This window comes from Streptomyces atratus (genome assembly GCF_900119365.1).
Taxonomy (GTDB): Bacteria; Actinomycetota; Actinomycetes; order Streptomycetales; family Streptomycetaceae; genus Streptomyces; species Streptomyces atratus_B.
Genome location: NZ_FPJO01000011.1, coordinates 228,006 through 269,459, shown reverse-complemented (window position 1 = coordinate 269,459; position 41,454 = coordinate 228,006). Strand labels below are relative to the sequence as shown.

Here is a 41,454-nt window from a genome sequence, read left to right as displayed (position 1 = left end):
GCCGCTGTCACCAGCATCCGGATCGACGGTGTCCTGCACGAGTTCACCACCGTGCCGGGCGTCAAGGAGGACGTCACCGACCTCATCCTCAACATCAAGCAGCTGGTCGTCTCCTCGGAGCACGACGAGCCGGTCGTGATGTACCTGCGCAAGCAGGGTCCCGGCCTGGTCACCGCTGCCGACATCGCCCCGCCGGCCGGTGTCGAGGTCCACAACCCGGACCTGGTCCTGGCCACGCTGAACGGCAAGGGCAAGCTGGAGATGGAGCTGACCGTCGAGCGCGGTCGCGGCTACGTCTCCGCCGTCCAGAACAAGCAGGCGGGCCAGGAGATCGGCCGTATCCCGGTCGACTCCATCTACTCGCCGGTGCTCAAGGTCACGTACAAGGTCGAGGCGACCCGTGTCGAGCAGCGCACCGACTTCGACAAGCTGATCGTCGACGTCGAGACCAAGCAGGCCATGCGTCCGCGTGACGCCATGGCTTCGGCCGGTAAGACCCTGGTCGAGCTGTTCGGTCTGGCGCGCGAGCTCAACATCGACGCCGAGGGCATCGACATGGGCCCGTCCCCGACGGACGCCGCGCTCGCCGCCGATCTGGCGCTGCCGATCGAGGAGCTGGAGCTCACGGTCCGTTCGTACAACTGCCTCAAGCGCGAGGGCATCCACTCCGTGGGTGAGCTCGTGGCTCGTTCCGAGGCCGACCTGCTCGACATCCGCAACTTCGGTGCGAAGTCGATCGACGAGGTCAAGGCGAAGCTGGCCGGTATGGGCCTCGCGCTGAAGGACTCGCCTCCCGGCTTCGACCCGACCGCCGCGGCGGACGCGTTCGGCGCGGACGACGACGCGGATGCCGGTTTCGTGGAGACCGAGCAGTACTGATTCGCCTCCGGCCGGGGTGCCCGGGTTCTCTGGGTGCCCCGGACCGGGCGAGGGCTTTGTCCTCGATCGCCGGACGGGCTTGATCCTGCCCGTCGGCTCTTGAACTTCCGTGTGGCGTCCGCCGCACGGGAACTGACACCGGTACCTGATACGGCCGGTGCAGCACACAAGGAGAAACACCATGCCGAAGCCCGCCAAGGGTGCCCGTCTGGGCGGCAGCGCCGCGCACGAGAAGCTGCTTCTCAACAACCTCGCGAAGTCGCTGTTCGAGCACGGCCGCATCACCACGACCGAGGCCAAGGCCCGTCGCCTGCGTCCGGTCGCCGAGCGTTTCATCACCAAGGCGAAGAAGGGCGACATCCACAACCGTCGCCTGGTGCTGCAGTCGATCACGGACAAGGGCGTCGTGCACACGCTCTTCACCGAGATCGCCCCGCGGTACGAGAACCGCCCCGGTGGTTACACCCGCATCACCAAGATCGGCAACCGTCGTGGCGACAACGCCCCGATGGCGGTCATCGAGCTGGTCGAGGCGCTGACCGTGGCCCAGCAGGCCACCGGTGAGGCCGAGGCCGCCACGAAGCGTGCGGTCAAGGAAGACGCCCTCAAGAAGGACGAGGCTCCGGCCGAGGCCGTCGAGGACGCCAAGCCGGCCGACGACGCCGAGTCCAAGGACGCCTGAGCGTTCTGAGACCACTGGACGGGCCCGCATCACCCTTCGGGGCGGTGCGGGCCCGTTCCGTATGTACCTGTGAGTAGCTGCGGAAAAGGACCCTTGGGTGAGTGACGAAGTGGAGCCCGGCTTCGTACGGGTGCGGCTGGACCTGGCGTACGACGGCAAGGACTTCTCGGGTTGGGCGAAGCAGACCGCCAGGCGGACCGTCCAGGGGGAGATCGAGGACGCCCTGCGGACCGTGACGCGGTCCTCGCGGACGTACGACCTGACCGTCGCCGGGCGGACCGATGCCGGGGTGCACGCGCGGGGGCAGGTCGCGCATGTCGATCTGCCGGACGAGGTGTGGGCCGAGCACGGGGAGAAGCTGCTGCGGCGGATGGCCGGGCGGATGGCGCCCGATGTGCGGATCTGGCGGATCGCGCCGGCGCCCGACGGTTTCAACGCGCGGTTCTCGGCGCTGTGGCGTCGTTACGCCTACCGCGTCGCCGACCGGCCCGGCGGGGTGGATCCGCTGGTGCGCGGTCATGTGCTGTGGCACGACCGGCCGTTGGACATGGCGGCCATGAACGAGGCGGCCGCCCGGATGGTCGGGGAGCACGACTTCGCCGCGTACTGCAAGAAGCGCGAGGGCGCGACGACCATCCGTACGCTGCAGAAGCTGAGCTGGGAACGGGACGAGGCGACCGGGATCCTGACGGCGACCGTGCAGGCGGACGCGTTCTGCCACAACATGGTCCGCGCGCTGATCGGCGCGGCGCTCTTCGTCGGGGACGGGCGCCGTCCGGCCGAGTGGCCGGCCCAGGTGCTCGTGGCCCGGGTGCGCGACCCCGGGGTGCACGTGGTGCGTCCGCACGGGCTGACGCTGGAGGAAGTCGCCTACCCGGCCGATGAGTTGCTGGCCGCCCGCGCCGTGGAGGCGCGCAATGTGCGCACGCTTCCCGGGGGCGGCTGCTGCTGAGGCCCGGTGGCGGGCCCTGTCCGGTCGGACCTGCCTGTACTGTGGTCCGTCCCTCAGGACGACGACCTGTCCGTGGACGAGGATTCCTTGCCTGGTGGGAGGGGGCGGTCCTCGAAGATCACCAGATGCCACGCACCTGCCGTCCGGATCACGGTGAAGGTGTCGCGGAGAGTGGTGCCCGTCCGGCCTGTCGCGGTGAGTTCGGCTGATCCGGTGTCGGGGCTTATGTCGTAGTCGATGCGCACGTCCGTGATCTTTAGATCCTTGCCGCCGTCGGCGGCAAGGATCCGGGCTGCTTCCCGCCGTGACCAGTCCTCGTCCGGGACGTCGCCGACTTTCATCAGGTCGGGAACGCTACGGGAGTTGAGGGCGCGCACGTACGATTCCACTGCTTGGCGGGCCCCGTGGGGTGATGCCGAAGGTTTGCTCGCGGGGTGGGATTCCGCGGGAGACGAGCATCCGGATGCCGCCAGCGTGACCGCGGACACCGCCGCTGTCAGAACGCCGGCCGTTCGTCGACGATTCATTGTGCTCCTTCGTCTGTTGGTCCGGTGTCCGTTGCGGGTTTCGCGCTGCGGCGGCGCTGCTTTTGATCCGCGTCGTCCTGGGGGCGACGATGCCGAGGCGTGCGCCCTCCCGTTGCAGGCACCCCTCCGCGCTGCGTCAGCCGGCGGGTGCGGTGGCCGCGGCCGAGGCCTGGAGTTCGCCGCGGCGGTGGATCTGACGGAACGTGAAGGTCGTCAGGTCGTCACCGGTGGCGTAGACGCTCTTGTCGGCCGTGGTGACGCTCTTGCCGTTGGTGAACCCGCTGATCGCGAAGTAGGCGTACCGGCCGTAGGAGTTGGCGGTACGGCGGCAGACCGATCCCGGCGGGCAGAAGGCCGGCACGCCCGCGCCGCTCAGCGTGGCGATGCTGCCGGTGGCCTGCCGGGCCGCCTTCTTGGCCTGTGCCTCCGTGGGGAAGACCGCGAGGCCGACGGTGACGGCGACGCCGTCCTTGCTGTACGTGGCCCGCACGACCTGGTCGCAGCCGTTGTTCACCAGGATCGAGCCGAGCGCGCCCTTCGTGGTCGCGGCGCAGTTCTTCGTCTGCTGCGTCGCGCCCTTGACGTAGACCCGGTCGCCCATCGTCAGCTTCTTGCCGGGGAAGAACCCGTCGACGGTGATCGGCGCCCGGTCCTTCTTCGCGCTGGAGATGTAGTCCTTCGGGTTCGGCGGGGGCGGCGGGGCCACCGAGGAGAAGGACGGCTCGGGCTCGGCGGTCTCGTTCGGCAGGCCGGTCGCCGCGGGCAGGTCGCTCGCGTGCTTGCCGGAGGTGTTGCTCTTGTTGGTCGAGATCACCGCCGTGGCCACGATCGCGCCGATCGCCGCGGTGGCGAGCACGCCGCCGCCGATCAGCAGCCACTTCTTGCGCCGGTTGCGCGCGGCGGACTCGTCGGCCAGCGCTGCCCAGTCCGGAGTCTGTGTGCCCCCGGGCCCCCAGGAGGGCTCCCCTTGCCCAAAGCTCATGCGGCGAATCCTAGAGGAGACGTAAACCGGTTGGGCCAGGGCTTCGCGGGCCGTGACAATGCTGTGCATGGGACATCTTGAAGCGGGCCATCTGGAGTACTACCTACCGGACGGGCGGGTGCTGCTCGGCGACGCTTCCTTCCGGGTGGCGGACGGGGCCGTGGTCGCCCTCGTGGGAGCCAACGGAGCCGGCAAGACGACACTGCTCAGGCTGCTCTCCGGGGAGCTCCAGCCGCACGGCGGTTCCGTCTCGGTGAGCGGCGGGCTCGGGGTGATGCAGCAGTTCGTGGGTTCCGTGCGCGACGAACGCACGGTCCGGGACCTGCTCGTCTCGGTGTCCCAGCCGCGTATCCGGGAGGCGGCCCTGGCGGTCGACAGGGCGGAGGAGCTGATCCTCGCCGTCGACGACGAGGCCGCGCAGATGAAGTACGCGCAGGCCCTGAGCGACTGGGCGGAGGCCCGGGGGTACGAGGCCGAGACCGTCTGGGACATGTGCACCACGGCCGCGCTCGGCGTCCCGTACGAGAAGGCGCAGTGGCGCGAGGTGCGCACGCTGTCCGGCGGTGAGCAGAAGCGGCTGGTGCTGGAGGCGCTGCTGCGCGGTCCCGACGAGGTGCTGCTGCTCGACGAGCCGGACAACTATCTCGACGTCCCCGGAAAGCGGTGGCTGGAGGAGAAGCTCAAGGAGACCCGTAAGACGGTCCTGTTCGTCTCCCACGACCGCGAGCTGCTGTCCAGGGCCGCCGAGAAGATCGTCAGTGTGGAGCCGAGCCCGGCGGGCAGTGACGTGTGGGTGCACGGCGCCGGCTTCGACACGTACCACCAGGCCCGCAAGGACCGGTTCGCCCGGTTCGAGGAGCTGCTGCGGCGCTGGGAGGAGGAGCACGCCCGGCTGAAGGCGCTGGTCCACAGGCTGCGGCAGCAGGCGGCGATCAGCCCCGACATGGCGTCCCGCTACCGGGCGATGCAGACCCGCTTCAAGAAGTTCGAGGACGCGGGCCCGCCGCCGGAGCCGCCGCGCGAGCAGGACATCAAGATGCGGCTGCGCGGCGGCCGGACCGGGGTGCGGGCGGTGACCTGCAAGAACCTTGAGCTGACCGGGCTGATGAAGCCGTTCGACCTGGAGATCTTCTACGGGGAGCGGGTCGCCGTGCTCGGCTCGAACGGATCGGGGAAGTCGCACTTCCTGCGGCTCCTCGCGGGCGAGCAGGTCGCGCACACGGGGGAGTGGAAGCTCGGGGCCCGGGTCGTGCCGGGGCACTTCGCGCAGACCCACGCCCATCCGGAGCTGCTGGGCAAGACGCTCGTCGAGATCCTGTGGACGGAGCACGCCAAGGACCGCGGCGGGGCGATGTCCGTGCTGCGCCGCTACGAGCTGGAGCGCCAGGGCGACCAGCCCTTCGAGAAGCTGTCCGGCGGGCAGCAGGCACGGTTCCAGATCCTGCTCCTGGAGCTGGCCGGAACGACCGCGCTGCTGCTGGACGAGCCGACGGACAACCTGGACCTGGAGTCGGCGGAGGCGCTGCAGGACGGCCTTGAGGCGTACGAGGGAACGGTGATGGCCGTCACGCACGACCGGTGGTTCGCGAAGTCCTTCGACCGCTATCTGGTGTTCGGCTCGGACGGTGTCGTGCGCGAGACGGCGGAGCCGGTGTGGGACGAGCGGAGGGTGGAACGGGCGCGGTAGCGCGCGGCGGCCGGAGCGGTGGTGACACGGCCCGGAACCCCGACAGGGCCGGGGTTCCGGGGCTGTTTTGACCCGTGCGGGGGAGCAACGGTATTCTTCTGGTTTGTTATGCGTATTGGCTTGGTCGTTCTCACGCGAGGGGCCCTTACGCCGGTCCACCGGGCCGATGACCAGCGGCAGGCACTCGGGTTGCGTCCCCGCAGCGCCGCCAAGGCTGGTGTGATCGTCCGGGTGGCCTTGTCAGGACCCACTCACTGAAGAAGCGAAGGCTACGACCGTGCGTACGTACAGCCCCAAGCCCGGCGATGTGACGCGCCAGTGGCACATCATTGACGCGCAGGACATCGTCCTGGGTCGTCTGGCCACCACGGCTGCGAACCTCCTCCGCGGCAAGCACAAGGCGATCTACGCCCCCCACATGGACATGGGCGACTTCGTCATCATCATCAACGCCGAGAAGGTTCACCTCTCCGGCAACAAGAAGACCCAGAAGATGGCGTACCGCCACTCCGGGTTCCCGGGTGGTCTGCGCTCCGTCCGTTACGACGAGCTGCTCGCCAAGAGCCCCGAGAAGGCCGTCGAGAAGGCCATCAAGGGCATGATCCCCAAGAACAGCCTGGGCCGTCAGATGCTCTCGAAGCTCAAGGTCTACGCGGGCGACCAGCACCCGCACGCTGCTCAGCAGCCGGTCCCGTTCGAGATCACCCAGGTCGCGCAGTAGTTCCGGCCTCCCCCTAAGACCAAAAGAAAGATCTGAGGAGAATCGTGGCCGAGACCACTGTTGAGAACCCCGTCGAGGGCACCGAGGGCGAAGAGGTCTTCGCCGAGGTGACCACCTTCGAGTCCGAGGTTCCCGTCGAGGGCGAGTACACCAGCGAGTCGCTGGCCTCCCGCTTCGGCGACCCGCAGCCCGCCGCCGGCCTTGGTCGTCGGAAGAACGCCATCGCCCGCGTCCGGATCGTTCCGGGCACCGGCAAGTGGAAGATCAACGGTCGCACCCTTGAGGACTACTTCCCCAACAAGGTGCACCAGCAGGAAGTCAACGAGCCCTTCAAGGTGCTCGAGCTCGACAACCGCTACGACGTCATCGCCCGCATCTCGGGTGGCGGCGTCTCGGGTCAGGCCGGCGCCCTGCGTCTCGGCGTGGCCCGTGCGCTGAACGAGGCCGACGTGGACAACAACCGTCCCACGCTGAAGAAGGCCGGCTTCCTCTCCCGCGACGACCGTGCGGTCGAGCGCAAGAAGGCCGGTCTCAAGAAGGCCCGCAAGGCCCCGCAGTACAGCAAGCGCTAATCCGCCTGCTCGTCTGCTTTACACGTTCGCCCCGGCGGCACACCTCGTGCTGCCGGGGCGTTCGTTTATCGGCACCCTCGGGCGTATAACGGCATAAGACGTTCATATGCTTGTTGCGTTGCTTTGGTTGTTTTGGTTTTGCGGTTTCGGAGCATCTTCGGAGGACACCAGTGGGACGACTTTTCGGCACGGACGGTGTGCGCGGTGTCGCCAATGCGGATCTGACGGCCGAGCTGGCGCTCGGTCTCTCGGTCGCTGCGGCGCATGTTCTCGCCGAGGGGAGCACCCCCGACGGAACCAGGCCGACAGCCGTGGTGGGCCGTGACCCACGCGCGTCCGGAGAGTTCCTGGAGGCCGCCGTGGTGGCCGGCCTCGCCAGCGCCGGCGTGGACGTCCTGCGCGTCGGTGTGCTGCCCACCCCGGCGGTGGCGTACCTCACCGGCGCGCTCGGTGCCGACCTCGGCGTGATGCTCTCCGCGAGCCACAACTCCATGCCGGACAACGGTGTCAAGTTCATCGCCCGCGGCGGTCACAAGCTCTCCGACGAGCTGGAGGACCGGATCGAGACGATCTACCGGCAGCACCGCACCGGTGAGCCGTGGGAGCGCCCGACCGGTGCCGGTGTGGGACGCGTCACCGAGTACACGGAGGGCTTCGACCGTTACGTGGCCCACCTCGTCGCGGTCCTGCCGAACCGGCTCGACGGGCTGAAGGTCGTGCTCGACGAGGCGCACGGCGCGGCCGCCCGGGTCTCGCCCGAGGCCTTCGCGCGGGCCGGCGCCGAGGTGATCACGATCGGTGCCGACCCGAACGGCCTGAACATCAACGACGGCTGCGGATCCACCCACCTGGAGCCGCTGAAGGCCGCCGTCGTCGAGCACGGCGCCGACTTCGGCATCGCGCACGACGGCGACGCCGACCGCTGCCTGGCCGTGGACGCCTCGGGGGAGGAGGTCGACGGCGACCAGATCCTGGCCGTCCTCGCCCTCGCCATGCGTGAGGCCGGACAGCTGCGCAAGGACACCGTGGTCGGCACCGTCATGTCCAACCTCGGCTTCAAGATCGCGATGGAGCGGGAGGGCATCCAGCTCGTCCAGACCGCCGTCGGCGACCGCTACGTACTGGAGTCGATGAAGGCCGAGGGCTACGCGCTGGGCGGCGAGCAGTCCGGCCATGTCATCGTGCTGGACCACGCCACGACCGGCGACGGCACCCTGACCGGCCTGCTGCTGGCGGCCCGGGTCGCCGCGACCGGCCGTACCCTCGCCGACCTGGCCGGGGTCATGCAGCGGCTGCCGCAGCTGCTGATCAACGTCCGCGACGTCGACAAGTCCCGCGTCAAAACCTCCCCCGAGATCGCCGAGGCCGTGGCCGAGGCCGAGCGCGAGCTGGGCTCCACCGGGCGCGTGCTGCTGCGCCAGTCGGGCACGGAGCCGCTGGTGCGGGTCATGGTCGAGGCAGCCGACATCGACCAGGCGCGGGCGATCGCCGAGCGGCTGGCCGACGTGGTGAAGTCCGCGCTGGGGTAGTCCAGGCGCTTATTCGCCGGACGGGTTCGCGACGAGGCCCGTCCGGCGGAGGTGTGCCTTCCACAGGGCCTTCTGGACCAGCAGGGTCAGCGTCCCCGCGACCACGATCCCGCCGAGGTTCGCCAGCAGTTGCGTCGCGGAGCCCGTCATCTGGTGGTAGTCGCTGTAGCTGAACGCCACCGCCGCGTTGGACGCGGCCGGCACGGTCGTCACCGAGATGGCGACCCCGATCAGCGCCCCGGACTTCGCCGAGGTCAGCGAGAGCGTGCCGGCGATCCCGGCCAGGAAGGCCACCACGAACGACATCGCGTCGGGATTCCAGATGAACGCCGTGTTGGGACGGTCGGCCTCGATCATCGAGCGGGTGAACAGCCCCAGGGCGTCCATCAGCCATGCGAAGCCGACCGTCAGCGCCATAGCCAGGGCGAAGCCGCCGATCAGCGCGTACAGGGAACGCAGCGCCAGCCGCGGAGCGCGCTGCACCAGGGCCGTCGAGATCCCGGCCAGCGGCCCGAACTCCGGGCCGACCGCCATCGCGCCCACGATCAGGATCGCGTTGTCGAGCATCACACCGCAGGCGGCGAGCATCACCGCGACGGTGAGGAACGCCACGTACGTGACGCTGAACGTCGACTCCTCGTGGGTCGCCTCCGTCAGCTCCTCCCACAGCACCGCGTCCGCGCCCTCGCCCGGCGCGTCCTCCTCGGCCTTGTCGGCGTGGGCGGAGAGCGTCAGATCCATGTTCTCGACGGTGATCGAACCGGACTTGTCGATACCGAGGCGGCGCAGCGCGGAGATCAGCTCGTCACCCGCCTCGCGGGCCACGTCGCACAGCACCAGGTCACCCGCCGGGTCGCGGGCGGCCCCGGCCATCACGACGAGATGTGTCGTGCCGAGGGTGCGCTCCAGCAGGTGCAGCACCTCGTCCGTACGGTCGGCGGGGACGATCAGGCGCAGATGCAGCACGTGGCCACTCCCAGGGGGCTCGCAGGCTCAGAGTTTGCGCAGGGACAGCCGCTGGACCTTGTGGTCCGGGCCCTTGCGGAGCACCAGGGTGGCACGGCCCCGGGTGGGCGCCACATTCTCCACCAGATTGGGCTTGTTGATGGTCCGCCACATCGTCGCCGCGTACTCCATGGCCTCCTCCTCGGAGACCTGGGTGTACTTGCGGAAGTACGAGAAGGGGTTCTGGAACGCCGTCTCCCGCAGCTTCCGGAACCGGCTGAGGTACCAGCTCTCGATGTCCTCGGTGCGCGCGTCCACGTACACGCTGAAGTCGAAGTAGTCGGCGAGGCCGACCCTGGTCCGGCCGTCCTTGCCGGGCATCGCGGGCTGAAGCACGTTCAGCCCCTCGACGATCAGGATGTCCGGACGGCGTACGGTGAGCCGCTCGTCCGGCACGATGTCGTAGATCAGATGCGAGTAGACGGGCGCCGTCACCTCGTCCTTGCCGGCCTTGATGTCGGCGACGAACCGGGTCAGGGCGCGCCGGTCGTACGACTCGGGGAACCCCTTGCGCGACATCAGGCCGCGGGCCCGGAGCTCCTTCATCGGCAGCAGGAACCCGTCCGTGGTCACCAGCTCCACGCGCGGATGCTCGGGCCAGCGGGCCAGCAGCGCCTGGAGGATGCGCGCGGTGGTGGACTTGCCGACCGCGACACTGCCCGCGACGCCTATGACGAACGGGGTGCCGCGCTGCGCGCCGTGGCCGCCGCCCGCGTCCCCGAGGAAGGTGTTCAGTGCGCCGCGCAGACCCGAGGTGGCCTGGACGTAGAGATTGAGGAGCCGGGAGAGCGGCAGATAGACGTCCCGTACCTCGTCGAGGTCGATGACATCGCCGAGCCCGCGCAGCTGCTCCACCTCGTCGGCGGTCAGCGGGAGCGGCGTCTTGTCGCGCAGGGCGCTCCACTCGGCGCGGGACAGGTCGACGTACGGCGTCGCCGCATGCTCTGCGCGTCGGTGGGTGCTCCGTGGCGGCGAAGTGATCACGGGTTCATTGTTGCGGGAGTTCTGACGGAGTGGAGGGTGGGCTCGGTCACGTAGGGGAGGGGGACAGCAGGGCGGGAACTGCGACGGTGTGACCGGTCCTTCGGCGCCGGACATGCGCCCCACCCCCCGATTCTCGGCCGACCGGCCGGAATCGGTGCCGGTCGGCGGCGACGCCATGATGCACCCGGGGTCACCCGCCGCCGTCGGCGAGGTCCGGTGTCCGCACCCCTGCAGCGGACACCGGACCCGGTTCACGGCCCCGTGGGATCAGGGCTTCTCGCCCTTGGCGTCCACGACGGCGGCCTCGATCCGGGCTTCGCTCGTCAGGATCTGCCCCGCCTTGAACGTGAACGTCTGGCGCTCCACCTTGCCGTCGGAGAGCGTGTACGCGTAGTTCTCGGCGACCACGAAGCGCATACCGGCATAGCTGAAGTCGTTCGGGCTGAGCAGGATCTCCCGCTGTTCGTGGCCGCCGTCCTCCTTCCGGGTGATGGCGATGGCCTCGCGCCCGGCCGCGTCCTTCACCAGGTGGTCGGTGACGTGCACGCCGGGGATGGTGGCCATGGCCCGGTAGATCCGGGCGAGGGCGGCCGGGGCGACCGGGTACGCCTGGGCCATCAGCCCGATCGCGCGGAAGCTGTGCTGTGCCTTGCCCTCGGGCGGGCTCTCGGCCGTGTGGTCGGTCGGATAGAACGAGCGGATCTTCGCCAGCAGCTGCGCCGGGTCGTCGGGCAGTGTGTTCGCGGCCCGGTAGACCTGACGTGCCGTGCGGTAGTCGTCGTCCTTGCCGTTCTCGGCCGCGCCGGAGTTGTCGTACGGAACCCAGCTGTCGGGGTCGTCCTTGACGGGGCCGGGGGACGAGCCGTTCTGGCCGCCCTGTGAGGCCGCCTGGGCCGTCCTGGTGTAGATCCACTGGTCGTCGCGCGGCTCCGGCCCGGCCGACTGCTTCTCCAGTGCGTCGGCGGCCCGGTTCAGCACCCCGGCCGGGCTGTCCAGCCGCAGCGTCCCGGAGGCCGAGGCGGGCCCGGAGCGTGCGGGCGCGGCGGCGTCCCCGAGCTGGGTGCCGAGCACCGCCGCGACGGTGATCGCCGCGGCCGCGCCGACCGCGGTGACCCGCCAGTCCGCCCGCAGGCGGCGGGCGCGGCCGCCCGATGCCGCGGCCTCGGTGAGCCGCTGCCGGCCCGGGGCGAGCGCCCCGCGGTCGGGAACGGGTGCGTCCGCGCGCAGCTCGCGCAGCTGGGTCATTTCGTCCATGACGGGCTCAGCTCCATGGCGTCGGGCGTGAACGAGGGATCCATGCAGAGGGCCTCGCGGACCTTGCGGCGGGCGCGATTGAGGCGGGACCGTACGGTGCCGAGCGGGATGCCCAGCGCCTCGGCGACCTCCTGGTACCCGAGGTCGGCCCAGGCGACGAGCAGCAGTACGTGGCGGTCGCCCGGCGAGAGCGCGGCGAGCGCCACCGCCAGGGGTGCCTGGGCGGCGATCCGGTCGTCGCAGCGGTCGCTCCAGGAGGCGGCCACCGGGTCCTGACCGGTACGGGCCAGGGCCCGCAGCCCGCGCTCCTCGCTGCGCCGGTGCTTGCCGATGAGGTTCGCGGCGATGCCGTACAGCCAGGGGCGGGCGCTGCGGCGGGAGCTGTCGTAGCGGCGCCGGGAGCGGAAGGCGATGAGGAAGGTCTCCGCCGTGATGTCGTCCGCCGCGCCCTCCCCGAGGCGGCGGGCGGCATAGCGGTGGATGTCCGGTGCGTGACGGTCGTAGAGACCGGCGAATATCTCGGGCTCCTCCAGCGACTGCGCGATGACCTCGGCGTCGTCGTGCAGGCTGGCGCTGGCCGGTGGTCCGGTCACATCGGCTCCTGGGGCTCGGTGGGAGAGCGTGTCACCCCTTGTTCCCCGCCGGGGCCGGAAAGGTTCACAGGGTAGCCCTGCTTCCGCTCGGCCCACCGCCCTCTTCACGAGCGTGCCGATCCTCGCCGCGTCCTCGTCGGTCAGCTCCTTCAGGGCGAAGGAGGACGGCCCCATGGCGCCTCCGTCGAGGTTCGCCCGGTCGCTGAAGCCGGACATCGCGTACCGCGTCCGGCCCTCGCACCCCCCGCCCCTCCCATGCCGCCCCGTCCGCCGCACGCGCCACGCCGTCCTCCCTGCCGCCCCGTTCACCTTCTGCGACGATGCGAAGAAGAGGGGCGGATGGCCAGGAAGGGAACGGTATGTGCGGAATCGTCGGTTACGTCGGTGGACAGTCGGCGCAGGACGTCGTCGTCGCGGGTCTCAAGCGCCTCGAGTACCGGGGCTACGACTCGGCGGGCCTCGCCGTGCTCGCGGACGGCGGCCTGGCCGCCGCCAAGAAGGCCGGCAAGCTCGTCAATCTGGAGAAGACGCTGGCCGAGGCGCCGCTCCCGGCCGGGACCACCGGGATCGGACACACCCGCTGGGCCACCCACGGCGCCCCCACCGACACCAATGCCCACCCGCACCTCGACAACGCGGGCCGCGTCGCCGTCGTGCACAACGGGATCATCGAGAACTTCGCCGCCCTGCGCGCCGAACTCGCCGAGCGCGGCCACGAGCTGGCCTCCGAGACCGACACCGAGGTCGTCGCCCATCTGCTGGCCGAGGCGTTCTCCTCCTGCGCCGACCCGGCGGAGGCGATGCGGCAGGTCTGCCGCCGGCTGGAGGGCGCCTTCACCCTCGTCGCCGTGCACGCGGACGCGCCCGGCACCGTGGTCGGGGCCCGGCGCAACTCGCCGCTCGTGGTGGGGGTGGGGGATGGCGAGTCGTTCCTGGCCTCCGACGTCGCCGCGTTCATCGCGCACACCCGCTCCGCGATCGAGCTGGGCCAGGACCAGGTGGTCGAGCTGCGCCGCGAGGGGGTCACCGTCACCGACTTCGACGGGCGGCCAGCCGAGGTCCGCAAGTACCACGTGGACTGGGACGTCTCCGCCGCCGAGAAGGGCGGCCACGACTACTTCATGCTCAAGGAGATCGCCGAACAGCCCAGGGCAGTCGCCGACACGCTCCTCGGCCGGATCGACGGCTCGGGCTCGCTCCGCCTCGACGAGGTGCGCATCCCGCCGCACGAGCTGCGCGAGGTCGACAAGGTCGTCATCGTGGCCTGCGGCACCGCCTTCCACTCCGGGATGATCGCCAAGTACGCCATCGAGCACTGGACCCGCATCCCCTGCGAGACCGAGCTGGCCAGCGAGTTCCGCTACCGCGACCCGATCCTCGACCAGCGCACCCTGGTCGTCGCGATCTCGCAGTCCGGCGAGACGATGGACACCCTGATGGCCCTGCGGCACGCCCGCGAACAGGGCGCCAAGGTCCTCGCCATCTGCAACACGAACGGCTCCACCATCCCCCGGGAGTCCGACGCCGTGCTCTACACGCACGCCGGACCCGAGGTCGCCGTCGCCTCCACCAAGGCCTTCCTCACCCAGCTGGTCGCCTGCTACCTCGTCGCCCTGTATCTCGGACAGATCCGGGGGACGAAGTGGGGCGACGAGATCCGCACCGTCATCCGCCAGCTCTCCGAGATCTCCGGCGCCGTCGAACAGGTCCTGGGGACCATGGAGCCGGTGCGCGAACTCGCCCGCTCCCTCGCCGGTCACGACACCGTGCTCTTCCTGGGCCGCCACGTCGGCTATCCGGTGGCCCTGGAAGGCGCGTTGAAGCTCAAGGAGCTCGCGTACATGCACGCCGAGGGCTTCGCCGCCGGTGAGCTCAAGCACGGCCCGATCGCGCTCATCGAGGACGGCCTCCCGGTCGTCGTGGTGGTGCCGTCGCCGCGCGGCCGGTCGCTGCTGCACGACAAGGTCGTGTCGAACATCCAGGAGATCAGGGCCCGTGGCGCCCGCACCGTCGTCATCGCCGAGGAGGGCGACGAGGCGGTCGTCCCGTACGCCGACCACCTGATCCGGATTCCCATTACGCCTACGCTGCTTCAGCCGCTGGTGTCGACCGTGCCGTTGCAGGTCTTCGCCTGCGAACTGGCGACGGCCCGCGGCAACGATGTGGACCAGCCGCGCAATCTGGCGAAGTCCGTGACCGTGGAGTAGCGAGGGATGAGGGAACACGCGTGATCATCGGGGTCGGGATCGACGTGGCCGAGATCGAACGGTTCGACGCGGCGCTGGAACGTACGCCGCAGATGGCCGAACGGCTTTTCGTGGAGCGGGAGTTGCTGCTGCGCAGCGGCGAGCGGCGCGGCATCGCCTCGCTCGCCGCCCGGTTCGCCGCGAAGGAGGCCCTCGCGAAGGCGCTCGGCGCGCCCGCCGGACTGCTCTGGACGGACGCCGAGGTGTACGTCGAGGACAGCGGGCAGCCCCGGCTGCGGGTCCGCGGCACCGTCGCCGCCCGCGCCGCCGAGCTGGGCGTACGGCACTGGCACGTGTCGCTCAGCCACGACGCGGGGGTGGCGTCGGCCGTGGTGATCGCGGAGGGTTGAGCACATGCGTACCGCCTACAGCGTCGATACCGTACGGGCCGCCGAGCGGGCCCTGATGTCCCGGCTGCCCGAGGGCGCGCTGATGCAGCGCGCCGCCGCCGGACTCGCCGCGGCCTGCACCGATGTGCTGCGGCGGCGCGGCCGGGTGTACGGGGCCCGGGTCGTCCTCCTCGTCGGCAGCGGCGACAACGGGGGCGACGCGCTGTACGCGGGCGCCCGGCTCGCCCGCCGGGGCGCCGGGGTGCGCGCCGTGCTCACCGCACCGGACCGCGTCCACGAGGGCGGCCTCGCCGCCCTGCTCGCGGCCGGCGGGCGGATCGCGGAGGGCGCGGACGCCTGGGGCGGCCACATCGATCTCGTGGTGGACGGGATCACCGGCATCGGCGGACGGGGCGGGCTGCGTCCGGACGCCGCCGAGCTGGTGCGGGCTCTCGCGGCGACCGGCGCGCCGCTCGTCGCCGTCGACCTGCCCAGCGGGGTCGAGGCCGGCACCGGCGAGGTGCTCGGTGAGGCGGTGCGCGCCGATGTGACCGTCACCTTCGGCACGTACAAGCCGGGCCTGCTCGTCGACCCGGCCGCCGAACGGGCCGGCGCGCTCCACCTCGTCGACATCGGGCTCGGGCCCGAACTGCCGGACGTACCCGAGCTGGAGGCGCTCCAGTACGCGGACGTCGCAGCCCTGCTGCCGGTCCCGGGGGCCGAGAGCGACAAGTACCGGCGCGGGGTCGTCGGCGTCGTCGCCGGTTCCGCGCGCTACCCGGGCGCGGCGGTGCTGGCCGTCTCCGGGGCGCTGCGGGGCGGCGCGGGAGCCGTGCGGTACGTCGGTCCGGGCGCGGCCGCGGTGATCGCCCGTCATCCCGAGACGCTGGTCCACGCGGGGCCGCCGTCGAAGGCGGGACGGGTGCAGGCCTGGGTCGTCGGGCCCGGACTCGGTGACGGCGCGGAGGCCGCCGAGGCGGTCCGGGGCGTGCTGGCGGCGGACGTCGCGGTGCTGGTGGACGCGGACGGGCTGCGGCTGCTGGACGCCGGTGCCCTGCGCGCGCGCACCGCGCCGACCGTCCTCACCCCGCACGCCGGTGAGGCCGCCGCGCTGCTCGGCGTCCCGCGCGAGGAGGTCGAGGCGGGGCGGCTCGCCGCCGTACGGGAACTGGCCGCCCGCTACCGCGCCACGGTCCTGCTCAAGGGGTCGACGACCCTGGTCGCCGGCGACGACCCGGACACTCCCGTACGGGTCAATCCGACCGGCACCTCCTGGCTGGCCACGGCCGGCAGCGGCGACGTCCTCTCGGGGCTGACCGGCTCCCTGCTCGCCGCGGGCCTCGCCCCGCGCGACGCCGCGTCGGCCGGCGCCCATCTGCACGGACTCGCCGCCCGCCACGCCTCCGACGGCTCGCCCGTCGCCGCGCAGGACGTCGCGGAGGCGATCCCGGTGGCGTGGCGGGACGTACGGGCCTGAGTGATCCTGGGCCCAGCGGGGACCGACCGCAGCCGACAGGAGGGCCGACCGTGGGCAGCAGCGACGTACGCGTACGCCGGGTGTACGAGCCGAAGGAGGACGGCGACGGCACCCGCGTCCTCGTCGACCGGCTCTGGCCGCGCGGAGAGTCCAAGGAGAAGGCCGCGATCGACAAGTGGCTCAAGGACATCACCCCGTCGAACGAGCTCCGCGACTGGTACCACGAGGACCGCACCGGGACCCGCTACGACGAGTTCGTCGAGCGCTACCGCACCGAACTGGCCGACCCCGTCCACACGGCGGCCGTCCATGAACTGGTCGAACTGGTCCGGGCGGGCGGCCCGGTGACCCTGGTCACCGCCGTCAAGGACGTACCGCACAGCCATGTCCCGGTCATCGTCGACCAGCTGGAACACGAACTGCGCCGTCGCTGAGAGGCTGTCGGGTGACCTGCCGCCCGAGGGTGCTGCCGTACGCCTCTGAGAGACTGGGCGCGATGAACGAGACAGCGTCCTTGAGAGCCCGTGCCGAGATCGACCTCGACGCATTGCGCGCCAACGTGCGTGCGCTGCGCGCGCGGGCGGGCGGCGCGCAACTCATGGCCGTCGTCAAGTCCGACGCGTACGGGCACGGCGCGGTGCCCTGCGCCCGCGCCGCGCTGGAGGCCGGGGCGACCTGGCTGGGCACCGCGACACCGCAGGAGGCGCTCGCCCTGCGGGAGGCCGGACTCGGCGGCCGGGTGATGTGCTGGCTGTGGACCCCGGGCGGCCCCTGGCGCGAGGCGATCGAGGCCGACATCGATGTGTCGGTGAGCGGGATGTGGGCCCTGCGCGAGGTCGTCGCCGCCGCCACGGAGGCGGGCATCCCGGCCCGGATCCAGCTCAAGGCCGACACCGGCCTCGGGCGCAACGGCTGCCAGCCCGCCGACTGGCCGGAGCTGGTCGCCGCCGCCCGCGGTGCCGAGGACGCGGGCACCGTCCGGATCACCGGCCTCTGGTCCCACTTCGCCTGCGCCGACGAGCCCGGCCACCCCTCCATCGCCGCCCAGCTCGCCGTGTTCCGGGACATGGTGGCGCACGCGGAGAAGGAGGGCGTCGACCCCGAGGTACGCCACATGGCCAACTCCCCGGCGACGCTGACGATCCCCGAGGCGCACTTCGACCTGGTCCGGACCGGGATCGCGATGTACGGCATCTCGCCCAGCCCCGAGCTGGGCACCCCGGCCGACTTCGGGCTGCGCCCCGTCATGACGCTCGTCGCGTCGATCGCCCTGGTCAAGCAGGTGCCGGCCGGCCACGGGATCAGCTACGGCCACCACTACACGACCTCCGCCGAGACCACCCTGGGCCTGGTGCCGGTCGGCTACGCGGACGGCATCCCGCGCCACGCCTCCGGCCGTGCCCCGGTCCTGGTCGGCGGCGTCACCCGGCGGATCGCCGGCCGGGTGGCCATGGATCAGTTCGTCGTCGACCTCGACGGGGACGAGATCGAGGCCGGCAGCGAGGCGGTGCTCTTCGGCCCGGGGGACCGGGGCGAGCCGAGCGCCGAGGACTGGGCGCAGGCCGCCGACACGATCGCGTACGAGATCGTCACCCGGATCGGCACCCGCGTACCGCGTGTGCATCTGCACGCGACCCCGGCCGAGTCCTGACCGATCGTCCACGGCTGACCGGGCACGATCTGATCACGACCGGAACAGACCGGCCCTGACCTGACGGACACGACCGACGAGGAGCGCGGCACGGTGAGCGAGATCAGCGCGGGGGACGCGGTGACGACGGCTGCTACGGCGGTCGGCTGGCGCCGGGCCGGTATCGCCGGAGCCGCCATAGGCGTGATCGCGGCGGGCGCGGCGGCCGGTGTCGCGGTCGAGCGGCTCACCGTCGGCCGGGGCATGCGCAGAAGGGCCAGGCTGGCCCTGGACGCCACCGGGCCGTACGGCTCGCTGCGCGGGCTGCCGGGCCGGGCCACCGCCGAGGACGGCACCGAGCTGTACTACGAGGTCGACGAGGTCGAACCGGGCACCGCCACGGGCACCGCCGCGGGCGGTGGCGAGGCGGCCGGTTCCGGCACGCGCCGCCGCAGGCTCTTCGGCCGCAAGGATCCCGCGCCGGTCACCGTGGTCTTCAGCCACGGCTACTGCCTCAGCCAGGACTCCTGGCACTTCCAGCGGGCGGCGCTGCGCGGTCTGGTGCGCACCGTCCACTGGGACCAGCGCAGCCACGGCCGCTCCGAGCGGGGCCGGGCCCAGGCGGACGGGGTGACGGTCGGCATCGACCAGCTCGGCCGCGACCTGAAGGCGGTGATCGACGCGGCGGCCCCCGAGGGCAGGCTGGTGCTGGTCGGGCACTCGATGGGCGGCATGACGATGATGGCGCTCGCCGACCAGTTCCCCGCGCTGGTCCGGGACCGGGTCGCCGCCGTCGCCCTCGTCGGCACGTCGAGCGGGAAGCTCGGCGAGGTCAGTTTCGGGCTGCCGGTCGCGGGCGTGAACGCGGTACGGCGGGTGCTGCCCGGGGTACTCCGGGCGCTCGGCTCCCAGGCCGAGCTGGTGGAGCGGGGCCGCCGGGCGACCGCCGACCTCTTCGCCGGGCTGATCAAGCGGTACTCGTTCGGTTCGCGGGACGTCGACCCGGCGGTGGAGCGGTTCGCCGAGCGGCTCATCGAGTCGACCCCGATCGATGTGGTCGCCGAGTTCTATCCGGCCTTCACCGAACACGACAAGAGCGGTGCGCTGCCCGCCTTCCGTGACATCCCGGTGCTGATCCTGGCGGGCGACAAGGACCTGGTGACGCCCAGCTCGCACAGCGAGACCATCGCGGACCAGCTCCCGGACGCGGAGCTGGTCATCGTCCCGGACGCGGGCCATCTGGTGATGCTGGAGCACCCCGAGACGGTCACGGACCGGATGGCGGACCTGCTGGTACGCATCGGAGCCGTGCCGGCAACGGCTAACGTTGGCAGGCATGGAAGCACCGCACAACAGCCTGGCGGCTGAGGCCACCGAGGGCGCCGCGCCGGGCACCGTCACCGTCGGCCTGGCCGTCGAGTCCCCCGAACAGATGCAGGCGCTCGGCCGCCGGATCGCCGCGATCCTGCTCCCCGGCGACCTCGTGATGCTCACCGGCGAGCTCGGTGCCGGGAAGACGACGCTGACCCGGGGCCTCGGCGAGGGCCTCGGAGTGCGTGGCGCGGTCACGTCCCCCACCTTCGTGATCGCCCGGGTCCACCCCTCGCTGACCGGCGGTCCGGCACTGGTCCACGTCGACGCGTACCGCCTGGGCGGCGGGCTCGACGAGATGGAGGACCTGGACCTCGATGTGTCGCTGCCGGAGTCGGTGGTGGTCGTGGAGTGGGGCGACGGCAAGGTCGAGGAGCTCTCGGACGACCGGCTGCAGGTGGTGATCGACCGCGCGGTCGGTGACACGGACGACGAGCGGCGCGAGGTGACGCTGGTGGGGATCGGGGCGCGCTGGGCGGGACTGCGCGAAGTCTGAGCGCGGGGCCGGATTCCGACAGGCTGTCGGCAAATTGTTGCGCCGGGCCGTGCGGGCGTGGTCACATGGATGACGAGAGCTGGTTAGGTCTGCCTAACCACGCCTTCCGCCGGAGCCCCAGGAGGCATCCATGACGACGTCCGCCGAACGCGAAGTGCCGCCGCCATCGATGAAGGACCTGCTGGCGGCCTGCGCCGCGGCCACGGCGGTCTCCACGCCGCCACCCTCCGAGGACGAGGACAAAGGCGAGGGCGACGGAACTCCGGCCGCCCCCGAACCCCGCTCCGGATCCGACCTTCCCGGGCCCAGGGAGGCCTAGGGAGGGGCAGGGAGGTCTAGGGGAGGACGACGACCTTCGTGCCCACCATCGCGAAGTCCCACATCGCGTCCCCGTCGGCCCGGGACATCCGCACGCCACCCGTCTTCAGCGTCGGGTCCGGGCTCTCCATCGAGCCGTCCACCGCCGCGCTGAAGCCCACGGCCACGTCGTCCACCATCGCGAACCGCACCACGTGTTCGATCATCACGCCGTCCGAGCCCTTGGTGGGGGCTCCCGAGCGCGGGGTGTTCACCCGATAGGTGCCGGGGAGCGGATTCAGGGAGCTCGGCATGACCTCGAAGGTCCGGTCCACCTTCCCGTCCGCGTCGACGAGCCACACGCGACGGTCCTCCAGGGCGTACACGACCCGCTTCCCGGTGCCGGAACCGGAGGGGAGCGCGGCCGGGCGCGGCTTCTCCTTCGGCTTCGCGTGCTCGGTGGCGGTGGCGGAAGCCTTCGGTTTGGGGGCCGCGAGGTTGTCGGGGGCGTTCGCCGATGCCTGGAAGGCCAGGACGCCGACGGCGACGAGCGCCGCCGCAGTGAGCCCGGCCACGATTCCCGAGCTGCCCCTAGACACCGTGCGCGCCCCTTTCGCTTCCGTATGTCGTACAAGCGTTTAGCGTTTACGTCGTACTCGCGTGTGCACGGTGACGGTAGCAGCCGGGGCCGGTCGTGCCGGGACGCCGTACGGGGCGCCGTGCCCCCGTCGGCGGAGCCGTAGGCTGTTTGCGTGCTCTTGCTCGCCGTGGATACCGCCACCCCCGCCGTCACCGTCGCCCTTCACGACGGGACCTCCGTCGTCGCCGAGTCCGGACAGGTCGACGCCCGAAGGCACGGGGAGCTGCTGCTGCCCGCCGTCGACCGGGTGCTCGCCGAGGCCGGCGTGAAACTCGACGCCGTGACGGACATGGTCGTCGGCGTCGGCCCCGGACCCTACACCGGGCTCCGGGTCGGTCTGGTCACTGCCGCGACCTTCGGCTCCGCCCTCTCCGTCCCCGTGCACGGGCTGTGCACCCTGGACGGTCTCGCGTACGCCGCGGGCCGGGCCGGGCTGGAGGGCCCGTTCGCCGTCGCGACGGACGCCCGCCGCAAGGAGGTCTACTGGGCGAGGTACGACGACCCGCGCACCCGGGTCACCGGGCCCGCCGTCGACCGGCCCGCCGACATCGCCGCACAGCTCGCCGGGCTTCCCGTCGTCGGTGCGGGCGCGGTGCTCTACCCCGAGGCGTTCCCGGACGCCCGGGAGCCCGAGCACGTCAGCGCCGGCGCGCTGGCCGCCCTCGCCGCCGAGCGGCTCGCCGCGGGCGCGGAGCTGCTGCCGCCGCAGCCGCTCTACCTCCGCCGGCCCGACGCCCAGGTGCCGAAGAACTACAAGGTGGTCACCCCCAAGTGACGAGCACGACTGCCGTTCTGCGCGAGATGCGCTGGTGGGACATCGATCCGGTGCTGGAGCTCGAACACGAGCTGTTCCCGGACGACGCCTGGTCGGCCGGCATGTTCTGGTCCGAGCTGGCGCACTCCCGCGGCCCCCGCGCCACCCGCCGCTATGTCGTCGCCGAGGACCCCGTCATCGGCCGGATCGTCGGCTACGCGGGCCTCGCCGCGGCCGACGACCTCGCCGACGTACAGACGATCGGGGTCACCCGCGACCACTGGGGCGGCGGCCTCGGCTCCGTGCTCCTCACCGACCTGCTGAAGCACGCCACGGCCTTCGAGTGCACCGAGGTGCTGCTCGAGGTCCGCGTCGACAACACCCGGGCCCAGAAGCTGTACGAACGCTTCGGCTTCGAACCGATCGGCTTCCGCCGCGGCTACTACCAGCCGGGGAACATCGACGCGCTCGTCATGCGCCTCCACGTACAAGAGCACGTGCAAGAACACGTACAGGAAACAGAGACTGACTGATGGCTGACGAACCGCTCGTACTCGGCATCGAGACCTCCTGCGACGAGACCGGCGTCGGCATCGTCCGGGGTACGACGCTGCTCGCCGACGCCGTCGCGTCCAGCGTCGACACGCACGCCCGCTTCGGCGGCGTCGTCCCGGAGATCGCCTCCCGCGCCCATCTGGAGGCGATGGTCCCCACCATCGAGCGCGCCCTGAAGGAGGCCGGGATCAGCGCCCGCGACCTCGACGGCATCTCCGTCACCGCGGGCCCCGGGCTCGCGGGCGCGCTGCTGGTCGGTGTATCGGCGGCGAAGGCGTACGCGTACGCGCTGAACAAGCCGCTCTACGGGGTGAACCACCTCGCCTCGCACATCTGCGTGGACCAGCTGGAGCACGGCCCGCTGCCCGAGCCGACGATGGCGCTGCTGGTCAGCGGCGGCCACTCCTCGCTGCTGCTCGCGCCGGACATCACCAATGACGTACGGCCGCTGGGCGCGACCATCGACGACGCGGCGGGCGAGGCTTTCGACAAGATCGCCCGGGTGCTGGACCTCGGCTTCCCCGGCGGCCCGGTCATCGACCGGCTTGCGAAGGAGGGCGACCCGGCCGCGATCGCGTTCCCGCGCGGGCTCACCGGTTCGCGCGATCCCGCCTACGACTTCTCCTTCTCGGGCCTGAAGACCTCGGTGGCCCGCTGGATCGAGGCCAAGCGGGCGGCGGGCGAGGAGGTGCCGGTACGGGACGTGGCGGCGTCCTTCCAGGAGGCCGTGGTGGACGTGCTCACCCGCAAGGCCGTCCGGGCCTGCAAGGACGAGGGCGTCGACCACCTGATGATCGGCGGCGGTGTCGCGGCCAACTCGCGGCTGCGGGCGCTGGCCGAGGAGCGGTGCGAGCGGGCCGGCATCCGGCTGCGGGTGCCGCGCCCCGGGCTGTGCACGGACAACGGCGCGATGGTCGCGGCGCTGGGCGCGGAGATGGTCGCCCGCAACCGGCCGGCCTCGGACCTGGAACTGTCCGCGGACTCCTCGCTGCCGGTGACCGACACCCATGTGCCGGGCGCCTTGGCGCACGACCACGACCACGTCCACGAGATCAGCAAGGACAACCTCTACTCATGACCGTCGCACTCATGTGGGAGGCCCGTGCCGTGGCGGGCCGGGGCGCCGAACTCCTGGAGTGGGCGCGGGCCCGTTCGGCCGAGCTTGCCCGGGAGCCGCTCCGCCGCGAGCTGCTGCGCGCCCCGCAGGACCGGGTCCTGGTCATCACCTGGTGGGCGGGGGAGTACGGCGACGAGCTGCCCGAAATCCCCGAGCCGGACGCCGAGTTGATCACCCGCCCGGTGCACCGCTGGCGCTTCGAGTCGCTGGGGGACGGCGGACCCGTCACCGGCTGACCGGCTCCTCAGCCGACGGCGGTTCCCCGCTCGATCAGTCCCCGGACGATCGCGTCCAGTTCGTCCGCCACCTCGTAGTCGGCGGCGTACGCCCGCCACTCGTCCTTGATCGCGGCGAGCCGGGGCAGCGTCGCCGCGTCCTCTTCGGTCACCATCTCGGGGAACCAACGCTTGTTCGGCGGGTTCTGCGTGCGGCGTTCGGCTGCCCGGCGGAAGACCAGGTCGCCGTAGACATAACTCCAGATCGTCCGGTACGCGCGTACCGCCTGGGCGGGGGAGAGGCCGCAGGCGAGCGCCGAGTCGATGATCTCCTCGACCATCCACAGCGCGTTCTTGTCGGTCAGTTCGCCCAGCGCCAGGATGTCCAGCACCCACGGGAGCCGGGCCAGGACGCCGTGCAAGTGCACGGCCACGGCGAGCAGCCGTTCGCGCGGGTCCTCGGGCAGCTCGGGCCGGGGGAAGGCGGCCGCGGTGCCCGACAGGGTGAGCATCAGCAGCTCGTCCTTGTCCTGCACGTAGTGGTAGAGCGCCATCGGGGTGGAGCCGAGTTCTTTCGCCACCCGCCGCATGCTCAGGGCGTCCACGCCCTCTTCCTCGATGATGCGGCGCGCGGTGGCGACCATCGCGTCCGGGTCGAGCCTGCGTGGCCGCCCCACGGACCGCTTCTCAGGCGCCTGCTTCTTCGCAGGCGCCTTCTTTATGGGTGCCTTCTTCGCCGGTGCCTGCTTCTTCTCGGTCCCTGCCACCTCGGCATTGTCTCCCGTACCACTGCTCCCGCTCCTTCCCGGGCCCCTCGCACGTAATTTCTATACGCGTATAGTAATGACTCGACCGAATGACCGCGAGGGAAGGGAAACGTCGTGAGCGATCAGTCACGACATACGCGCTGGCTGCTGTCGGTGGCTCTCACCGTGCAGTTCATGGTGGCGCTGGACATGTCCGTGGTGAACGTCGCGCTGCCGGACATGCGCGGCGATCTCGGCTTCACGCCCCAGGGGCTGCTGTGGGTGGTGAACGCCTACGCACTGGCCTTCGGCGGGCTGCTGATGCTCGGCGGGCGGCTCGCCGACCTGTTCGGCAGCCGCCGGATCCTGACGGCGGGCCTGGTGCTGTTCGGCGCGGCGAGCCTGGCGGGCGGGCTCGCCCGGTCGCCGGGCGGGCTGATCGCCGCGCGGGCGGTGCAGGGGATCGGCGCCGCCGCGCTCGCCCCGGTCGCCTTCGCCCTGATCGCCCTGGCCTTCCCGGCCGGGCCCGCCCGTTCCCGCGCCCTGGGGCTGTGGGGCATGGCGGGGGCGGCGGGCGGCGCGGTCGGGGTGCTCGCGGGCGGGGTGCTCACCGATGCGGCGGGCTGGCGCGCGGTGATGCTGGTGAATGGGCCGATCGTGGGGTTCGCGCTGGTGGGGGCCGTGCGCAGCGGACTGCGGGGCGAGCCGGCCCGCACCAACGGCCGGCTCGATGTGGCCGGAGCGCTGCTGGCCACCGCGGGCACGACGCTGCTGGTCCTCGGACTCGTACGGACATCGACCGACGCATGGGGGTCGGCCCGGACGCTGGGCACGCTCGGCGCCGCCGTGCTGCTGCTGACCGTCTTCGTCGTCGTCGAGCTGCGGGCCCGCACTCCGCTGCTCCGTCCCGGGCTGCTGAGGGGGCGGCCGGTGCTGACCGCCAATGTCGTCTGCCTGCTGCTGAGCTCCGGGCAGTTCGCCGCGTTCTACTTCGTCTCGCTCTACATGCAGCAGGTGCTCGACTACGGGCCGACCGCCGCCGGTGTCGCCTTCCTGCCGTTCTCGGCGGGCGTCGTCGCCGGCTCGCTCGTCGCCACCCGTACGGTCGCGGCGCTCGGCACCGGACGGCTGCTGGCGCTCGGCGGCTTCCTGGCCGCGCTCGGCCTGGCCGGATTCGCGGTGACGGCGGAGGCGGACGGCGGCTTCCTGTACTCGATCCTCGGCCCGTCGCTGGTCTGCAGCATCGGCATCGGGATGTGCTTCGTACCGCTCGGCACGGCGGCCACGACCGATGTGGCGCCCGAGGAGACGGGCATGGCCTCCGGGCTGTTGAACAGCTCCCGTCAGGTGGGCGGCTCGCTGGGGCTCGCGGTCCTGGTCACCGTCGCCGCCCGGGTCACCGGCGACGGAAACCGTCCGGCCGACCTGGCGGCCGGGTACTCGGCGGCGTTCTGGGTCTGTGCCGGGCTGCTCACCGTCGCGGCACTGGTGGCCCTGGTGCTGCTCCCGGGACGGGGGCGGGCGGCTGCGGCGGGGGCTCCGGAGGCCGGCCCGGAGACCGCTCCGGTGGCCGGGCCGGAAATTTCTCAGAAGAGTTTCCAGGGAACTGTCGATCCGGCCGGGCCCCGTTCGACGCAGGGGTGAGAGGCGGGGAAAGCCCCCGCCCGTCCGACCTGGGTGTCACCATGCCGCGCTTCATGTCACTGATCCGTATCGACGAGCAGAACCCCTTCGACGCCCCGGACCCCGAGTTCGACCAGCGCATGGGCGCCCTGTTCGAGGAGATCACGAAGGCGGGCGTCATGCTGGAGACGGCGGGGCCCACTCCCACCTCCTGGAGGCGGTGCGCAACGCCCGAACCGACCTCCCCCGCGCGGTCGGTAGGGTCTGCCCCATGTCTCGCCGCGCACAACTGCCGCCACCGCCACCGCCCGTGGAGATACGTTCCTGGCCCGACCGGGAGGCCCTGCTGACCGACCGGGCCGCGGTGCTCGGCGCGTTGGTGAAGGCGCATGTGTCACCGGGCCGACTGGCGATGCTGTGGCTGTGGGGAGCGCTCTGCGCGCTCGGCTGGCTGCTGGTGGGCACGGCGCTGATCACCTTCGAGGAGTCCTACGACGTCATCAGCGCCGCGATCGGTGTGGTCCTCGCAGCCATGGGCGTCGGCTGTGTGGTGCCCGCGGTCGTCCTCGTCGTCGTCGGCCTGCGCCGCGACCGCGGGATCCGCCGGCTGCTCGACGCCTGGGGCGGCTTGGACCGCGATCCGGCACGCGACGCGGCCCTGCGGATGCCGGGCGCCTCGCTCGCCTGGCTGCTGATGTCCTTCGCGCTCTGCGCGGCCGGGCTGTACGCCTGCTTCGCCGTCCCGGCCAGCGGCGTGCTGGAAGGAAACGCGTACGGTCTGGCCGTCCTGGTCATGGGGCTGGGGCTGACCGGCTGGATCGTCGGACTCATCGGCCTCGTCAAGGCGTTCGCCCACCGGCGCTGGGTGCTGCGGGTACTGGCCGGGGCGCCCGCTGCGGAGCCGCTGTTCTCCGCCGGGGGCGGTGCCCACCGCTGACCGCGGACCTATCCTGACAGGACACATGGGTCACGCCGGGGGAGGGCGACATGGAGTGGTACTGGTGGGTGCTCATCATCTTCTGGACGGGCGGCTTCGGATGGGCCGTCGACAACGTCCGTACAGCACTGCGCAATCGGCACGACCGCAAGCTGGAACTGCTGGAGGCCTCCCGGCAGGAGCGGCTGGCCCTCGAAGCGGCGAACAGGCCGCCGGAGCCGGTCTGCGGCTGCACACACCATCTCGCCAAGCACGACAAGCAGGGCAAGTGCCATGAGCGGGTCGAGGTGCCGACGGCCTGGGACGAGTCCAAGAAGCCGGTCCGCTTCGAGTCCGGGCAGTGCAACTGCCAGCAGTACGTGGGCCCCCAGCCGCTCTCGCAGGTGTACGCGGAGGATCTGACCGACCTCGCCTGACCGGCCGTCCGGCGCCTCAGGCCGGGCCGGTCAGCGGGTGGCCGATCAGCATCGTCGGCGCTCCGGCCACCCGGGTCAGGAAGACCGTCGCGGAGTTCGGCCCCTGGAGCTTCATCCGGCGTCGCAGCTCCTCCGGTTCGACCGCCGAGCCGCGCTTCTTGACGGTCAGTACGCCCACCTTCCGCTCCCGCAGCAGCGCCTTCAGCTTCTTCATGTTGAAGGGCAACTCGTCGGTGATCTCGTACCCGGAGGTGTACGGGGACTCGTACGGCCGGTCGCCCGTGATGTACGCGATGGTCTCGTCGATCAGCCGGCCCTCGCACCGCGCGACGATGTCGGCGACCAGATGGGCGCGGATGACGGCGCCGTCCGGCTCGTACAGATAGCGGCCGACCGGGCCGACGGGCGCGGCGGGCAGCGGGGCCCCGGACCACAGGGTGGCCCCGGCCGGGAGCACGGTGGCGCGGTACGAACCGGCCGCGAAGCCCTCGCCGAACCAGAGCACCGCCTCCTTCACGTCCCCGCCGTCCGAGATCCACTCGGCCTCCGCCTGCGCCGGGATCGCCTCGTGCGGGATGCCCGGAGCGATCTTCAGCGCGGCGCGGGGGGCCGCGAGCGCGGCACCGGTCGCCCAGGAGAGCGGCGGCGAGTACGCCTCGGGGTCGAAGATCCTGCCCCTGCCGCCGCGCCGGGCCGGGTCGACGAAGACCGCGTCGTACGGCGCGGTGTCGATCTCGGCGACATCGGCGCACCGCACCTCGATCAGCTCGTCCAGCCCGAGCGCGGCGGCGTTGGCGCGGGCCACCTCGGCGGTCAGCGGGTCGCGGTCCACGGCGAGCACCGAGATGCCCGCCCGCGCGAGCGCGATCGCGTCGCCGCCGATCCCGCAGCAGAGGTCGGCGACCGTGCGCACCGCGCCCGTCTTTGCGAACCGCCGCGCTCGATGGGCGGCCACCGACGTACGGGTCGCCTGCTCGACGCCGTTGGGCGTGAAGAACATCCGGTACGCGTCCTCGGTGCCGAACTTCGCCACCGCCCGCTGCCGCAGCCGCGCCTGCCCCAGCGCCGCCGACACCAGGGCGGCCGGGTGGGTGCGGCGCAGCCGGGTGGCGGTGGCGAGTTCCTGGGCGGGGTCGTACGACCGCAGCTCGTCCAGGAGCGCGGCGCCCTCGGGGGTGCGCAGGGCCAGGAAGGCGGCGAGCGGGTCGGGGGCGTCGGACCGGTCGTCGGCGGACGGGTCGTTCGGGGCGAGAGCGTTCACCCGCCCCATTGTGAGCCAGCCGGGTAGACCGGCGGGCCCGGCGGCGGTGTCGGGCCGGGAGGTCGATCGCGTGCTGGCAGGATGCGGCGCCATGCAGCTTGTACGACAAAAGGAAGAAATGACTATGAAGCGGCGCAGATCGTTCGCGCCCGATTCCGGACGGGGGCGGGGCCCCGGCGGGCACCGGCCCGCCTGCGCCGTCCTGGCCGCGCTCCTGGTCGCCGCGGTCGGCTCCGGCTGCGCCTCCGGGTCCGGCGGGCAGCCGAGCGACACCGAGCACCGGGACCGGCCGGCCGCCGGGCACCCGGGCGGAGAACCCGCCGCGGACCCCGCCGCCGGGCACCCGGGCGGCCCCGGCGTCCATGAGAACGCGAAGTTCAGCCCGGCCGTGCGGGCGGCGCTCGCCAAGAAGTGGGGGCTGGAGAAGACGCCGCTGATCGCACCGCGGCCGCCCGCCGTGAAGCCGCGCATCATCACCCGTGAGGGCTTCGAGGTGGAGGGCGGCGACGACTCGCTGCCGCCGGTCTTCACCACCGTCCCGACCAAGGACCGCGTCGTCTTCCTGACGATGGACGACGGTTCCGAGAAGGACCCCGAGCTGTTGCAGATGATGGACGAGCTGGACATCCCGTACAGCGCGTTCCTCAGCGACTACGAGGTGAGCGACAACTACGGGTACTTCGGCGAGGCGCAGCGGCTGGGTGTCACCCTCAACAACCACACGCTCAACCATCCCTATCTGCCCGGCCTCTCGTACGCCGAGCAGAAGCGCGAGATCTGCGACGAGCAGGAGATCATCGAGAAGCAGTTCGGGCAGCGGCCCAGACTCTTCCGCCCGCCGTTCGGCAACTACAACGGGGACACGCTCCGCATCGCGAAGTCCTGCGGGATCGAGGCCGTGCCGCTCTGGAACGCCGAGGCGTTCCCGGACCACATGGAGTGGCGCGAGGAGGACGAGGACCTGCACCCCGGCGACATCATCCTCACGCACTTCCGGGGCCGCGCGGAATGGGACGGCAGCATGGCCGACCTGGTCCGGGCGGTCATGAAGACCGTCACGGACCGGGGCTATGCCGTGGCCCGACTGGAGGACTACGTATGAGAGGCGCGCACCGGCTGCTGGCCGGACTGCTGGTGGCCGGTGCCCTCCTGACCGCCACCGGCTGCGCACAGTCGGTGGACCCGATCGAGCGGCTGGGCCGCAAGGCCGCGCAGCGGGTGCACCACCCGTCGCCCACGCCCGCCGCGGGCCCGCCGGCCCGCGGTGATCACGGCGAGTCGGGGTCGACGGTCGTGATCTCCTGCCGTCAGCCGCCGGAGTCCCGGCACTCGCGGTCGTCGCCGCCGCTGAGGCACTGGTGGCCGGCCCGGCCGGGATCGTACGAGGGAGTGGGCGCGGGCGCCGGGTGCGAACGGCGGTAGTCCTCGTGCCCGACCTGCACCGTCACCACGCACAGCACCAGCGCCGCCAGCAGCTGGATCACGCCCGCCCGGGGCCAGTTGCCGCGGATCAGCACGACGCCGAACAGGCAGATCACCGCGGCGATCCCGCCGAGGACGAGGACGGGTGCCCAGTCCATCGGCGGCGGGCCCGCCGTCTCCGTGCCGCCGAGGTCCGTGCGCGAAAAGGCCAGTTGGACGGTGGCGACCGCACAGATCAGCCCCTCCAGGAGGACCAGCAGCAGTCCGAGCACCACATCGAGGCAGCCGTTCACGGCACGCGATGCATGCGGCCGCCGCCCGGACTGCTGGTCCGGCCGCGGGCAGGGGGAGGGACGGGTCATGTCCACACGGTCGTACGGAACGGTCCGGTCCGTCCGTACGTTGTCCCCATGTTGTCCGGACCGTTGTCCGGACCGTTGTCCGGACCGTGCCCCGGTCGTCGTCTTCCGGGCCGCCGGAGCTGCGCACCGGCGACGCCACGATCGCTTGAATTGGCACTCCGCTTGACCGAGTGCTAATCGCGGTCATAGTCTCGGTGCTGGCACTCACCACTGGAGAGTGCCAGCAGTACTGCGCGACTGGCAGGTCCGGCACCCGCGACGACGGATCGACCTGGTCGCCACCCCAAGACTGTTACCCCGTGAGATCTCCGAAGGGGGAGACCGGATCGTGTCGACCGCCAGCTCCAAGGTTGCGATCAAGCCGCTCGAGGACCGCATTGTGGTCCAGCCGCTCGACGCCGAGCAGACCACGGCCTCCGGCCTGGTCATTCCGGACACCGCCAAGGAGAAGCCCCAGGAGGGCGTCGTCCTGGCCGTGGGCCCGGGCCGCTTCGAGAACGGCGAGCGCCTTCCGCTCGACGTCAAGACCGGCGACGTCGTGCTGTACAGCAAGTACGGCGGCACCGAGGTGAAGTACAACGGCGAGGAGTACCTCGTTCTCTCGGCTCGCGACGTGCTCGCGATCATCGAGAAGTAATTCACCCACGTTTGCTTCTGTTCTGCGCCCCTGGCCCCCGCGAATAACCAGCCGGGTGGTCGGGGGCGCAGTTCGTTCGAGAGGAAAGCTCAGCTCCCATGGCGAAGATCCTGAAGTTCGACGAGGACGCCCGTCGCGCCCTTGAGCGCGGCGTCAACAAGCTTGCCGACACGGTCAAGGTGACGATCGGCCCCAAGGGCCGCAACGTCGTCATCGACAAGAAGTTCGGCGCTCCCACCATCACCAACGACGGTGTCACCATCGCGCGCGAGGTCGAGCTCGACGACCCGTACGAGAACCTCGGTGCCCAGCTGGTGAAGGAGGTGGCGACCAAGACCAACGACGTCGCGGGTGACGGTACGACCACCGCCACCGTGCTCGCCCAGGCGCTCGTCCGCGAGGGTCTGCGCAACGTCGCCGCCGGTGCCTCCCCGGCCGCCCTGAAGAAGGGCATCGACGCCGCGGTCAAGGCCGTGTCCGAGGAGCTCCTCGCGACCGCCCGGCCGATCGACGACAAGACCGACATCGCCGCCGTGGCCGCGCTCTCCGCGCAGGACCCGCAGGTCGGCGAGCTCATCGCGGACGCGATGGACAAGGTCGGCAAGGACGGTGTCATCACCGTCGAGGAGTCCAACACCTTCGGTCTGGACCTCGACTTCACCGAGGGCATGGCCTTCGACAAGGGCTACCTGTCCCCGTACATGGTGACCGACCAGGAGCGTATGGAGGCCGTCCTCGACGACCCGTACATCCTGATCCACCAGGGCAAGATCGGCTCGATCCAGGAGCTCCTCCCGCTGCTGGAGAAGGTCATCCAGGCCGGTGGCTCCAAGCCGCTGCTGATCATCGCCGAGGACGTCGAGGGCGAGGCGCTGTCGACCCTCGTCGTCAACAAGATCCGTGGCACCTTCAACGCCGTCGCGGTGAAGGCCCCGGGCTTCGGTGACCGCCGCAAGGCCATGCTCGGCGACATCGCCACCCTCACCGGTGCGACCGTCATCGCCGAGGAGGTCGGCCTCAAGCTCGACCAGGCCGGTCTGGACGTGCTGGGCACCGCCCGCCGCGTCACCGTCTCCAAGGACGACACGACGATCGTGGACGGCGGCGGCGAGCCCGGCGACGTCAAGGGCCGGGTCAACCAGATCAAGGCCGAGATCGAAGCCACCGACTCCGACTGGGACCGCGAGAAGCTCCAGGAGCGCCTCGCGAAGCTGGCCGGCGGCGTGTGCGTGATCCGTGTCGGTGCCGCCACCGAGGTGGAGCTCAAGGAGAAGAAGCACCGTCTGGAGGACGCCATCTCCGCGACCCGCGCCGCGGTCGAGGAGGGCATCGTCTCCGGTGGTGGCTCCGCCATCGTCCACGCCGTCAAGGTCCTGGAAGGCAACCTCGGCAAGACCGGCGACGAGGCCACCGGTGTCGCGGTCGTGCGCCGCGCCGCCGTCGAGCCGCTGCGCTGGATCGCCGAGAACGCCGGCCTCGAGGGCTACGTCATCACCTCGAAGGTCTCCGAGCTCGACAAGGGCCAGGGCTTCAACGCCGCGACCGGTGAGTACGGCGACCTGGTGAAGGCCGGCGTCATCGACCCGGTCAAGGTCACCCGCTCCGCGCTGGAGAACGCCGCGTCCATCGCGTCGCTGCTGCTCACGACCGAGACCCTGGTCGTCGAGAAGCCGGCCGAGGAGGAGGCCGAGGCCGCCCACGGCGGTCACGGCCACTCGCACTGACGCACTGCCGCTCAGGGCGCACAGCCACAGAAGGCCCCCTGTCCCACCGCTCGGCGGAGGGACAGGGGGCCTTCGGGCGTTCAGGCGGGTGCCGCGCTCCCGCCGAGGGCGCCGAGCTCGCGCATCAGGCCCATGAGGTCCTCGTGCCACCAGCCTTCCTTGATCCTGCCGTCCTCGAACCGGAAGATCGTGGTGCCGGTCGTGACGCACTGCCTGCCCGTGGGGGCGATGCCCAGGAACTCGCCCTTGTGGGTGCCGGTCCAGGTCCACAGCGTCACGACGTCGTCACCCCCGCAGATCTGCCGGTCCAGATCGAAGGTGAAGTCGAAGGCGGCACGCCAGCGGGCGACATGGGCGCGCAGCCGACCGGAACCGACCACGGTCCGCTCCGTCCTCGCGATGTGATGGTCGGTGTAGTCGGCCGCGAACACCTCGTCGATGGCGTCGAGATGGCCGCCGACGGCGATCTCGTGGAAGAAGCGGCAGGCCTGCGCCTGGTTCAGCTGCTCGTCGCGGACCACGTCGAGGTCGGTGAAGGTGGGCATGCCGTCGCAGAGCGCCACCATCTCCTGGAAGATCCGCTCGGTCTCGGGCAGCCCGGAATTCGCCATCGCGTCCTCGTACGACGGGAATTCGACGATCTCCACGTAGTGGGACCCGTCGGAGCGGTCCTTGCCGACGAGGCTGTGCGTGGCGGTCCGGGTGCCCCGGGTCTGCTCGGCCCAGCGGTCCATGAGACGGTTCAGGTCCTCGAACCGCTCCGTCTTGCAGTCGATAACTTGTACGAATCTCATGGCATCTCCCGGTCTCACGTTCCGGATGGGATGCTTCCAGTTTAGTGAGACACGGGCTTCCCGACGGCTCGGGCCGAGCGGGCCCGAAGTGGTCCGAAGGCTCAGGCGGAGTGGCTCAGGCTCCCGGAGTGCACGGGGTCCGCGAAGGGCAGACCGGCCGCGAAGCGCTCCAGTTCGTCCAGCGCCTGGTCGGCCATCCGGTGCAGCTCGTCGCCCAGCGAACCCGCGACATGCGGGGTGAGCAGCACATTGGGCAGGGTGTACAACGGCGAGTGCGCGGGCGGGAGTTCGGGGTCCGTCACATCCAGCACCGCTTGCAGTCGGCCGGTCGTCAGCTCGGCCACCAGCGCCTCCTCGTCGATCAGCGAACCCCGCGCCGTGTTGATCAGAGTCGTCCCGGTCGCCATGGCGGACAGCTGCGCCCCACCGATCAGATGGTGCGTCTCCGGGAGCTGGGGCGCGTGCACAGAGACGACGGAGCTGCTCGCGCACAGCTCGTCGAGCGAGGTGAGGCGCACCCCGAGCCGCGCCGCCTCCGGGCCGTCCACGTACGGGTCGTACAGCAGCACGTCCAGGTCGAAGGGGCGCAGCAACTCGATCACGCGCCGGCCGATGCGGGAGGCGCCGACGATGCCGACCGTACGTCGGTAGTTGCCGGACCCGTCGAGCTCCGCGAGCCAGTCGTGGTCGGCGCGCAGATCGCGGTAGCGGTGCGCGGTGTGCAGCACCCGCTTGCCGGCGAACAGGATCGTGGCGAGGGTGAACTCGGCGACCGGCAGGGCGTTGGCCCCGGCCGCCGATGTGACGGTGATGCCGCGTTTCCAGCAGGCGTCGGTGATGTGGTGCTTCACGGAGCCCGCGGCGTGCACCACGGCCCGCAGCCGGGGCGCGGCCGCCAGTACCCCGGCGGTGAGCGGTGTCGCACCCCAGCAGGTGAACAGCACCTCGGCCTCGGCGAGGGCTGCGGCCACCTCGGGCGTCGGGTCGGCCAGGTCGTGGCCGACGAGGTACGGGTCGGTACGGGTGAGCTCGGCCAGCCGGGTGCGGTGGCGGTCGGCGAGGAGGCGGTCGGAGATGCCGGGGCCCATCGCGAGCAGGGCCGTCGGCCGGTTGTCAGTGGCGTGGGGCATGGTGGAACTCGTACTCCTCAGGGCTCGCGGTGAGAGTCACTTGACGCTGCCGGCGGTCAGTCCGGCCTTCCAGTGCCGCTGCAGCGAGACGAAGGCGACGATCAGGGGGATGACGGCGAGGAGCGAGCCGGTGACGACGAGCGGATAGAAGCTCGGCTCGCCGTGGGTGTTGGTGTTCCAGGAGTACAGACCGAGGCTCAGCGGGAAGAGCTTGCGGTCCGAGAGCATCACGAGGGGGAGGAAGAAGTTGTTCCAGATCGCGGTGAACTGGAAGAGGAAGACCGTCACGAAGCCCGGCATGACCATGCGCAGCCCGATGGACCAGAAGACGCGCAGCTCGCCGGCCCCGTCGATACGGGCGGCCTCCAGGGCCTCGTTCGGTATGTAGCCGGTGCTGAACACCCGCGCGAGATACACGCCGAACGGATTGACCAGCACCGGGATCAGCACGGACCAGTAGGTGTTGACCAGGCCGGTCTTGGAGGCCAGGAGATACATCGGCAGGGCGAGCGCCGTGGTGGGCACGAGCACACCCATCAGCACGAGGCCGAAGAGCTTTTCCTTGCCCCGGAATTCGTACTTGTCGAAGGCGTATCCCGCGGCGACGCAGATCAGCGAGCAGACGATCGCCCCGCCGCCCGCGTACATGAGGCTGTTGAGGTACCAGCGGAAGTAGATGCCGTCGCCGTAGGAGGCCAGGTCGGACAGGTTCTGGCCGAGGTTGAAGCCCTCGAAGGAGAAGGCGTTGCCGGCGAGCAGACCGCCGGTGTCCTTCGTTGCGGCGGTGACCAGCCAGACGAGGGGGAAGAGCATGTAGACGACGGCGAGCACGAGGAAGCCGTTGACGGCGGTCTTCGACATCCAGCGGCCGCGGGAGGCGGGGGAGTTCATGCTTTCTTGCCCTTCCGGCCGGTGAAGCGGGTGACGACGAAGGACAGCAGCGCGGCCGTGAGCGCCAGCAGGATGGAGGCGGCCGCGGCGAGACCGTAGTCGTTGCGCTCGAAGGCCGCGGTGTACGCGTACATGTTCGGCGTCCAGGTGGAGGAGACGGCCGAGCCGGTCCCCTTGTTGAGGATCAGTGGCTCGGTGAACAGCTGGAGCGAGCCGATGACCGTGAACAGCGCGACCATCACGAGGGAGGAGCGGATCAGCGGCACCTTGATGCTGAGCGCGGTGCGCCAGGCACCGGCCCCGTCGACCGTGGCCGCTTCGAGTACGGAGCGGTCGATGGCCTGCAACGCGGCATAGAAGATCACCATGTTGTAGCCGAGCCACTCCCACAGCGCGATGTTGACGACGGAGGGAAGGGCGCCTTCGGGGGAGAAGAAGTCGAAGCCGATTCCGCCGGACTCCATGGCGCTGACCACCGGGCTGAGCTGCGGGGTGTAGAGGTACACCCAGATCAGCGCGGCGATGATGCCGGGCACGGCGTGCGGCAGGAAGAGCGCGAGCTGGAAGAACCGGCGGGCGCGGGCCAGCGCGGAGTCCAGCAGCAGGGCGAGGGCGAGGGCTCCGACGAGCAGCAGCGGAATGTAGAACAGGCAGTATCCGAGGAGTACGCCGAAGCCCTCGCGGAACGCCCGGTCGCCCAGGGCCGCCGTGTAGTTGTCGAGTCCGCTGAAGACGGTCTCGGTGCCGCCGAAGCCCAGGCCGGACTGCTTCTCGGTGAACAGGCTGAGCCAGACCGCGTAACCGATCGGCAGCACCATGGCCACGGTGAACAGTACGAAGAAGGGCCCCAGCAGGATGGCGGCGGCTCTGGTCGTCCGGGCGCGCTTCATCAGCCTGCGTCCTCGACCTTCAGACCGCGCTTCTTCAGCTCGGCGACCGTGGCGTCGTGCCCGGCCTTCACGGCGTCCTTGATGGTGGTGCCGCCGCTCGCGACCTTGCCGAACTGGTCCTTCATGGTGGTGTTCGTCGTGCCGGTCGTCGGGCCCCAGTTCCAGTTCTGGCCGATCGACGTCGCGGCGCCCTCGAACACCTGGTAGATGTCCTCGCCGCCGTAGAAGCCGGCGTCGAAGGACTTCTTGGCCACCGGGCGCAGGGCCGACGCGGCCGGGAAGGCGCTCGAAGTGCCGGACTCGATGCGGGCCTTGATGCCTTCCTCGGTGGTCGACATCCAGGTGGCGAACTCGACAGCGGCCTTCGCCTTCTTGCTGGTCTTGGTCACCGCGAAGGTGGAGCCGCCGAGCATGCCGCTGGCCGGCTTGCCGTCCCAGCTGGGCATCGGGGCGACGGCCCACTTGCCGCTCTGCTCGGGCAGCGTGCCCTTGAGGACGCCCGCGCCCCAGGCGGCGCCGAGGTAGCCGACGGTGCCGCCGTTCTTGAGGGAGTTGGTCCACTCGGGGCTGAACGAGGCGTTGGAGCGGATCAGGTCGTCGTCGAGCAGGCCCTGCCAGTAGTCGGCGACCTTGTTGGTGGCCGCGTCGGCGGTGCTGACCTTCCAGGTGTCGCCCTCGGGCTTGTACCACTGGGCGCCGGCCTGCCAGGCCATCGCCTGGAAGGTGGTCGGGTCATCGGGGAAGAAAGTACCGATCCGGGCCTTCTTGTCGGCCTTCTTGATCTTCTCGGCGGCCTTGCGGAACTCGTCCCAGGTCTTGGGGACCTCGACGCCGTACTTCTCGAACAGGTCCTTGCGGTAGTAGAAGGACTGCGGCGAGGCGTCGAACGGAACGGCCCAGTTCTTGCCGCCGAGCGTCGTCAGCTCGACCGCCTGCGGCAGCAGCTTCTTCCGGATGTCCTCGGTGAAGTACTGGCCGATGTCCTGGAGCGCGCCCTGACTGACGTACTCCGGAAGCTGCGGGTACTCGATGGAGACCAGGTCGGGGGCGTTGCCCGCCTTCACCGCGTTGGAGATCTTGGCGTATCCGCCCGCGTTGCCGGACGGGATCTCCTCGTAGACCACCTTGATGTTCTTGTGCGAGGCGTTGAACGCGTCAACGACCTCCTTGGACCCCTTGGCCCAGCCCCAGAAGGTGATGCTGACGGGCTTGCCGTCGCTTCCGGCGGCTGCATCGTCGTCGCCGCTGCCGCCACAGGCCGTGAGAAGGGCGAGGGCGGTGGCGGTGCCGACTACGGCGAGGGACGTTCTGCTCGTACTGCGGCTCACAGCGAGGCTCCTGAACTGGCGGCGACATTGGCGTTGGCCGTGATCCTTGGACCAGTTGTGACCGAAGTCAAGAGCGAAAGATCGATTGATCGAAAAAAGATCAGATAGGTTACGTACGGAAGCAGGCGGAGTACGCTGCGGAACCGGACGAGAACTGGACGAGAACCGGGCGAGAACCGGACGAGAACCGGCTGGGAACAGCGCGAGAACCGGGCGGGAGGGCCGCCGGAACGCCCGCTCCCGGGGCTGCTCGCGCGCCTACGGCAGGCGCGCCCCGCACGAGTCCCTGACCCTCAGCTGCGGCAGCAGCGTCAGATGCCGCCGGGGTGCGCCCCCGCTCCGGCCCAGCCGCTCCACCAGCAGTTCCGTCGCGTGCCGGCCCACCTCGCGCTTGGGAGGCGCCACCGCGGTCAGCGGTGTGTCCGCGAGTGCCGCCACCTCGTCGTCGTAGGCGATCAGGGCCAGGTCCTCCGGCACCCGCACGCCCAGTTCGGCCAGGCGCTGCACCACCTGGATCGCGTCCACGTCGTTGTGGATCAGCGCCGCCGTCGCCACCCCCGACAGGACCGCCTCGCGCAGCGCCTGCACGGCCTGCTCGAAGGCGTCCGGGGCGAGTTCGGCCGGTACGGAATCGATCACGTCCTGCGGTGCGCGCAGCCCGAGCACGGCCAGGGCCTCCGCGTACCCGGACCGCACCGCGACGGCGGTCGGGGAGTCCGCGCGGGCCATCAGCAGCGGCGCCCCGTGCCCGAGGTCCACCAGGTGGCGGACCGCCAGCAGCACGCCGTGGGCATGGTCCGAGCAGACCCGGTCCAGGCCGTCCAGCGGGGAGCCGGCGGTGGGCCGGCGCTCCAGCAGTACGGTCGGCACGGGCAGCGAGGCGATCCAGTCGCCGAACGCGGCGGGGTCGCCCGGGTCCTGCCAGCCGGGCGCGACCAGCAGCCCCTCGGCGCCCGCGGAGAGCAGCCCCTCGGTGCGGGACTGGTCCTCCTGCGGCCGGTAGTCGGAGATCCGCAGGATGAGCCTGGCGCCGGCCTTCGCGGCGGCCTCGTGGGCGCCGCGGATGACCTCGGCGAAGTAGTAGGTCGACGAGGGCGCGAGCATGCCGAGGACCAGGCCGCTGCTCGTGGAGCCGGGCCCGGCGGCGGCGCCGGGGGCGCTCTCCTGCGGCCAGGACACCGATCCGTGGACCCGGTCGAGGAGGCCGCGGCCGGCCAGCTCCTCCACGTCCCGGCGGGCCGTGACGGGCGAGACGCCCAGCTGCGAGGCCAGATCCGAGACCCGGGCCGAACCCCGTTCCCGTACCAGCCCGAGCAGGCGGTCATGACGTTCAGCAGCACTTTCGCGCACGGCAGCAGTCCCCTCGCAGTGTGTGGCCCGGCCCCGGTCCGGCCGGTGCCGGGGCCGTGGTCCGACCCTAGACCAACGTGATCGAACGATGGGAGTTTCGATCATTCAAACGCTATCCATTGACGTTCGATCAACCCGAGTCCAGGATTCCGGCGATGCGGACTCGTCCCGCCCCCACCCCGACTGTCCGTCCCGACCTCGACTGTTCGTACGGAGGAATTGTGAGACATCGCGTCACCGCTGCGGCGCTCGCGGCCCTGACCGCCGCAGGCGGCCTGACCGTCGCGAGCCAGACCGCCGCACAGGCCGCGCCCACCGGCCGTACCTTCCACGTCGACTGCGCCGCGGACCCGGCCGGCGCCACCGGCAGCAAGCAGCACCCCTGGACCTCGCTCGCCGAGGCCAACGCGCACACCTACGGCCCCGGTGACCGCCTCCTCTTCAAGCGCGGCGCCACCTGCACCGGCACCCTCGCCCCCACCGGCACCGGCTCCGCCCGTGCCCCGTTCACCATCGCCGACTACGGCAACGACCCGGCCCGCGCCAGGCTCGACGGCGCGGGCGCCCACGACGTCGTCCTGCTCGCCAACACCCAGTACGTGCACCTCAAGGCGCTGGAGATCACCAACGCCGACAACCCCGGCAGCGAGCGCAACGGCGTCCGGCTCCGCCTCACCGACTACGGCGTCGCCCGCGGCTTCGACATCTCCGGCCTCTACATCCACGATGTGCGCGGCGGCGACTACAAGACGGTCTCCGGCTCCAGCGCGATCCACATCGCGGTCGAGGGCAGGACCAGGGCCAGCCGGTACGACGGCCTGGACATCGGGCACAACCGCATCGAGGACGTCGACCGCGAGGGCATCTACTTCAAGTCGACCTTCTCCAAGCGCGATCTGGTCGGCCAGCAGCAGGACCCGAACGTGTACCCGGGGGAGTGGACGCCCAGCACCGGGGTCCGTATCCACCACAACACGCTGAAGTCCCTGGCCGGCGACGGCATGAAGTTCGACACCACCAGCGGCGCCCGCGTCGACCACAACCGGGTCGACGGCTTCCAGCTCCGCTCGCCCTCCGCCAACGCGGGCATCTGGACCTTCAACACCGACGACACGACCATCGAGTACAACGAGGTCTCGGGCGGCGGCAACACCCACGACGGGATGTCCTTCGACGCCGACGGCGCCTCCCAGAACACCGTCTTCCAGTACAACTACAGCCACGACAACAAGGGCGGCTTCCTGCTGATCTGCCCGTACAGTGGCGCCAAGACCATCGGCACGGTCGCCCGCTACAACGTCAGCAGCAACGACGGTGCCCGCCTCGTACAGAACTGCTGGGGCCCGATCCTCGGGACCGAGATCTACAACAACACCTTCCACAACAAGGAGCAGATCCCCGGCTATCTCGTCCAGGACGACGCCGGCAGCCCCGCCACCACCCAGCACGAACTGTCCATCCGCAACAACATCTTCGTGAGCGAGGGCACCGGCGGCTACGCCTTCAAGAACCCGACCCCCGGGCTCTCCTTCGACCACAACGCCTTCTACGGCATCGACATGACCCGCCCCAACCCCGGCGGCGTCACGGCCGACCCGAAGCTCCGGGCCGACTTCCGGCTCGGCGCCGGCTCGCCCGCCCTCGCCGCCGGAGCCGTCATCGAGAACAACGGCGGCAAGGACTACTTCGGCAACGTGCTGAAGCCCGGCGCCCCCAACATCGGCGCCTACGCGGGCCGCGGGGTGCGGTAACCGACCGCTCACTGAGGACCGTACTTGCGGCCTGTCTTGGAGGTGACCCCTCCGAGCAGGCCGCGCGGCGTCACCTTCACGAGCCCCATCAGCGCCTTGTACCGGGGATCGGGAACCGAGACCGACTTGCCGCGGGCCAGATCCGCCAGGGCCGTCTCCACCAGCTTGTCCGCGTCGAGCCACATCCAGCCCGGGATGCTGCCGGTCCCCATCCCGGCCCGCTGGTGGAACTCCGTCCGTACGAACCCCGGGCACAGCGCCATCAGCCGCACCCCCGAACCGGCCATGTCCTTCGCCGCGCCCTGGGTGAACTGCACGACCCACGCCTTGGACGCGCCGTACGTCCCGCGCGGCACGAACGCGGCCACCGAGGCCACGTTGACCACCCCGCCCCGGCCGCGCTCCCGCATCCCGGCCGCGGCCGCCGAGGTCAGCCGCAGCACCGCCTCGCAGTGCACCTTCAGCATCTTCAGCTCATCGGCCATGGGTACTTCCAGATACTGGCCCTTGTTGCCGAACCCGGCGTTGTTGACCAGCAGGTCGACCGGATGCCGACGGTCCGTCAACCGGTCCTCGACCGCGCCGATCCCCTCGTCCTCGGACAGATCGGCCCTCAGGACCTCGGCCTCGATGCCGTGCCGGTCGTGCAGCTCGGTCGCCTGCTCGCGCAGCCGCTCGGCGTCCCGCGCCACCAGCAC

At 71.0% G+C, this 41,454-nt stretch carries 43 protein-coding genes and 1 pseudogene (1 of these 44 cut by a window edge); 27 read left to right on the top strand and 17 right to left on the bottom strand.

Translation table 11 applies throughout. The features are described 5' to 3' along the window. The 3 genes from BT364_RS20790 to truA all read left to right on the top strand — a co-directional run. The coding region (locus BT364_RS20790) for a DNA-directed RNA polymerase subunit alpha (RefSeq protein WP_072486707.1) at positions 1–879 on the top strand (879 nt) is incomplete at its 5' end. A 181-nt stretch (positions 880–1,060) separates the two neighbouring features. After that, complete coding sequence (rplQ, locus tag BT364_RS20785) at positions 1,061–1,561, top strand: 50S ribosomal protein L17 (protein WP_072486706.1); 501 nt, start codon at positions 1,061–1,063, stop codon at positions 1,559–1,561. A 97-nt stretch (positions 1,562–1,658) separates the two neighbouring features. Continuing rightward, complete coding sequence (gene truA / locus BT364_RS20780) at positions 1,659–2,513, top strand: tRNA pseudouridine(38-40) synthase TruA (RefSeq protein ID WP_072486705.1); 855 nt, start codon at positions 1,659–1,661, stop codon at positions 2,511–2,513. Between the two features lie 53 nt (positions 2,514–2,566). Here the strand turns inward: truA and BT364_RS20775 are convergent, their stop codons facing one another. Both BT364_RS20775 and BT364_RS20770 read right to left on the bottom strand, forming a co-directional pair. After that, positions 2,567–2,890 (bottom strand): hypothetical protein, encoded by a 324-nt coding sequence (locus BT364_RS20775; protein ID WP_072486704.1) that lies wholly within the window; start codon positions 2,888–2,890, stop codon positions 2,567–2,569. Positions 2,891–3,176: 286 nt separating this feature from the next. Next, positions 3,177–4,022, bottom strand: coding sequence for a hypothetical protein (locus BT364_RS20770; protein WP_072486703.1), 846 nt, complete (start codon positions 4,020–4,022; stop codon positions 3,177–3,179). 175 nt (positions 4,023–4,197) lie between these two features. Here BT364_RS20770 and BT364_RS44275 point away from each other — a divergent pair. From BT364_RS44275 to glmM, 5 genes and pseudogenes are all read left to right on the top strand, one after another. Next, positions 4,198–4,599, top strand: a pseudogene (locus BT364_RS44275) (ATP-binding cassette domain-containing protein); the annotation flags it as partial. Positions 4,600–4,965: 366 nt separating this feature from the next. Beyond that, a complete protein-coding gene (locus tag BT364_RS44270; RefSeq protein WP_371268629.1) occupies positions 4,966–5,709 on the top strand; it encodes an ATP-binding cassette domain-containing protein in 744 nt (247 codons plus the stop codon). A gap of 277 nt (positions 5,710–5,986) precedes the next feature. Beyond that, positions 5,987–6,430 carry a 50S ribosomal protein L13 gene (gene rplM / locus BT364_RS20760; RefSeq protein ID WP_072486702.1) on the top strand — a complete coding sequence of 148 codons (444 nt, stop codon included), beginning with the start codon at positions 5,987–5,989 and terminating at the stop codon, positions 6,428–6,430. Positions 6,431–6,474: 44 nt separating this feature from the next. Next, a complete protein-coding gene (gene rpsI / locus BT364_RS20755; protein WP_072486701.1) occupies positions 6,475–7,002 on the top strand; it encodes a 30S ribosomal protein S9 in 528 nt (175 codons plus the stop codon). A gap of 170 nt (positions 7,003–7,172) precedes the next feature. After that, positions 7,173–8,531, top strand: a complete 1,359-nt coding sequence (gene glmM, locus BT364_RS20750; protein ID WP_072486700.1) for a phosphoglucosamine mutase — start codon at positions 7,173–7,175, stop codon at positions 8,529–8,531. A gap of 9 nt (positions 8,532–8,540) precedes the next feature. Here glmM and BT364_RS20745 read toward each other — a convergent pair whose 3' ends face one another. From BT364_RS20745 to BT364_RS20730, 4 genes are all read right to left on the bottom strand, one after another. Beyond that, complete coding sequence (locus BT364_RS20745) at positions 8,541–9,497, bottom strand: DUF389 domain-containing protein (protein WP_072486699.1); 957 nt, start codon at positions 9,495–9,497, stop codon at positions 8,541–8,543. Between the two features lie 27 nt (positions 9,498–9,524). Continuing rightward, positions 9,525–10,520, bottom strand: coding sequence for a type I pantothenate kinase (gene coaA / locus BT364_RS20740; RefSeq protein ID WP_072486698.1), 996 nt, complete (start codon positions 10,518–10,520; stop codon positions 9,525–9,527). Between the two features lie 267 nt (positions 10,521–10,787). Then, entirely contained in the window at positions 10,788–11,774 is a 987-nt protein-coding gene (locus BT364_RS20735; protein ID WP_072486697.1) for a CU044_5270 family protein, read from the bottom strand. Further along, positions 11,762–12,367: an RNA polymerase sigma factor gene (locus BT364_RS20730; RefSeq protein ID WP_072486696.1), complete on the bottom strand. Its 606-nt coding sequence runs from the start codon at positions 12,365–12,367 to the stop codon at positions 11,762–11,764. Before BT364_RS20730 ends, BT364_RS20735 begins: the two co-directional genes overlap by 13 nt. Positions 12,368–12,726: 359 nt before the next feature. On the opposite strand from BT364_RS20730, the gene glmS reads away from it, so the two are divergent. The 8 genes from glmS to BT364_RS20690 all read left to right on the top strand — a co-directional run bounded on the left by glmS (position 12,727) and on the right by BT364_RS20690 (position 20,235). Beyond that, a complete protein-coding gene (glmS, locus tag BT364_RS20725; protein WP_072486695.1) occupies positions 12,727–14,574 on the top strand; it encodes a glutamine--fructose-6-phosphate transaminase (isomerizing) in 1,848 nt (615 codons plus the stop codon). A gap of 20 nt (positions 14,575–14,594) precedes the next feature. Further along, positions 14,595–14,963 (top strand): holo-ACP synthase, encoded by a 369-nt coding sequence (locus BT364_RS20720; RefSeq protein ID WP_072486694.1) that lies wholly within the window; start codon positions 14,595–14,597, stop codon positions 14,961–14,963. Between the two features lie 4 nt (positions 14,964–14,967). Continuing rightward, on the top strand, positions 14,968–16,419 hold the full coding sequence (locus BT364_RS20715) for a bifunctional ADP-dependent NAD(P)H-hydrate dehydratase/NAD(P)H-hydrate epimerase (protein ID WP_072486693.1): 1,452 nt from the start codon (positions 14,968–14,970) through the stop codon (positions 16,417–16,419). Positions 16,420–16,469: 50 nt separating this feature from the next. Continuing rightward, the gene (locus BT364_RS20710) at positions 16,470–16,853 is read left to right on the top strand and encodes a DUF488 domain-containing protein (RefSeq protein WP_072486692.1); all 384 of its coding nucleotides are present in this window, start codon (positions 16,470–16,472) and stop codon (positions 16,851–16,853) included. Between the two features lie 62 nt (positions 16,854–16,915). Then, positions 16,916–18,070: an alanine racemase gene (gene alr / locus BT364_RS20705; RefSeq protein WP_072486691.1), complete on the top strand. Its 1,155-nt coding sequence runs from the start codon at positions 16,916–16,918 to the stop codon at positions 18,068–18,070. A 93-nt stretch (positions 18,071–18,163) separates the two neighbouring features. After that, positions 18,164–19,417 carry an alpha/beta fold hydrolase gene (locus tag BT364_RS20700; protein WP_072486690.1) on the top strand — a complete coding sequence of 418 codons (1,254 nt, stop codon included), beginning with the start codon at positions 18,164–18,166 and terminating at the stop codon, positions 19,415–19,417. Further along, positions 19,386–19,916, top strand: a complete 531-nt coding sequence (gene tsaE, locus BT364_RS20695; protein ID WP_072486689.1) for a tRNA (adenosine(37)-N6)-threonylcarbamoyltransferase complex ATPase subunit type 1 TsaE — start codon at positions 19,386–19,388, stop codon at positions 19,914–19,916. Before BT364_RS20700 ends, tsaE begins: the two co-directional genes overlap by 32 nt. A gap of 130 nt (positions 19,917–20,046) precedes the next feature. Further along, positions 20,047–20,235 (top strand): hypothetical protein, encoded by a 189-nt coding sequence (locus tag BT364_RS20690; RefSeq protein ID WP_072486688.1) that lies wholly within the window; start codon positions 20,047–20,049, stop codon positions 20,233–20,235. A gap of 16 nt (positions 20,236–20,251) precedes the next feature. Here BT364_RS20690 and BT364_RS20685 read toward each other — a convergent pair whose 3' ends face one another. Further along, a complete protein-coding gene (locus BT364_RS20685) occupies positions 20,252–20,812 on the bottom strand; it encodes a hypothetical protein (protein ID WP_256260095.1) in 561 nt (186 codons plus the stop codon). 153 nt (positions 20,813–20,965) lie between these two features. On the opposite strand from BT364_RS20685, the gene tsaB reads away from it, so the two are divergent. The 4 genes from tsaB to BT364_RS20665 are packed head-to-tail and all read left to right on the top strand — an operon-like array spanning position 20,966 to position 23,515. After that, positions 20,966–21,628, top strand: coding sequence for a tRNA (adenosine(37)-N6)-threonylcarbamoyltransferase complex dimerization subunit type 1 TsaB (gene tsaB / locus BT364_RS20680; protein ID WP_256260094.1), 663 nt, complete (start codon positions 20,966–20,968; stop codon positions 21,626–21,628). Further along, positions 21,625–22,140: a ribosomal protein S18-alanine N-acetyltransferase gene (gene rimI / locus BT364_RS20675; RefSeq protein ID WP_072486686.1), complete on the top strand. Its 516-nt coding sequence runs from the start codon at positions 21,625–21,627 to the stop codon at positions 22,138–22,140. The genes tsaB and rimI overlap by 4 nt, the downstream gene beginning before the upstream one ends. Beyond that, positions 22,140–23,240, top strand: coding sequence for a tRNA (adenosine(37)-N6)-threonylcarbamoyltransferase complex transferase subunit TsaD (gene tsaD, locus BT364_RS20670; protein WP_072486685.1), 1,101 nt, complete (start codon positions 22,140–22,142; stop codon positions 23,238–23,240). The genes rimI and tsaD overlap by 1 nt, the downstream gene beginning before the upstream one ends. Next, positions 23,237–23,515 (top strand): hypothetical protein, encoded by a 279-nt coding sequence (locus tag BT364_RS20665; RefSeq protein ID WP_072486684.1) that lies wholly within the window; start codon positions 23,237–23,239, stop codon positions 23,513–23,515. The genes tsaD and BT364_RS20665 overlap by 4 nt, the downstream gene beginning before the upstream one ends. Before the next feature lie 8 nt (positions 23,516–23,523). Here the strand turns inward: BT364_RS20665 and BT364_RS20660 are convergent, their stop codons facing one another. Next, positions 23,524–24,261 (bottom strand): TetR/AcrR family transcriptional regulator, encoded by a 738-nt coding sequence (locus tag BT364_RS20660; RefSeq protein WP_072486683.1) that lies wholly within the window; start codon positions 24,259–24,261, stop codon positions 23,524–23,526. A 174-nt stretch (positions 24,262–24,435) separates the two neighbouring features. Between BT364_RS20660 and BT364_RS20655 the strand changes: the two genes are divergently transcribed. The 3 genes from BT364_RS20655 to BT364_RS20645 all read left to right on the top strand — a co-directional run bounded on the left by BT364_RS20655 (position 24,436) and on the right by BT364_RS20645 (position 27,216). Then, positions 24,436–25,884, top strand: a complete 1,449-nt coding sequence (locus tag BT364_RS20655) for an MFS transporter (RefSeq protein ID WP_072486722.1) — start codon at positions 24,436–24,438, stop codon at positions 25,882–25,884. Between the two features lie 250 nt (positions 25,885–26,134). After that, positions 26,135–26,800: a hypothetical protein gene (locus tag BT364_RS20650; protein ID WP_072486682.1), complete on the top strand. Its 666-nt coding sequence runs from the start codon at positions 26,135–26,137 to the stop codon at positions 26,798–26,800. Between the two features lie 50 nt (positions 26,801–26,850). Beyond that, positions 26,851–27,216 carry a hypothetical protein gene (locus tag BT364_RS20645; protein WP_072486681.1) on the top strand — a complete coding sequence of 122 codons (366 nt, stop codon included), beginning with the start codon at positions 26,851–26,853 and terminating at the stop codon, positions 27,214–27,216. 16 nt (positions 27,217–27,232) lie between these two features. Here the strand turns inward: BT364_RS20645 and BT364_RS20640 are convergent, their stop codons facing one another. Next, positions 27,233–28,486 (bottom strand): THUMP-like domain-containing protein, encoded by a 1,254-nt coding sequence (locus tag BT364_RS20640; RefSeq protein ID WP_079179557.1) that lies wholly within the window; start codon positions 28,484–28,486, stop codon positions 27,233–27,235. Positions 28,487–28,601: 115 nt separating this feature from the next. On the opposite strand from BT364_RS20640, the gene BT364_RS20635 reads away from it, so the two are divergent. After that, on the top strand, positions 28,602–29,579 hold the full coding sequence (locus tag BT364_RS20635) for a polysaccharide deacetylase family protein (RefSeq protein ID WP_256260093.1): 978 nt from the start codon (positions 28,602–28,604) through the stop codon (positions 29,577–29,579). A 205-nt stretch (positions 29,580–29,784) separates the two neighbouring features. Here BT364_RS20635 and BT364_RS41010 read toward each other — a convergent pair whose 3' ends face one another. Continuing rightward, positions 29,785–30,261 (bottom strand): DUF6234 family protein, encoded by a 477-nt coding sequence (locus tag BT364_RS41010; protein ID WP_143166522.1) that lies wholly within the window; start codon positions 30,259–30,261, stop codon positions 29,785–29,787. Between the two features lie 328 nt (positions 30,262–30,589). Here BT364_RS41010 and groES point away from each other — a divergent pair, with 328 nt between their 5' ends. Together groES and groL are read left to right on the top strand one after the other, a co-directional pair. Next, positions 30,590–30,898, top strand: coding sequence for a co-chaperone GroES (groES, locus tag BT364_RS20625; RefSeq protein WP_018101172.1), 309 nt, complete (start codon positions 30,590–30,592; stop codon positions 30,896–30,898). 98 nt (positions 30,899–30,996) lie between these two features. After that, complete coding sequence (gene groL, locus BT364_RS20620; RefSeq protein ID WP_072486677.1) at positions 30,997–32,622, top strand: chaperonin GroEL; 1,626 nt, start codon at positions 30,997–30,999, stop codon at positions 32,620–32,622. Between the two features lie 80 nt (positions 32,623–32,702). On the opposite strand, the gene BT364_RS20615 is transcribed toward groL, so the two are convergent. The 6 genes from BT364_RS20615 to BT364_RS20590 form a co-directional block, all read right to left on the bottom strand. Next, positions 32,703–33,416, bottom strand: coding sequence for an ester cyclase (locus BT364_RS20615; protein WP_072486676.1), 714 nt, complete (start codon positions 33,414–33,416; stop codon positions 32,703–32,705). A gap of 101 nt (positions 33,417–33,517) precedes the next feature. Next, positions 33,518–34,546 carry a hydroxyacid dehydrogenase gene (locus BT364_RS20610; RefSeq protein ID WP_072486675.1) on the bottom strand — a complete coding sequence of 343 codons (1,029 nt, stop codon included), beginning with the start codon at positions 34,544–34,546 and terminating at the stop codon, positions 33,518–33,520. A gap of 36 nt (positions 34,547–34,582) precedes the next feature. Further along, on the bottom strand, positions 34,583–35,437 hold the full coding sequence (locus BT364_RS20605; protein WP_072486674.1) for a carbohydrate ABC transporter permease: 855 nt from the start codon (positions 35,435–35,437) through the stop codon (positions 34,583–34,585). Beyond that, positions 35,434–36,327, bottom strand: coding sequence for a carbohydrate ABC transporter permease (locus BT364_RS20600; protein WP_072486673.1), 894 nt, complete (start codon positions 36,325–36,327; stop codon positions 35,434–35,436). Before BT364_RS20600 ends, BT364_RS20605 begins: the two co-directional genes overlap by 4 nt. Further along, a complete protein-coding gene (locus BT364_RS20595; RefSeq protein ID WP_072486672.1) occupies positions 36,327–37,655 on the bottom strand; it encodes an ABC transporter substrate-binding protein in 1,329 nt (442 codons plus the stop codon). The genes BT364_RS20600 and BT364_RS20595 overlap by 1 nt, the downstream gene beginning before the upstream one ends. Before the next feature lie 258 nt (positions 37,656–37,913). Further along, positions 37,914–39,005 (bottom strand): substrate-binding domain-containing protein, encoded by a 1,092-nt coding sequence (locus tag BT364_RS20590; RefSeq protein ID WP_072486671.1) that lies wholly within the window; start codon positions 39,003–39,005, stop codon positions 37,914–37,916. A 221-nt stretch (positions 39,006–39,226) separates the two neighbouring features. Here BT364_RS20590 and BT364_RS20585 point away from each other — a divergent pair, with 221 nt between their 5' ends. Next, a complete protein-coding gene (locus tag BT364_RS20585; protein ID WP_107408269.1) occupies positions 39,227–40,756 on the top strand; it encodes a right-handed parallel beta-helix repeat-containing protein in 1,530 nt (509 codons plus the stop codon). Between the two features lie 8 nt (positions 40,757–40,764). Here the strand turns inward: BT364_RS20585 and BT364_RS20580 are convergent, their stop codons facing one another. After that, positions 40,765–41,454 carry the 3' portion of an SDR family NAD(P)-dependent oxidoreductase gene (locus BT364_RS20580; RefSeq protein WP_072486670.1) on the bottom strand. Its footprint extends 84 nt past the window's final position, so the window shows 690 of its 774 coding nt (coding positions 85–774); its start codon lies off the right edge, out of view; the stop codon is at positions 40,765–40,767.

What these genes read in the sequence shown, in the direction of transcription:
- BT364_RS20650 (WP_072486682.1), top strand. Translation starts at nt 26,135, where the DNA reads ATGTCTCGCCGCGCACAACTGCCGCCACCGCCACCGCCCGTGGAGATA.
- BT364_RS20655 (WP_072486722.1), top strand. Translation starts at nt 24,436, where the DNA reads ATGGTGGCGCTGGACATGTCCGTGGTGAACGTCGCGCTGCCGGACATG.
- BT364_RS20600 (WP_072486673.1), bottom strand. Translation starts at nt 36,327, where the DNA reads ATGAAGCGCGCCCGGACGACCAGAGCCGCCGCCATCCTGCTGGGGCCC.
- tsaD (WP_072486685.1), top strand. Translation starts at nt 22,140, where the DNA reads ATGGCTGACGAACCGCTCGTACTCGGCATCGAGACCTCCTGCGACGAG.
- groL (WP_072486677.1), top strand. Translation starts at nt 30,997, where the DNA reads ATGGCGAAGATCCTGAAGTTCGACGAGGACGCCCGTCGCGCCCTTGAG.
- BT364_RS20610 (WP_072486675.1), bottom strand. Translation starts at nt 34,546, where the DNA reads ATGCCCCACGCCACTGACAACCGGCCGACGGCCCTGCTCGCGATGGGC.
- BT364_RS20635 (WP_256260093.1), top strand. Translation starts at nt 28,602, where the DNA reads ATGAAGCGGCGCAGATCGTTCGCGCCCGATTCCGGACGGGGGCGGGGC.
- BT364_RS20690 (WP_072486688.1), top strand. Translation starts at nt 20,047, where the DNA reads ATGACGACGTCCGCCGAACGCGAAGTGCCGCCGCCATCGATGAAGGAC.
- BT364_RS20735 (WP_072486697.1), bottom strand. Translation starts at nt 11,774, where the DNA reads ATGGACGAAATGACCCAGCTGCGCGAGCTGCGCGCGGACGCACCCGTT.
- tsaE (WP_072486689.1), top strand. Translation starts at nt 19,386, where the DNA reads ATGGAAGCACCGCACAACAGCCTGGCGGCTGAGGCCACCGAGGGCGCC.
- BT364_RS20615 (WP_072486676.1), bottom strand. Translation starts at nt 33,416, where the DNA reads ATGAGATTCGTACAAGTTATCGACTGCAAGACGGAGCGGTTCGAGGAC.
- BT364_RS20645 (WP_072486681.1), top strand. Translation starts at nt 26,851, where the DNA reads ATGGAGTGGTACTGGTGGGTGCTCATCATCTTCTGGACGGGCGGCTTC.
- BT364_RS20640 (WP_079179557.1), bottom strand. Translation starts at nt 28,486, where the DNA reads ATGGGGCGGGTGAACGCTCTCGCCCCGAACGACCCGTCCGCCGACGAC.
- glmS (WP_072486695.1), top strand. Translation starts at nt 12,727, where the DNA reads ATGTGCGGAATCGTCGGTTACGTCGGTGGACAGTCGGCGCAGGACGTC.
- BT364_RS20715 (WP_072486693.1), top strand. Translation starts at nt 14,968, where the DNA reads ATGCGTACCGCCTACAGCGTCGATACCGTACGGGCCGCCGAGCGGGCC.
- BT364_RS20665 (WP_072486684.1), top strand. Translation starts at nt 23,237, where the DNA reads ATGACCGTCGCACTCATGTGGGAGGCCCGTGCCGTGGCGGGCCGGGGC.
- BT364_RS44270 (WP_371268629.1), top strand. Translation starts at nt 4,966, where the DNA reads ATGGCGTCCCGCTACCGGGCGATGCAGACCCGCTTCAAGAAGTTCGAG.
- BT364_RS20770 (WP_072486703.1), bottom strand. Translation starts at nt 4,022, where the DNA reads ATGAGCTTTGGGCAAGGGGAGCCCTCCTGGGGGCCCGGGGGCACACAG.
- BT364_RS20605 (WP_072486674.1), bottom strand. Translation starts at nt 35,437, where the DNA reads ATGAACTCCCCCGCCTCCCGCGGCCGCTGGATGTCGAAGACCGCCGTC.
- rplQ (WP_072486706.1), top strand. Translation starts at nt 1,061, where the DNA reads ATGCCGAAGCCCGCCAAGGGTGCCCGTCTGGGCGGCAGCGCCGCGCAC.
- alr (WP_072486691.1), top strand. Translation starts at nt 16,916, where the DNA reads ATGAACGAGACAGCGTCCTTGAGAGCCCGTGCCGAGATCGACCTCGAC.
- BT364_RS41010 (WP_143166522.1), bottom strand. Translation starts at nt 30,261, where the DNA reads ATGACCCGTCCCTCCCCCTGCCCGCGGCCGGACCAGCAGTCCGGGCGG.